Origin of the sequence: Arthrobacter ginsengisoli, from assembly GCF_031456935.1 — a bacterium.
Classification (GTDB): Bacteria; Actinomycetota; Actinomycetes; order Actinomycetales; family Micrococcaceae; genus Arthrobacter; species Arthrobacter ginsengisoli.
Map to the genome: position 1 here is coordinate 1 of NZ_JAVDVQ010000021.1, position 57,671 is coordinate 57,671.

Annotated in this window: 53 protein-coding genes, 1 tRNA gene and 1 riboswitch (1 of these 55 running past the window's edge); of the genes, 42 read left to right on the top strand and 12 right to left on the bottom strand. The window is 66.2% G+C overall.

What is annotated here, in order from left to right; translation table 11 throughout:
• Positions 1–198, bottom strand: a 198-nt coding sequence (locus J2X01_RS17730) for a hypothetical protein (RefSeq protein ID WP_310060467.1), incomplete at its 3' end; no start/stop codon positions are given.
• A gap of 136 nt (positions 199–334) precedes the next feature.
• Between J2X01_RS17730 and def the strand changes: the two genes are divergently transcribed.
• The 12 genes from def (at position 335) to hisF (ending at position 10,744) form a co-directional block, all read left to right on the top strand.
• Positions 335–931 (top strand): peptide deformylase, encoded by a 597-nt coding sequence (gene def / locus J2X01_RS17735; RefSeq protein ID WP_310060470.1) that lies wholly within the window; start codon positions 335–337, stop codon positions 929–931.
• Positions 928–1,848: a methionyl-tRNA formyltransferase gene (fmt, locus tag J2X01_RS17740; RefSeq protein ID WP_310060473.1), complete on the top strand. Its 921-nt coding sequence runs from the start codon at positions 928–930 to the stop codon at positions 1,846–1,848. Before def ends, fmt begins: the two co-directional genes overlap by 4 nt.
• On the top strand, positions 1,845–3,488 hold the full coding sequence (locus J2X01_RS17745; RefSeq protein WP_310060476.1) for an RsmB/NOP family class I SAM-dependent RNA methyltransferase: 1,644 nt from the start codon (positions 1,845–1,847) through the stop codon (positions 3,486–3,488). Before fmt ends, J2X01_RS17745 begins: the two co-directional genes overlap by 4 nt.
• Positions 3,489–3,562: 74 nt before the next feature.
• On the top strand, positions 3,563–4,219 hold the full coding sequence (gene rpe / locus J2X01_RS17750; protein WP_310060479.1) for a ribulose-phosphate 3-epimerase: 657 nt from the start codon (positions 3,563–3,565) through the stop codon (positions 4,217–4,219).
• Between the two features lie 137 nt (positions 4,220–4,356).
• Positions 4,357–4,508: riboswitch (FMN riboswitch) on the top strand.
• 243 nt (positions 4,509–4,751) lie between these two features.
• On the top strand, positions 4,752–5,855 hold the full coding sequence (ribD, locus tag J2X01_RS17755; protein WP_310060623.1) for a bifunctional diaminohydroxyphosphoribosylaminopyrimidine deaminase/5-amino-6-(5-phosphoribosylamino)uracil reductase RibD: 1,104 nt from the start codon (positions 4,752–4,754) through the stop codon (positions 5,853–5,855).
• Positions 5,855–6,511, top strand: a complete 657-nt coding sequence (locus tag J2X01_RS17760; protein ID WP_310060482.1) for a riboflavin synthase — start codon at positions 5,855–5,857, stop codon at positions 6,509–6,511. The genes ribD and J2X01_RS17760 overlap by 1 nt, the downstream gene beginning before the upstream one ends.
• 59 nt (positions 6,512–6,570) lie before the next feature.
• Entirely contained in the window at positions 6,571–7,248 is a 678-nt protein-coding gene (gene ribB, locus J2X01_RS17765; protein ID WP_310060625.1) for a 3,4-dihydroxy-2-butanone-4-phosphate synthase, read from the top strand.
• Between the two features lie 13 nt (positions 7,249–7,261).
• Positions 7,262–7,960: a GTP cyclohydrolase II gene (ribA, locus tag J2X01_RS17770; protein ID WP_310060485.1), complete on the top strand. Its 699-nt coding sequence runs from the start codon at positions 7,262–7,264 to the stop codon at positions 7,958–7,960.
• A 100-nt stretch (positions 7,961–8,060) separates the two neighbouring features.
• Entirely contained in the window at positions 8,061–8,546 is a 486-nt protein-coding gene (gene ribH / locus J2X01_RS17775; protein ID WP_310060488.1) for a 6,7-dimethyl-8-ribityllumazine synthase, read from the top strand.
• A 135-nt stretch (positions 8,547–8,681) separates the two neighbouring features.
• The gene (locus tag J2X01_RS17780; protein WP_310060492.1) at positions 8,682–8,945 is read left to right on the top strand and encodes a phosphoribosyl-ATP diphosphatase; all 264 of its coding nucleotides are present in this window, start codon (positions 8,682–8,684) and stop codon (positions 8,943–8,945) included.
• A 135-nt stretch (positions 8,946–9,080) separates the two neighbouring features.
• Positions 9,081–9,923, top strand: a complete 843-nt coding sequence (gene hisG / locus J2X01_RS17785; RefSeq protein WP_310060494.1) for an ATP phosphoribosyltransferase — start codon at positions 9,081–9,083, stop codon at positions 9,921–9,923.
• A gap of 44 nt (positions 9,924–9,967) precedes the next feature.
• A complete protein-coding gene (gene hisF, locus J2X01_RS17790) occupies positions 9,968–10,744 on the top strand; it encodes an imidazole glycerol phosphate synthase subunit HisF (protein ID WP_310060496.1) in 777 nt (258 codons plus the stop codon).
• Between the two features lie 114 nt (positions 10,745–10,858).
• Here hisF and J2X01_RS17795 read toward each other — a convergent pair whose 3' ends face one another.
• Positions 10,859–11,503, bottom strand: a complete 645-nt coding sequence (locus tag J2X01_RS17795; RefSeq protein WP_310060628.1) for a TIGR03085 family metal-binding protein — start codon at positions 11,501–11,503, stop codon at positions 10,859–10,861.
• Between the two features lie 154 nt (positions 11,504–11,657).
• Between J2X01_RS17795 and hisI the strand changes: the two genes are divergently transcribed.
• The 11 genes from hisI to pyk all read left to right on the top strand — a co-directional run bounded on the left by hisI (position 11,658) and on the right by pyk (position 26,897).
• Positions 11,658–12,110, top strand: a complete 453-nt coding sequence (gene hisI, locus J2X01_RS17800) for a phosphoribosyl-AMP cyclohydrolase (protein ID WP_310060498.1) — start codon at positions 11,658–11,660, stop codon at positions 12,108–12,110.
• A 95-nt stretch (positions 12,111–12,205) separates the two neighbouring features.
• Positions 12,206–13,771, top strand: a complete 1,566-nt coding sequence (locus tag J2X01_RS17805; protein WP_310060502.1) for an anthranilate synthase component I — start codon at positions 12,206–12,208, stop codon at positions 13,769–13,771.
• On the top strand, positions 13,768–14,403 hold the full coding sequence (locus J2X01_RS17810; protein WP_310060505.1) for a Trp biosynthesis-associated membrane protein: 636 nt from the start codon (positions 13,768–13,770) through the stop codon (positions 14,401–14,403). The genes J2X01_RS17805 and J2X01_RS17810 overlap by 4 nt, the downstream gene beginning before the upstream one ends.
• An 89-nt stretch (positions 14,404–14,492) precedes the next feature.
• Positions 14,493–14,783: an HGxxPAAW family protein gene (locus J2X01_RS17815; protein WP_310060508.1), complete on the top strand. Its 291-nt coding sequence runs from the start codon at positions 14,493–14,495 to the stop codon at positions 14,781–14,783.
• Positions 14,784–14,785: 2 nt separating this feature from the next.
• Positions 14,786–15,604: an indole-3-glycerol phosphate synthase TrpC gene (gene trpC / locus J2X01_RS17820; RefSeq protein WP_310060511.1), complete on the top strand. Its 819-nt coding sequence runs from the start codon at positions 14,786–14,788 to the stop codon at positions 15,602–15,604.
• Between the two features lie 94 nt (positions 15,605–15,698).
• Positions 15,699–17,033, top strand: coding sequence for a tryptophan synthase subunit beta (gene trpB, locus J2X01_RS17825; RefSeq protein WP_310060514.1), 1,335 nt, complete (start codon positions 15,699–15,701; stop codon positions 17,031–17,033).
• The gene (trpA, locus tag J2X01_RS17830) at positions 17,030–17,857 is read left to right on the top strand and encodes a tryptophan synthase subunit alpha (protein WP_310060518.1); all 828 of its coding nucleotides are present in this window, start codon (positions 17,030–17,032) and stop codon (positions 17,855–17,857) included. The genes trpB and trpA overlap by 4 nt, the downstream gene beginning before the upstream one ends.
• Positions 17,858–17,861: 4 nt before the next feature.
• Positions 17,862–19,004, top strand: coding sequence for a prolipoprotein diacylglyceryl transferase (gene lgt / locus J2X01_RS17835; protein WP_310060523.1), 1,143 nt, complete (start codon positions 17,862–17,864; stop codon positions 19,002–19,004).
• A 263-nt stretch (positions 19,005–19,267) separates the two neighbouring features.
• A complete protein-coding gene (gene gltB, locus J2X01_RS17840) occupies positions 19,268–23,878 on the top strand; it encodes a glutamate synthase large subunit (RefSeq protein WP_310060526.1) in 4,611 nt (1,536 codons plus the stop codon).
• Positions 23,871–25,328 (top strand): glutamate synthase subunit beta, encoded by a 1,458-nt coding sequence (locus J2X01_RS17845; RefSeq protein ID WP_310060528.1) that lies wholly within the window; start codon positions 23,871–23,873, stop codon positions 25,326–25,328. The genes gltB and J2X01_RS17845 overlap by 8 nt, the downstream gene beginning before the upstream one ends.
• 69 nt (positions 25,329–25,397) lie before the next feature.
• The gene (pyk, locus tag J2X01_RS17850) at positions 25,398–26,897 is read left to right on the top strand and encodes a pyruvate kinase (protein ID WP_310060530.1); all 1,500 of its coding nucleotides are present in this window, start codon (positions 25,398–25,400) and stop codon (positions 26,895–26,897) included.
• 88 nt (positions 26,898–26,985) lie between these two features.
• Here the strand turns inward: pyk and J2X01_RS17855 are convergent, their stop codons facing one another.
• Positions 26,986–27,591, bottom strand: a complete 606-nt coding sequence (locus J2X01_RS17855) for an ANTAR domain-containing response regulator (protein ID WP_310060534.1) — start codon at positions 27,589–27,591, stop codon at positions 26,986–26,988.
• 208 nt (positions 27,592–27,799) lie between these two features.
• Between J2X01_RS17855 and J2X01_RS17860 the strand changes: the two genes are divergently transcribed.
• Positions 27,800–27,881 (top strand) — tRNA-Leu (locus J2X01_RS17860).
• A gap of 485 nt (positions 27,882–28,366) precedes the next feature.
• Here the strand turns inward: J2X01_RS17860 and J2X01_RS17865 are convergent.
• Positions 28,367–29,143 carry an SDR family NAD(P)-dependent oxidoreductase gene (locus J2X01_RS17865; protein WP_310060537.1) on the bottom strand — a complete coding sequence of 259 codons (777 nt, stop codon included), beginning with the start codon at positions 29,141–29,143 and terminating at the stop codon, positions 28,367–28,369.
• Positions 29,144–29,356: 213 nt separating this feature from the next.
• Here J2X01_RS17865 and J2X01_RS17870 point away from each other — a divergent pair, with 213 nt between their 5' ends.
• Positions 29,357–30,973: an FAD-binding oxidoreductase gene (locus J2X01_RS17870; RefSeq protein ID WP_310060540.1), complete on the top strand. Its 1,617-nt coding sequence runs from the start codon at positions 29,357–29,359 to the stop codon at positions 30,971–30,973.
• A 27-nt stretch (positions 30,974–31,000) separates the two neighbouring features.
• On the opposite strand, the gene J2X01_RS17875 is transcribed toward J2X01_RS17870, so the two are convergent.
• Positions 31,001–31,975: a helix-turn-helix domain-containing protein gene (locus J2X01_RS17875; RefSeq protein ID WP_310060541.1), complete on the bottom strand. Its 975-nt coding sequence runs from the start codon at positions 31,973–31,975 to the stop codon at positions 31,001–31,003.
• Between the two features lie 308 nt (positions 31,976–32,283).
• Between J2X01_RS17875 and J2X01_RS17880 the strand changes: the two genes are divergently transcribed.
• The 3 genes from J2X01_RS17880 (at position 32,284) to J2X01_RS17890 (ending at position 34,830) form a co-directional block, all read left to right on the top strand.
• Positions 32,284–32,862 (top strand): TetR/AcrR family transcriptional regulator, encoded by a 579-nt coding sequence (locus J2X01_RS17880; RefSeq protein ID WP_310060544.1) that lies wholly within the window; start codon positions 32,284–32,286, stop codon positions 32,860–32,862.
• A gap of 337 nt (positions 32,863–33,199) precedes the next feature.
• Complete coding sequence (locus tag J2X01_RS17885; RefSeq protein WP_310060547.1) at positions 33,200–34,420, top strand: acetyl-CoA C-acyltransferase; 1,221 nt, start codon at positions 33,200–33,202, stop codon at positions 34,418–34,420.
• Positions 34,417–34,830, top strand: a complete 414-nt coding sequence (locus J2X01_RS17890; RefSeq protein WP_310060550.1) for a hotdog fold thioesterase — start codon at positions 34,417–34,419, stop codon at positions 34,828–34,830. The genes J2X01_RS17885 and J2X01_RS17890 overlap by 4 nt, the downstream gene beginning before the upstream one ends.
• Before the next feature lie 144 nt (positions 34,831–34,974).
• Here J2X01_RS17890 and J2X01_RS17895 read toward each other — a convergent pair whose 3' ends face one another.
• Positions 34,975–36,294: an NADH:flavin oxidoreductase gene (locus J2X01_RS17895; protein ID WP_310060552.1), complete on the bottom strand. Its 1,320-nt coding sequence runs from the start codon at positions 36,292–36,294 to the stop codon at positions 34,975–34,977.
• A gap of 314 nt (positions 36,295–36,608) precedes the next feature.
• On the opposite strand from J2X01_RS17895, the gene J2X01_RS17900 reads away from it, so the two are divergent.
• The 4 genes from J2X01_RS17900 to J2X01_RS17915 are packed head-to-tail and all read left to right on the top strand — an operon-like array spanning position 36,609 to position 39,971.
• Positions 36,609–37,595 (top strand): ABC transporter substrate-binding protein, encoded by a 987-nt coding sequence (locus tag J2X01_RS17900; RefSeq protein WP_310060554.1) that lies wholly within the window; start codon positions 36,609–36,611, stop codon positions 37,593–37,595.
• A gap of 49 nt (positions 37,596–37,644) precedes the next feature.
• Positions 37,645–38,400, top strand: a complete 756-nt coding sequence (locus J2X01_RS17905; protein WP_310060555.1) for an ABC transporter permease — start codon at positions 37,645–37,647, stop codon at positions 38,398–38,400.
• Entirely contained in the window at positions 38,397–39,158 is a 762-nt protein-coding gene (locus J2X01_RS17910; RefSeq protein WP_310060557.1) for an ABC transporter permease, read from the top strand. Before J2X01_RS17905 ends, J2X01_RS17910 begins: the two co-directional genes overlap by 4 nt.
• Positions 39,159–39,170: 12 nt before the next feature.
• Positions 39,171–39,971, top strand: a complete 801-nt coding sequence (locus J2X01_RS17915) for an ABC transporter ATP-binding protein (RefSeq protein ID WP_310060559.1) — start codon at positions 39,171–39,173, stop codon at positions 39,969–39,971.
• A 157-nt stretch (positions 39,972–40,128) separates the two neighbouring features.
• On the opposite strand, the gene J2X01_RS17920 is transcribed toward J2X01_RS17915, so the two are convergent.
• From J2X01_RS17920 to J2X01_RS17935, 4 genes are all read right to left on the bottom strand, one after another.
• Positions 40,129–40,404 (bottom strand): hypothetical protein, encoded by a 276-nt coding sequence (locus J2X01_RS17920; RefSeq protein WP_310060561.1) that lies wholly within the window; start codon positions 40,402–40,404, stop codon positions 40,129–40,131.
• A gap of 300 nt (positions 40,405–40,704) precedes the next feature.
• Positions 40,705–41,733: an ABC transporter permease gene (locus tag J2X01_RS17925; protein ID WP_310060563.1), complete on the bottom strand. Its 1,029-nt coding sequence runs from the start codon at positions 41,731–41,733 to the stop codon at positions 40,705–40,707.
• On the bottom strand, positions 41,730–42,689 hold the full coding sequence (locus J2X01_RS17930; RefSeq protein WP_310060565.1) for an ABC transporter permease: 960 nt from the start codon (positions 42,687–42,689) through the stop codon (positions 41,730–41,732). Before J2X01_RS17930 ends, J2X01_RS17925 begins: the two co-directional genes overlap by 4 nt.
• A complete protein-coding gene (locus J2X01_RS17935) occupies positions 42,686–44,194 on the bottom strand; it encodes a sugar ABC transporter ATP-binding protein (protein WP_310060569.1) in 1,509 nt (502 codons plus the stop codon). Before J2X01_RS17935 ends, J2X01_RS17930 begins: the two co-directional genes overlap by 4 nt.
• A gap of 127 nt (positions 44,195–44,321) precedes the next feature.
• Here J2X01_RS17935 and J2X01_RS17940 point away from each other — a divergent pair, with 127 nt between their 5' ends.
• The 3 genes from J2X01_RS17940 (at position 44,322) to J2X01_RS17950 (ending at position 48,039) form a co-directional block, all read left to right on the top strand.
• Entirely contained in the window at positions 44,322–45,578 is a 1,257-nt protein-coding gene (locus J2X01_RS17940; protein ID WP_310060571.1) for a substrate-binding domain-containing protein, read from the top strand.
• 14 nt (positions 45,579–45,592) lie between these two features.
• Positions 45,593–47,005: an MFS transporter gene (locus J2X01_RS17945; protein WP_310060573.1), complete on the top strand. Its 1,413-nt coding sequence runs from the start codon at positions 45,593–45,595 to the stop codon at positions 47,003–47,005.
• 668 nt (positions 47,006–47,673) lie between these two features.
• Positions 47,674–48,039: a DoxX family protein gene (locus tag J2X01_RS17950; RefSeq protein ID WP_229994201.1), complete on the top strand. Its 366-nt coding sequence runs from the start codon at positions 47,674–47,676 to the stop codon at positions 48,037–48,039.
• 384 nt (positions 48,040–48,423) lie between these two features.
• Here J2X01_RS17950 and J2X01_RS17955 read toward each other — a convergent pair whose 3' ends face one another.
• Together J2X01_RS17955 and J2X01_RS17960 are read right to left on the bottom strand one after the other, a co-directional pair.
• A complete protein-coding gene (locus tag J2X01_RS17955; RefSeq protein WP_229994200.1) occupies positions 48,424–49,443 on the bottom strand; it encodes a dihydrodipicolinate synthase family protein in 1,020 nt (339 codons plus the stop codon).
• A gap of 27 nt (positions 49,444–49,470) precedes the next feature.
• Positions 49,471–50,484, bottom strand: a complete 1,014-nt coding sequence (locus J2X01_RS17960; protein WP_310060580.1) for an ornithine cyclodeaminase family protein — start codon at positions 50,482–50,484, stop codon at positions 49,471–49,473.
• A 144-nt stretch (positions 50,485–50,628) separates the two neighbouring features.
• Between J2X01_RS17960 and J2X01_RS17965 the strand changes: the two genes are divergently transcribed.
• From J2X01_RS17965 to J2X01_RS17995, 7 genes are all read left to right on the top strand, one after another.
• Positions 50,629–52,005 (top strand): aldehyde dehydrogenase family protein, encoded by a 1,377-nt coding sequence (locus J2X01_RS17965; RefSeq protein WP_310060582.1) that lies wholly within the window; start codon positions 50,629–50,631, stop codon positions 52,003–52,005.
• 104 nt (positions 52,006–52,109) lie between these two features.
• Positions 52,110–53,615: a bifunctional 3-(3-hydroxy-phenyl)propionate/3-hydroxycinnamic acid hydroxylase gene (locus J2X01_RS17970; protein ID WP_310060585.1), complete on the top strand. Its 1,506-nt coding sequence runs from the start codon at positions 52,110–52,112 to the stop codon at positions 53,613–53,615.
• A 41-nt stretch (positions 53,616–53,656) separates the two neighbouring features.
• Positions 53,657–54,595, top strand: coding sequence for a VOC family protein (locus J2X01_RS17975; protein ID WP_229994196.1), 939 nt, complete (start codon positions 53,657–53,659; stop codon positions 54,593–54,595).
• A 30-nt stretch (positions 54,596–54,625) separates the two neighbouring features.
• A complete protein-coding gene (locus tag J2X01_RS17980; RefSeq protein ID WP_229994195.1) occupies positions 54,626–55,657 on the top strand; it encodes a fumarylacetoacetate hydrolase family protein in 1,032 nt (343 codons plus the stop codon).
• Complete coding sequence (locus tag J2X01_RS17985; protein ID WP_310060594.1) at positions 55,654–56,505, top strand: ABC transporter substrate-binding protein; 852 nt, start codon at positions 55,654–55,656, stop codon at positions 56,503–56,505. The genes J2X01_RS17980 and J2X01_RS17985 overlap by 4 nt, the downstream gene beginning before the upstream one ends.
• A gap of 86 nt (positions 56,506–56,591) precedes the next feature.
• Positions 56,592–57,608: a fumarylacetoacetate hydrolase family protein gene (locus tag J2X01_RS17990; RefSeq protein WP_229994193.1), complete on the top strand. Its 1,017-nt coding sequence runs from the start codon at positions 56,592–56,594 to the stop codon at positions 57,606–57,608.
• A protein-coding gene (locus J2X01_RS17995) for a cupin domain-containing protein (RefSeq protein ID WP_310060599.1) crosses the window boundary here: on the top strand, positions 57,608–57,671 show its start. It continues 545 nt past the right edge of the window; only the first 64 of its 609 coding nucleotides appear in the window; the start codon lies at positions 57,608–57,610; its stop codon lies off the right edge, out of view. The genes J2X01_RS17990 and J2X01_RS17995 overlap by 1 nt, the downstream gene beginning before the upstream one ends.

Consider the following 57,671-nt stretch of genomic DNA (forward strand, 5'->3'; position numbering starts at 1 on the left):
ATCCGCGGCCGCCTCGAACCCCAACAACGCCGCGTCCCCGACCGCGGTCACGCCCGCTTCCCGCAGCAACGCCAGAGCCCCCTCCACCCCGGACGGACCGGCCCCGGCAGCGTAGCCGACGCCGGCTCCGGCCCCGACTCCGGTTTCTGCGCCCCGGCCCGCGTCCTGGAAAGGAATGAAACCCCTGAAGATTTCCATGAACACAGTCTCTCAGAGGGGTCCGACACATTTCGGAGGTCCGCGAACCGAATCACCGGAGCCGTCCGGGGGCAGGACGGAGTGCAACTAAACTGGACTGGATCCCTTGCTCGCCCACTGTTAGGACAGATTGCACATGGCCGTATTGAATATCCGCATCATCGGGGATCCTGTGCTGCGCACAGTTGCCGATCCCGTGACGGAATTCGGGCCTGAGCTGGCGAAGCTTGTTGCCGACATGACCGAAACCATGGAGGACGTGGACGGCGCAGGCCTGGCGGCGCCCCAGATCGGCGTCAGCAAGCGCGTGTTCACCTACCGCATCCGCGGCGTCGAGGGGCACATCATCAATCCTGTTCTCGAAAACAGCGATGACTTCCAGCCCGACGAGATGGAGGGTTGCCTCTCCATCCCCGGTCTCGGCTTCCCGGTCCGCCGCTACCGGCACACCCGCGTCACCGGCGTCAACCTGCACGGCCACCCCGTTGCGGTCGAGGGCGAAGGCATGCTGGCGCGGGCTTTCCAGCACGAGACCGACCATCTCGACGGCGTCCTTTTCACCGACCGGCTCGAAGGCGACGACCGCAAGGCCGCGCTGCGAGCCATCCGGAACGCCAACTACGACTCCATCGCCGAGCAGACGACGGCGAAGCGCGCCAGGACGGTCGGCACCAGCTTCGGTGCCGGCACCACGGGTTCCGGAAGCTTCGGCGCCTTCGGTAACACCCAGTGAGGGTACTCTTCGCGGGGACTCCGGCCGTGGCCGTGCCGTCACTCGACGCGCTCGTCGCGGCAGGATTCGACGTCGTTGCCGTCCTCACCCGCCCGGACGCGCCGCTCGGGCGAAAACGAGTGCTGACGCCATCGCCGGTAGCCGTCCGTGCCGCGGAACTGGGCATCAGGATCATCCACGCTTCTAAGGTCGACGCCGCGGTGACCGGGCAGATAGCGGCTGCCGCCCCCGACGTCGCCGCCATCGTGGCCTACGGCGGGCTCATCCCGAGGGCCGCCCTGGACGTTCCCCGGCATGGCTGGATCAACCTGCATTTCTCCCTGCTGCCGGCCTGGCGCGGCGCGGCCCCCGTGCAGCGGTCCCTGATCGCCGGCGACGATGTCACCGGGGCGGTCACGTTCCTGCTGGAGGAAGGGCTGGACACCGGCCCGGTGTTCGGCACCCTGACCGAATCGGTCCGGCCTGACGACACCGCCGGGGCCCTGCTCGAGCGGCTGTCCCACAGCGGTGCTGTGCTGCTGACCCAGACGCTGTCTGCGCTCGACGCCGGCCGGGCCGCCGCGGTGCCGCAGCACGGCGAGGTCAGCCTGGCCCCCAAACTCAGCCTCGAAGACGGCCGGCTCGACTGGCAGCAGCCCGCGCTGGCGATCGGACGGCGGGCCCGCGGGGTCACGCCTGAGCCTGGCGCCTGGACCACCCTCGACGGTCAGCGGATCAAGCTGGAGCCGGTGGTCATGCGGCCCGGGGAGGCGGCGCTGAAACCGGGACAGCTGGCCCTGGCGGGCAAGAGTGTGCTGGTGGGAACCGGTTCCCACCCGGTGGAGCTCACCCGGATCCAGCCATCGGGGAAGAAAATGATGACCGCCGCTGATTGGGCGCGCGGACAAGCAACACTGGAAAGCGTGGTATTCGAATGAGCGAGTCCGGGACAAGCGGAAGCGGCCGTGGAAACGGCCCCCGGCGCGGCGGATCGGGTGGCCAGGGCGGCGCCGGCCAGGCCGGCAGGGGACGGGACGGCAGCCAGCGGAACGCGCAGGGCCGGGAACGCAACCGCGGACCCCAGCGCGGCTTCACCGAGAACGCGCCGTCGCAGCGCACCCGCCGTGCGGATCCCGCCCGGCTCGTGGCCTTCGAAGTGTTGCGTGCCGTTGCCGCCGAGGACGCCTATGCCAACCTTGTCCTGCCCGCCCGCATCCGGCACCATGGCCTCGACAAGCGTGATGCCGGCTTCGCCACGGAGCTAAGCTACGGGGCGCTGCGCGGCCAGGGCACTTACGACGCGATCCTGGCCCGTTGCGTGGACCGGCCGCTGGACCAGCTGGACCCCGCCATCCTGGACGCCCTCCGGATCGGGGCCCACCAGCTGCTGGCCATGCGCGTCCCCGCCCATGCCGCGCTGGACCAGACCGTGGGCCTGGCCCGCGCCGTCATTGGCGCCGGGCCGTCGGCGCTGATCAACGCCGTGCTGCGCAAGGTTTCGGCGCACACACTTGAGGAGTGGCTGGACCTCCTGCTCAGCGACGAGACGGACGAAACCAAAAAAGCCGCCATCCGCTACGCCCACCCGGAGTGGATTGTCCGGGCGCTCCGGCAGTCCCTGGTTGCCCATGGGCGCCCGGTCAGCGAAATCAGTGACCTCCTCGAGGCGGACAACGCCGCACCGGTGGTCAACCTCGTGGCCCTGCCAGGGCTTGGCAGCCTCGACGAGGCCCTCGAAGGCGGTGCCACGCCCGGCGAACTCGTCGAAGGCTCCGCACTCTCCAGCGGCGGAGACCTCGGCCGGCTCGCCTCCGTCCGCGAAGGCACCACCCGGGTCCAGGACGTCGGATCGCAGCTCGTGGCCCGCGCCATGGCCGCCGTCGCCCTTGACACCGGCGTGAAGGTGCCGGGCACGGAGGGGAGTGGCGTTCAGGAGACTGACGGCGACAGCCGCCCCGGCCAGGAACGGGAAAAACCGGCTGAACGCTGGCTGGACATGTGCGCCGGTCCCGGCGGAAAGGCAGCCCTGCTCGGCGCGCTCGCCCGGGAGCAGGGTGCTACGCTGCTGGCCAACGAACCCGCACCGCACCGCGCCAAACTCGTCCGGCAGGCTCTCGCTGCTGTTCCGCACGAGGTCTGGCATGTGCGGACCGGCGACGGCCGCGAGGTCGGCACCGAAATGCCTGAAAGCTTCGACCGTGTGCTCGTCGATGCGCCCTGCACCGGACTCGGCGCCCTGCGCCGCCGCCCGGAGTCACGCTGGCGCCGGACCCCCAAGGACCTGACGGACCTCGGCCCGCTGCAGCGCGAGCTGCTGAAGTCAGCGCTGGCGGCCGTCAAACCCGGGGGCGTGGTGGCCTACGTGACGTGTTCGCCGCACCCGGCGGAGACGACCGCCGTCGTGAGTGATGTGCTGCGCAACCGCGACGATCTTGAACTGCTCGACGCCGGTGCGGCGCTGGACCGGGTCAGCCTCACCGGGCACCTCGACGCCGGACACGAGCGCACCGCCCAGCTCTGGCCGCATGTGCACCGGACGGACGCCATGTTCCTGGCACTCATCCGCAAAAAGGCCTGATCAACAGGGGATACTGGGGCCAGTAACCCGTGCCTTCACACAGGACATCTCAGCAGAACGACAAGGAATTCCACATGGCCAAGTGCTGTATCAACCCGAGCATTCTCTCCGCCGACTTCGCGAACCTCGAGGCCGAACTGCACAGGATCAGCAACGCCGATGCGGTACACGTCGATGTCATGGACAACCACTTTGTTCCCAACCTCTCGTTGGGGTTGCCGGTGGTTTCGCGACTGCAGGAGATCAGCCCGGTGCCGTTGGATGCCCACCTCATGATTGAGCACGCGGACCGCTGGGCTCCGGCCTACGCCGACGCGGGGGTCGCTTCGGTGACGTTCCACGCCGAGGCATCGATTGCACCGATCAAACTTGCGCGCGAACTGCGGGCCCGCGGCGCCAAGGCAGGTCTGGCGCTTCGTCCGGGCAGCGGGGTGGAACCCTTCCTGGACATGCTCAGTGAAATCGACATGCTGCTGATCATGACCGTGGAACCGGGTTTTGGCGGCCAGGAATTCCTCGACCTCACGCTGCCCAAGATCCGCCGGGCCCGCGCCGCGATCGACGCGTCCGGTCTGGACGTGGCACTGCAGGTCGACGGCGGAATCACCGAAGACACGATCTGGCGGGCCGCGGACGCCGGCGCCAACGTCTTCGTGGCCGGCTCGGCCGTCTACGGTGCCGAGGATCCGGCCGGGGCGATCGAGCGGCTCCGCGCCTCCGGGCGCCGTTAGTCACGCACCGGGCCGGGGCGCGCTGTGACGCGTGCGGTGCCGGGGATCTGGCCGGCGCCGAAAATGACGCACTGCGTAACACGCGCCGGCGGGAATACCCGAAGCTACCCGGCGGTTGTGCCAGAATAGCAAGACACATACGTGCTCCGGGGTCGGTGTAAGTCCGAACCGGCGGTTACAGTCCGCGACCCGCGAGCCGGCGCTTTCCCTTGGGAGGTGTGCCGGCAGACGGTTGAACCGGTGAAATTCCGGTACCGACAGTTAAAGTCTGGATGAGAGAAGCACGTACAGCTGTTACTGCGGCGCCCCACTGGCGCCGCGGAAGTTCGCTGTCGTATACCCCCGGAGCCATCGCGGCTTTTGAGGGAAGGAACGACAAACACATGCATTCTCTGCGATGGCTCTTCGCCGACACCACGGTTTTTGAAAGCCTGGTGACCGGTTGATGAGCCCCCAACACTTCATCCACAAGGCAACGGACGACGCCGCGGCCCTGGCCTTGGCTGGTTTCAGTGCCGCCGAGGTCGCCGCCATGGATGCCGCCATGGCAGCAGCCCTGCAAGGGCCCCGGGGCGCTAACCCGCTGGTTGGCGCCGTTGTGATCACCGCCGACGGAACCCCGCTGGTTACGGGCTACCACCGTGGCGCGGGGACTGCCCACGCGGAAGCCGACGCGATCCAGCAGGCAAGCGACGCCGGCCACGAACTCAGCGGCACCACCATGGTGGTCACACTGGAGCCGTGCAACCACTGCGGACGCACAGGTCCCTGCGCCCAAGCGATCATCGAGGCCGGCATATCGGACGTTGTCTACGCGATCGATGATCCGCACGACCCCGCCGCCGGCGGCGCGGCAACCCTGCGCGCCGCAGGAGTCCGTGTCCGGTCCGGACTCGGCGCACAGGCCGCGCTGGAGCTGAACCGGCGCTGGTTCGACGCCGTAGCGGCCAAGCGGCCCTTCGTCACGCTCCATATCGCGCAGACGCTCGACAGCCGCATCGCCGCCAGCGACGGGACCAGCCAGTGGATCTCCAGCCCGGAGTCGCTCGCCGACAACCACGCCCTGCGCGGCCGGATCGACGCGATCCTGGTCGGAACCCAGACCGTCCTGGTGGACAACCCGCGCCTGACCGCGCGCGGCGCCGACGGGGAACCGGTCGGCCGGCAGCCCCTGCGCGTGGTGATGGGCTACCGGGGGATACCGGAAGGAGCCGCGATCAACGGCGACGACGGCAAGGTCCTCCACGTGCCTACCCGGGACCCGCGGGAAGCACTGGACCGGCTCTTTACCGCCGGAGTCCGGCATCTCATGGTCGAAGGCGGCTCCCGCATCCTCAGCGCCTTCCTGGCCGCCGGGCTCGTGGACGAACTCATCGTCTACCTCGCCCCGACGCTCCTCGGCTCGGGAACCCCGGCCCTGGAAGACCTGGGCATCACCACCCTGGCCGCCGCCCAGCACTGGGAATGGGACCCCGCTTCCGGCGGGGCGGTCCAGCCGCTTGGCCGCGACCTGCGGCTGCATCTGAGCCCCGCCCGGGCAGCGGACCCACTGGCACCAGTGGCAGCCGCGATCAGCAATTCATCCGACTCAACCCCGTTCCGCATAGGCGCGGACACCGCCGCAGGAGGCAACTGATGTTCACCGGAATAATCGCCGAGCAGGGAAAGGTGTTGTCCGTTGAACGCAACGGCGACACCAGCGCCACCGTCCGGCTCCACGCGCCCGCCAGCACCGAGGGACTCGCCCTCGGCGGCTCCATCGCCGTCAACGGCGTCTGCCTCACGGCCACGGAGATCGACGGCAGGGACTTCAGCGTCGACGTGATGGGCGAGACCCTCACCCGCAGCACCATTGGCGAACTCGCGGCCGGGGACCCGGTCAACCTGGAACGCTGCGTTCCGGCCGGCGGCCGGCTCGACGGACATGTCGTCCAGGGCCACGTCGACGGCGTCGGCCAGCTGCTCGAGCGCGAGGCGCTGGGCAACTGGGACCGGCTGCGCTTCGGCGTTCCCGCGGGGCTGGCGCGCTACATTGCGGAGAAGGGGTCCATCGCCGTCGACGGCGTTTCGCTGACCGTGACCGCGGTGAGCCCGGCCGCTGAAACGGCGCCGTGGTTCGAGGTGGGGCTGATTCCCACCACGCTGGCCGACACGGGACTGGGCGCGAAAGCCATCGGCAGCCACGTCAACCTCGAAGTCGACGTCCTGGCGAAGTACACTGAGCGCCTGCTCGCATTTTCAGGCACAGCAGCCGGCGGAGCAGCAGTACGCGCGGAGGGGGCGACAGCGTGAACAACGTCAAGGACATCCCTGCCACGCAGCCCCTTCGCACCGACGCCGCCGGCACCGCCTTGGCCGCCGGGCTTGCACCCGCGCCGGTCATTCCTCCGGCCGGCCTCGATCTGATTGAAGACGCCGTCCGCGCCATCGCCGCCGGGCGTCCCGTCCTGGTGGTCGACAACGAGGACCGCGAGAACGAAGGCGACATCATCTTCGCCGCGCAGCACGCCACACCCGCCCTGATGGGCTGGACCATCCGGTACAGCTCCGGCGTGATCTGCGTGCCGCTCGACGAGGGCCGGGCCGACGCCCTCGCGCTGCCGCCGATGGTCGAAATCAACGAGGATGCCAAAGGCACGGCCTACACGGTGTCCTGCGACGCCGCGGTCGGCGTCAGCACCGGAATCTCCGCCACGGACCGGGCCCTGACGGCCCGGATCCTGGCCGATCCCGGGAGCCAGCCGGCGGCGCTGACCCGTCCCGGGCATGTTTTTCCGCTCCGCGCCGTTAAGGGGGGAGTGCGGGAACGTCCCGGCCACACTGAAGCAGCCGTGGAACTCTGCCAGCTGGCCGGACTCGAGCCCGTTGGTGTGATCGCCGAAGTGGTTTACGACAACGGAGAAATGATGCGGCTGGACGGACTTCGCGGTTTCGCCGTCGAGCACGGCTGCCCGCTGATCTCGATTGCGGACCTTGTGGCCTACCTGGCGGCCGGACCAGCTGCCGGCCACGCAACGGACCCCTTGTGATGGAGGAGAAACGATGACGACGTCGGAAGCACAAGAACAGCGGGAGGCCGGACGGCCGCCGCACCCGGTCAGCGCCGGGCCGATCGTCCAGCTGCCCACCGCCTTCGGCGAGTTTTTGGCGCAGGCCTGGACTGATCTGGCCACCGGTGCCGAGCATCTGGCGGTCAGTTCCCCGCTGCCCCCGGTCGACGGGATGGCGCCGCTGGTCCGCCTGCATTCGGAGTGCCTCACCGGCGACGTCTTCGGATCCTACCGCTGCGACTGCGGTGAGCAGCTGGCCTACGCCCTGGAGATGATCAACGAGTTCGGCGGGACACTGCTCTACCTGCGCGGCCAGGAGGGCCGTGGGATCGGCCTGGCGAACAAGATGAAGGCCTACGCCCTGCAGGAAGCCGGCTTCGACACCGTGGAGGCCAACGAACAGCTGGGCCTGCCCGTGGATGCCCGCTGCTACAAGGCGGCGGCCCAGATCCTCGCGGACATGGGCCTGCAGGAGATCCGTCTGCTGAGCAACAACCCGGACAAGCAGGACCGGCTGGCCCAGGCGGGCGTCCGCGTTGTGGAGATGGTGCCAACTGAGGTTCCCTCCCGGGAGCAGAACCTCCGCTACCTGCAGACAAAGAAGGACCGGATGGACCACCGGCTGGTCCTGGACATGGAGCCGGCAGCGCCGGTTGCCGGTCCGCGCGGTTTTGAGCACGAACAAGACTGACAAACACCCAAGACTGTCGGCCGGCCCCCTGGGCCGGCCGCGGCTTCAACATGACACGCCAACACGACACACTACGACTGAGCAGAACAAGGATTCCCAGATGAGCGGACACGGCGCACCACAAATTGACCTCAGCACCTTCAAGCCGGAGGAAACCTCCCGGCTGAAGCTGGCCATCGTGGCCGCGAGCTGGCACACCCAGATCATGGACGGGCTGCTGGACGGCGCCCTGCGCGCGGCGAAGGACGCCGGCATCAGCGAACCGACCGTGCTCCGTGTCCCCGGCACCTTTGAGCTCCCCGTCGCCGCCGCCCGGCTGGCACCGCACTTCGACGCCGTGGTGGCCCTCGGCGTCGTGATCCGGGGCGGAACCCCGCACTTCGAATATGTCTGCGAGGCGGCCACGCTGGGCCTGACCGAGGTTTCGGTGCGCACCGGGGTCCCGGTCGGCTTCGGTGTGCTCACCTGTGACACGGAACAGCAGGGCATCGACCGGGCCGGGCTCCCGGGCTCCACCGAGGACAAGGGCCACGAGGCCGTCACCGCAGCTCTCGCCACCGCGGTGACGCTCAAGCAGTTCAGCTAGGCCGCCGGGCACACGCCGGCCGCGTCCCGGAAGGGACGCGGCCGGACCGTGTGGTCTGTGTTATCGCTCACATCCCGGTCGTCATGCAAGCGCCCGGCAGGCGTCCCCTGCCCGCGAGCAAGTAGGCTGGAGGGTGTGAAGAATTTCGAATCGCTGTTCGCAGAACTGAGTGAGAAGGCGGCCGACCGTCCGGAAGGCTCCCGCACCGTCGCCGAACTGGATTCCGGAGTCCACGGCATCGGCAAGAAAGTCGTGGAGGAAGCAGCCGAGGTCTGGATGGCTGCGGAGTACGAATCCGATGAAGCCGCCGCCGAAGAGATCTCGCAGCTGCTCTATCACCTGCAGGTTCTGATGCTCGCCAAAGGACTCAGCCTGGAAGACGTCTACAAGCATCTCTAGCCACGTCCCCGCCGGAAACCCGCCAGGCCCCGTCCTGCGAATCCTGCGCCCAGCGTGGCCCGCCGTGCCTGAGCCGACTGACCTGGACGGACTGTTTCTGAACGGACTTCGTCCCCACCAAGAAAGACCTCCCCAATGCTGAGAGTTGCCGTCCCGAACAAGGGATCCCTGTCCGAAGCCGCTTCCGCCATGCTCGCTGAAGCCGGCTACCGCCAGCGCCGCGACACCCGCGAGCTGGTCATGCTGGACCCGGACAACGACATCGAATTCTTCTTCCTCCGCCCCCGCGACATCGCCGTCTACGTCGGCCAGGGCACGCTCGACGTCGGGATCACCGGCCGCGACCTGCTCCTCGACGCCGAGGTCGAAGCCGAGGAACTGCTCCCGCTGGGATTCGCCGCCTCCACCTTCCGCTTCGCCGGACCGGTGGGAGACTTCGCCACGGTCGAGCAGCTCGACGGCAAGCGCCTGGCCACCAGCTACGACGGACTGCTCCGCGGCTACCTGGCCGAGCGCGGCATCAAGGCCAAGGTCGTCCGCCTCGACGGCGCCGTCGAATCCTCCGTGCGCCTCGGCGTCGCGGACGCGATCGCCGACGTCGTCGAAACCGGCAACACCCTCAAAGCCGCGGGCATGGAGATTTTCGGCCAGCCCATCCTGCACTCCGAAGCCGTCCTGATCGGCCGCAAGGGCGAGCAGAACCCGGCCGCCGAGGTGCTCATCCGCCGCCTGCAGGGCGTCCTCGTGGCGCACCAGTACGTGATGATGGACTACGACATCCGCAAGGAACTCGTGGAAGAAGCCGCGGCCCTCACCCCCGGACTGGAATCGCCCACGGTGTCGCCGCTGCGCGACTCGGACTGGGTCGCCGTCCGCTCGATGGTGCCGAAAAAGCAGACCAACCGGATCATGGACGAGCTGTACGACCTGGGCGCCCGCGCCATCCTGGTCAGCACGATCCACGCCTGCCGCATCTGACTCGGCGCCAGTGAACCGTCCGTGAGCAAATACCAGGAGAAGTCATGGCAGTAGCCGTCCGCGTTATCCCGTGCCTGGACGTTGATGCCGGCCGTGTGGTCAAGGGCATCAACTTCGAAGGACTCCGCGACGCCGGGGACCCCGTCGAACTGGCGCACCGCTACGACAACGGCGGCGCCGACGAGCTGACCTTCCTTGACGTCACGGCCTCCTCGGGCAACCGGGAAACGACGTTCGACGTCGTCCGCCGCACCGCCGAGGAAGTCTTCATCCCGCTGACCGTCGGCGGCGGCGTCCGCGGTGTGGCCGAAGTGGACCGGCTCCTGCGCTGCGGAGCGGACAAGGCAGCCATCAACACCGCGGCCGTCGCCCGTCCCGACGTGATCGACGAGATCACCCGGCACTTCGGGTCCCAGGTCCTCGTACTGTCCCTTGATGCTCGGCGCACCCGGCCGGGTTCGCAGCCCACCCCCTCCGGCTTCGAGGTCACCACCCACGGCGGCCGGCAGGGCACCGGAATCGACGCCATCGCCTGGGCCCAGGAAGCGGCCGACCGCGGCGTGGGGGAAATCCTGCTCAACTCGATCGACGCCGACGGCACCAAGGACGGCTTCGACCTGGAACTGATCCGCCTGGCGCGGGCGGCGGTCAAAGTTCCCCTGATCGCGTCCGGCGGCGCCGGCAAACCGGAGCACTTCCCGCCGGCCGTGGCGGCCGGCGCTGACGCGGTCCTCGCAGCATCCGTCTTCCACTTCGGACCGCTGGACATGATCGCGCAGGTCAAGGCCGCGATCCGGGACGCAGGCTTCGAAGTCCGCTAGCCCACCGCCTAAAGCAACGCGGGGTCACGTAGCGCCCATCCCGGCGGGGATTTGGGCGCTACGTGACCCCGCGTTGTTCGTAGGGGGCGTTGTTGGGATTTGGGGAGTCGGGGCTTAGAGCCCGACTTCGGCGGACTGCAGGAGCGCGACGGCGTCCGGCTGGCCCTCGAAGGTCACGAGCGCGTGGCGGGTGCGGCCATGGGCGTGCATCAGGAGTTCGCCCGGCTCGCCGACGATCGCCACGGACACCGGCGCGCGTTTGGCGACGTGGCGCGGCCCGGAGGGGCGGACCAGCACGATCCCGAGGTCCACGCCCCGGTAAAGTATGGCCGCACGCTTGACCAGTTCATCCCACAAAGCGTCGGAGTACTCCTCGTCCAAGGCCCGCGGCGCCCAACGGTCCACGGCACGGCGGACGTCCTCGGTGTGGACGAAGTATTCGATCAGGTTGGCGCTCTCGTCCAGCGCCTTGATCTTCAGCGGCGAGAACGCGGCCGGGCCGGCGCGGAAGGATTTGACCAGCTTGTTGTAGTCCTCCGGCGTGGTGAGCCTGGCGGCGAGATCGGCGGTGGCCTGGTCCGACGCCTTGGAGAGGCGTTTGATCAGCAGTCCCAGTCCGACGGCGGCTTTGCGCTCGCGCAGGTACAGGTGGGCAGCAAGGTGCCTGGTAAGCCAGCCCTTACAGAGCGTGGGGGAGTCAGGACCGGCCGCCAGTAAGGTTTCGGCCAGAACTTCTCGGGATGGATCGACGAAATACATCACTTGTGAAACTAGCACGAGACAGCCCCGGGTGGGCGCGTGAACCGCCGTTGTTTGGCCGCCGGGAGCGGATTCACATCACGGTGACGCCGATGTTAAGCGCGGTTCCGGGCTGCTGGGCGGCGCCGCGCCGCGAAGCACTACACTGGATCTGATGTCTGAGCAGCCCGCCCCCGCCCCTTTCACTGGAAATACTGTCAGTGGAAACGCCGTCACCGGAAACGCCGATCCCGGATCAGCCGTGCCGGCAGGCCCGCTGCCGGTGGGCCTTGCCGAAGCCCTGAAGCGGGACAGCGCCGGCCTGGTCGCTGCGATTGTGCAGCAGTTCGACACCAACGAGGTGCTCATGCTGGGCTGGATGGACGATGAGGCCCTGCACCGGACCATGACCAGCGGGCGGGTGACGTTCTACTCCCGTTCCCGCCAGGAGTACTGGCGCAAGGGCGACACGTCCGGCCACGTGCAGTGGGTCAAGTCACTGGCCATGGACTGCGACGGCGACGCGCTGCTGGTCCGCGTGGACCAGGTCGGCGCGGCCTGCCACACCGGGACCCGGACCTGCTTCGATGGCCGCGGACTCGACGTCGTCACCGGCCAGGCCGGCTGACCCGGCCACTGCCGGCGCTTCGGGCGCCGCATCGGGGACCGGCCCCGCAAACTCAACCTTCAGGACCACTGAAAGAACAGGCGGAAACCACAGCCATGCAGGACCTTGGAATCATCAGCCCGGGCCTGGCGGAGTTCCGTGAACTCGCAGGCCACAGCCGTGTTATCCCCGTCCGGCTGAAGGTGCTGGCTGACGCCGAAACCCCGATCGGGCTGTACCGCAAACTCGCCCAGGGCCAGCCCGGCACCTTCCTGATGGAATCCGCGGCCGTCGGAGGGTCATGGTCCCGCTACTCCTTCATCGGCGCCCGGTCACGGGCCACCCTGACCACCAGGGACGGCCAGGCGCACTGGCTCGGCGAACCTCCGGTCGGTGTACCGCTGGGCGGCAGCCCGGTGGACGCGATCCGGGACACCGTCGAGGCCCTCCGCACCGACCGTTTCGACGGCCTGCCGCCGTTCACCTCCGGGCTGGTCGGCTTCCTCGGCTGGGAAACCGTCCGGCACTGGGAAAAACTGACCAGCCCGCCGGAGGATGACCTGCAGCTGCCCGAGATGGCGCTCAACCTCGTCACCGACATGGCCGTGCACGACAACATGGACGGCACCGTGCTGCTGATTGCCAACGCGATCAACTTCGACAACAGTTCCGAACGGGTCGACGAGGCATGGCACGACGCCGTCGCCCGGGTCAAGGGCCTCCTCGCCCAAATCAGCACTCCCGTAAAGCAGCCCGTCTCCGTGCTCGACCCGGCCGCACTGGACTTCGCCTCCAGCGTGCAGGAACGCTGGAATGAGACGGACTATCTCGCCGCCCTGGACCGCAGCAAGGAAGCGATCGTCGACGGTGAGGTGTTCCAGGTCGTCATCTCGCGGCGCTTCGAAATGGAATGCGGCGCGGACCCGCTGGACGTCTACCGGGTGCTCCGGAACACCAACCCCAGCCCCTACATGTACATCTTCAGCCTCGAGGACGCCGCCGGCCGGCAATATTCAATCGTCGGCTCCTCCCCGGAGGCACTGGTGACCGTGACGGGCGAGGAAGTCATCACGCACCCCATCGCCGGCTCCCGGCCGCGCGGCAAGACGGTGGAAGCGGACAAGGCCCTGGCCGAGGAACTCCTCGCGGACGAGAAGGAACGCGCCGAACACCTGATGCTGGTGGACCTGTCCCGCAACGACCTGTCCAAGGTCTGCGTGGCCGGTTCCGTCGATGTCACGCAGTTCATGGAAGTCGAGCGCTTCAGCCACATCATGCACCTGGTCTCCACCGTGGTCGGCAAGCTGGCGCCCACCGCCAAGGCCTACGACGTGCTGAAGGCGACGTTCCCGGCCGGAACGCTGTCCGGCGCCCCGAAGCCCCGCGCGCTGCGCCTGCTCGATGAGCTGGAACCGCACCGCCGCGGGATCTACGGGGGAGTCGTGGGCTACCTCGACTTCGCCGGAGACATGGACATGGCCATTGCCATCCGCTCGGCCCTGCTGCGCGAAGGACGCGCCTACGTGCAGGCCGGCGGCGGCATCGTGGCCGACTCGGTGAACGCCACCGAGGCGATCGAAACTGTCAACAAGGCCGCCGCGCCGATGCGCGCCGTCCACACGGCCCAGTCACTGCGCAACATCACGGCCGAGTCCATTTCCGACGCCGGCTCGCCGTCATGAGCGGCACCACGGTCCGGAGCAACAGCCCCGTCGTTCCCCGCTGGGCCCGGAAATCCACCCTGGTCCTGGCCATCGCCGTCCTGGCACTGGCAGTCTTCGGCACCACAACGCAGACGTGGCTCACCGTCCACCTCGACCCGGCCCAGCTCGGCCAGGCCGTCAACAGCCAGGACGGACTGCAGGTGCAGGGCAGCAAAGCCGCGACCACCGTGACGGCCCTTGCGCTCGTGGCCCTCGCCGGCGGACTGGCCGCGTCGATCGCCGGCCGGGTCGCCCGCTGGATCATCACGGCGCTCATCCTGCTGGCCGCCGCCGGCATCGTGAGCGCCGCCGCGATCGTCATCGCAGACCCGCTGGCCGCCGCCCAGGGTTCCATCGCCGCCGCCACCGGGATCACGGGCAGCAACGTGTTGGTGGATGTCACGGTATTCCCGGCCCTCGCCGTCGTGGCCGGCGCCCTGCTGGGCCTCAGCGCGCTGCTGGTCATTCCCGCCGGCCGTTACTGGACGTCGCGGACAAAATACGACACCGCCGCAACCGGCATCGCCGCCGGCGGGTCCGCGGGGGCCGCCGGGCCCCCGGACGAGATCGACAGCTGGGACCGGTTGTCACGAGGTGACGACCCCACCTGAGCCGATGCCGCGGGCACGCCAGTAACGCGGCCAACATCACTGCCAATAAATGGCAGAATGTAAGCAGTATTTACCCTGAGGAGATTTCAATGAGCAAAGCACCTGTTTCCGCCCCCAAGCCCGCTGCCGGAACCGGCTACTCCTACGATGACATCGATCACCGCGAACCGACCGGCCACGGCAACAGCCCGGCAGCCTGGACCACCGTCATGGTCATGCTGGTCGGCGCCCTCATCATGTCCATCGCCTTTGTCCTCGCCAACACCACGATCTTCATCGTGGGCGGCGTTGTGCTGCTGATTGGCCTGGCCATCGGCTTCGTCATGCGCAAGGCCGGATACGGTGTGGGCGGCAGCAAGCTGAAGAACTCCGGCCACTAAGCGTGACTGTTCTCGATGACATCAACGCCGGTGCCAGGGAGGATATGCAGGCCCGCCAGCGCCTCGTCACGCTTGCGGAACTGAAGGACCGGGCCGCCGCCGCACAGCCGGCGCGGGACGCCTGGACGGCCCTGGGCGGCGCCTCGGCAACGCGTGCGCAGCTGAAGGTCATCGCCGAAATCAAACGCCGCAGCCCCTCCAAGGGTGATCTCGCCAGCATTGCCGACCCCGCCTCCCTCGCCGTGCAGTATGCCGGCGGCGGCGCAGCCGCGATCAGCGTGCTGACCGAACAGCGCCGCTTCAACGGTTCGCTCGCCGATTTCGACGCCGTCCGGGCAGCCGTGGACATCCCGTTGCTGCGCAAGGACTTCATGATCGACGAGTACCAGATCTGGGAAGCCCGGGCACACGGGGCCGACCTGATCCTGCTGATCGTGGCGTCCCTGTCCGATGCGCAGCTGCGCGAGTTCAGCGCCCTCAGCCGCGAACTTGGCATGAACGTCCTCGTCGAGACGCACACGGCCGAAGAAATTGAGCGCGCGGTTGCCGCGGAGGCGCGGATCATCGGCGTCAACGTGCGGGACCTCAAGACGCTCGACGTCGACCGTTCCGTTTTCGCCGAACTCGCCGGGGGCATCCCCGCCGGCGCGCTCGTCATCGCGGAATCGGGCGTGCGCGGCGTCAACGACGTCCGGCACTACGCCGCGAACGGGGCCAACGCGGTCCTCGTCGGCGAGGCCCTGGTCAGCGACGCGGCCCCGCGGGAGCGGATCGCGGAATTCATGGCAGCCGGAGCAGAAGAAATCGCCGCACGTTCCTGACCCGCGCTCCGGCCGGGCAACGCCTGGCCGGACGCCGGCAGCGGCTCCGTGCGGCCCCAGATCTATTGAGCAGTGGAACAGGATGGTGAGACTGATGGTCGATGCACCAGCAGCAGGCTCCGACGAGAGCGCCGTGGACGCGTTCCTGCAGGGTGGGGAATCCCTGCGGCACGCCCCCGGACCCTACTTCGGCTCCTACGGCGGCCGATGGATGCCCGAGTCGCTCATCGCAGCCCTGGATGAGCTTGAGGACACCTTCGAGAAGGCCAAAGCCGACCCGGAGTTCACCGCGCAAATCAAGGAGCTGAACAAGAACTACTCGGGCCGGCCCTCGCTGCTGACCGAGGCCAAGCGCTTCGCCGAACACGCCGGGGGAGTGCGGATCTTCCTCAAGCGCGAGGACCTGAACCACACCGGTTCGCACAAGATCAACAACGTGCTGGGCCAGGCGCTCCTTGCCAAGCGCATGGGCAAGACCCGTCTCATCGCCGAGACCGGCGCCGGACAGCACGGCGTCGCCAGCGCCACCGCCGCCGCCCTGATGGGCCTGGAATGCGTTGTGTACATGGGCGCCGAAGACTGCCGCCGGCAGGCCCTCAACGTGGCCCGGATGGAGCTCCTCGGAGCCACCGTCATTCCGGTCACCAACGGATCCCAGACCCTCAAGGACGCCATCAACGAGGCGCTCCGGGACTGGGTCGCCAACGTGGACAACACGCACTACCTGCTGGGCACCGCCGCCGGCGCGCACCCGTTCCCGGCCATGGTCCGCTACTTCCACGAGGTCATCGGCGAGGAAGCCCGCGCCCAGATCCTGGCGCAGACCGGGCGCCTGCCCGACGCCGTCTGCGCCTGCATCGGCGGCGGCTCCAACGCCATCGGCATTTTCCACGGCTTCCTGGACGATCCCACGGTCAAGATCTACGGCTTCGAGGCCGGCGGCGACGGCGTCGAAACCGGCCGCCACGCCGCCACCATCACGCTCGGCAAGCCCGGGGTGCTGCACGGCGCCCGCTCCTACCTGATGCAGGACGACGACGGCCAGACCATCGAATCGCACTCCATCTCGGCGGGCCTGGACTACCCCGGCGTCGGTCCGGAGCACTCCTACCTCGCGGACATCGGACGCGTCAGCTACGAGCCGATCACCGACAGCGAGGCCATGGACGCGTTCCGGCTGCTCTGCCGCACCGAGGGCATCATCCCGGCCATCGAGTCCGCGCACGCGCTGGCCGGTGCCATCAAGGTCGGCCAGCGTCTCGCCGACGCCGCCGCGGGCCAGGCCGCAGGCACGGTGTCAGACAAGATCGTGATCGTGAACCTCTCCGGCCGCGGCGACAAGGACGTGGCCACCGCCGCGGAATGGTTCGACCTGCTGGACAAGAATTCACCCGAACACGCGATCGCCAAAGAGGGGGAGCAGCTGTGAACACTGTCCAGGACCCGGGTACCGCCCGGACCGCCAGCAAATCGGCAGCGGCCATTGACCGTGCCAAGGCCCAGGGCCGCGCCGCCCTGATCGGCTACCTGCCCGCCGGCTACCCGGGCGTCGAGGAAACCATCGCGGCCGGCATCGCCCTCGCGGAAAACGGTGCCGACCTGATCGAAATCGGCATCCCGTACTCCGACCCGGTCATGGACGGCCCGGTTATCCAGGCCGCCACCACCGAGGCCCTCGCCAAGGGCTTCCACGTCAAGCAGGTCTTCGACGTCGTCCGCGGGATCACCAGCAAGACCGACGCCGCGGTGCTGGTTATGACCTACTGGAACCCGGTGCTCCGGATGGGTGTGGACGAATTTTCCCGCCAGCTGGCCGAAGCAGGCGGAGCCGGGCTCATCACCCCGGACCTGATCCCGGACGAGGCCTCCGAATGGATGGCAGCGTCGGACAAGTACGGCCTGGACCGGGTCTTCCTGGTCGCGCCGTCGTCCTCGCCGGAGCGGATGAAACGCACCGTTGAGGCGAGCCGCGGGTTTGTCTACGCTGTCTCGATCATGGGCGTCACCGGCGCCCGCGCCTCGGTCAGCTCCGCGGCCAGGGACGTCGTCGCGGCCGCCCACGCTGCCGGCGCCGAACGCGTCTGTGTCGGACTGGGCGTTTCCAACGCCGACCAGGTCCGCGAGATCGCCGCGTACGCGGACGGCGTGATTGTTGGCACCGCGCTGGTCGTGGCAATCGGCGACGGCGGCGCGGATGCCGTAGCGTCCTTGACGAAAGACCTGAGCACCGGCCTTACCAGGGAAGAAGCCTAACCACATGCAGTCAGTCCTCCACGCGGCAGCGATGCTTCCGGCCAGCATTCCGAGCCCGGACTGGTCCGGTTTCGACATCCCGCTGCCCTGGGGGTCGCTGCGCATCCATGCCTATGCCCTGTGCATCCTGCTGGGCATCATCGCCGGCCTGTGGCTCACCTCGGTGCGCTGGACCAAGCGCGGCGCGCCGGAGGGCAGCGTCTGGGACATCGCCATCTGGGCCATCCCCTTCGGCATCATCGGCGGCCGGCTCTACCACGTGGTTTCCTCACCTGACGCGTATTTCGGACCCGGCTTTGACGGCACCGGTGACCTGTCCCTGATCCCGCAGATCCAGCGCGGCGGGCTGGGGATCTGGGGCGCCGTGCTGCTTGGCGCGGTGGGTGCGTGGATCGGCTGCCGCAGGGCGGGCGTCAAGCTCAGCGCATTCCTCGACGCTGCCGCGCCCGGACTGCTGCTGGCCCAGGCCATCGGCCGCTGGGGGAACTACTTCAACCAGGAGCTCTTCGGCGGGCCCACCACACTTCCGTGGGGTCTGCAGGTCGACGCCGACAACGCCAACTTCCCGCCCGGCATGGCCGCGGACACGCTCTTCCATCCGACGTTCCTCTACGAATCCCTCTGGAACCTCGCCGGGGTCGGCATTCTGCTGCTGCTGGACCGCAGGTTCCAGTTCCGCCACGGCCGGCTGTTCTGCCTGTACGCGGTCTATTACACCCTGGGCCGGGTCTGGATCGAAGCGATGCGGATCGACGACGCGGAGCAGATCAGCCTCTTCGGGATCACGGCCCGGCTCAACGTCTGGACCAGCCTCATTGTCCTTCTGGGCGCGCTGGTGGCGTTTATCATCCTGGGGCGGCGCAAACGCGCGGAGCCCGACACGGTGTTTCTGCCGGGCCGTGAACCGGCGCCCACCGGGCTGGACACCGGCACCGACGGTGTCCGCCATTCGGATTTTGCTGTCTCAGATAATGAGTCGCGTGCTAATATTCCTGATAACCAACGCGGTCCGGGCCGCGCTTCCGCCCCAGCGGACGCGCCCAGGGAATCCACGAGCGGCACCGAGCCCGCCACGGGAGTGCCTGCGGCCGGAGCATCCAGCCACCAGGCCACCGGAACCGCGCCGGAAGCTGAGGGCACCAAGTAGCTCAGCGCCGGCAATCCGGGCCGCGGAGTCACCCCTCGCAGAGCCCGTGTCCACAGCGTCGTGGCAGCAGGGAAAGTGGCGGACAGCAGACAGTTGCCGTTCCCGCAATTCCTGGCCGGCGGTCGCGTAACTGTTCGTGCAGAACGCGGCCCTGACCTACAATTCGAATAAGAAAACACTTTGTTGTGCCCATCACACCGGCGCACCGATGCGGGCCAATGTTGTCCCTCCCATACGCACGATCAGGAGGAAGGACGTCTCCCATGACCCAAACCCTGCACAGCCCCAGTTGGTCCGAGCCTCAGCAGGCCGCCATCTCACCTTTCAAGCGCTTCGCGGCGCTCCCCGAAGCGGCCGGGCTCTACAACCCGGAGCAGGAGAAGGACGCCTGCGGCCTCGCCATCATCGCCACGCTGCGGGGGGAGCCGGGTTACGACATCGTTGACGCCGCCCTGACGGCCCTGCGGAACCTCGAGCACCGCGGTGCCGTGGGCGCCGACGAGGGCACCGGCGACGGCGCCGGACTGCTGATGCAGGTCCCGGACGAATTCTTCCGCGCCGTGACCGACTTCGAACTTCCCGCCCCCGGCCAGTTTGTGGTGGGAACGGCGTTCCTTCCGGCCGAGCAGCGCGAATCCGAGGCCGCCAAGGCCGGCATCGAAAGCCTCGCCGCCGACGAGGGCCTGACCGTCCTCGGCTGGCGCGAAGTGCCGATCGTGGCTGACCTCGTCGGGGCTATGGCCCGGGCCTGCATGCCCCACTTCTCCCAGCCGTTCTTTGCCTCCAGCACCGGGGAAGTGCTGGAGCGCAACGAACTCGACTCCCGGGCCTGGCGCATCCGGAAGCGGGCGCAGAACAAGTTCGGCGTCTACTTCCCGTCGTTGTCCTCCCGGACCATCGTCTACAAGGGCATGCTCACCACGGCCCAGCTCGAGCCGTTCTACCCGGACCTGTCGGACAAGCGCTTCAAGACCAAGCTTGCGATCGTCCACTCGCGCTTCTCCACCAACACCTTCCCGTCCTGGCCGCTGGCCCAGCCCTTCCGGACCATCGCCCACAACGGCGAAATCAACACGGTCAAGGGAAACCGGAACTGGATGCGTGCCCGCCAGTCGCAGCTGGCCAACCCGCTGCTGGGGGATGCGCCCGAGGAGCTGTACCCGATCTGCACCCCGGGCGCTTCCGACTCTGCCTCCTTCGACGAGGTCGCGGAATTGCTCTGGCTCTCCGGCCGGCCGATCACGCACTCGATCATGATGATGATCCCCGAAGCCTGGGAAAACCACGCCACGATGGACCCGGCCCGCCGCGCCTTCTACGAGTACCACTCCATGCTGATGGAACCGTGGGACGGCCCCGCCGCCGTTTCCTTCACCGACGGCAACCTCGTCGGCGCCACCCTGGACCGCAACGGTCTGCGCCCCGGCCGGTTCTGGATCACCGAGGACGGCCTGATCATCTTCGCCTCCGAGGTCGGCGTGATCGACGTCGAACCGTCCAAGGTGGTCAAGAAGGGCCGCGTCTCACCCGGCAAGATGTTCCTCGTGGACACCGAAGCCGGCCGGATCGTCAGCGATGACGAGGTCAAGGCAGAAGTGGCGGCCGCCAACCCGTGGGCCGACTGGGTCAAGGAAAACCTGATCGACCTGAAGGACCTGCCCGAGCGCGAGCACGTGGTGCACACCGCCGCGTCCGTCAACATCCGCCAGCGCACCTTCGGCTACACCACCGAGGAACTGAAGATCCTGCTCGGCCCAATGTCCCGCACCGGCGCCGAGCCGCTCGGGGCAATGGGATCGGACACGCCCGTCGCCGTGCTCTCCAAGCGGCCCCGGCTGCTGTTCGACTACTTTGTGCAGTCCTTCGCCCAGGTCACCAACCCGCCGCTGGACGCCATCCGCGAAGAGCTTGTCACCTCGCTGACCTGCGCGATCGGGCCCAACGGCAATCTGCTGGACACCAAGCAGGTCCGCCAGCCGCAGGTTGCGCTGCCGTTCCCGGTGATCAACAACGACCAGCTCGCCAAGATCGCGAACATCGAGAACGCCGACGGCGACAAGGTCGCCATGAAGGTCCGCGGGCTCTACCGCCCGGACGGCGGGGAAAATGCCCTGCGCGCCCGGCTGACCGAAATCTGCGAGCAGGTGTCCGGCGCGATCAACCGCGGTGTGCAGTACGTTGTGCTCTCGGACCGCGACTCGAACGCCCAGTGGGCGCCGATCCCGTCCCTGCTGCTGGTCAGTGCGGTGCACCACCACCTGCTGCGCAGCGCCAACCGCACCAAGACTGCCCTCGTGGTCGAGGCCGGCGACGTCCGCGAGACGCACCATGTGGCCGTGCTGATCGGCTACGGCGCCTCCGCCGTAAACCCGTACCTGGCGATGGAATCCGTGGAGCAGCTCATCTCCACCGGCGACGTCGTCGGCGTCACCGCGCAGGACGGCGTCTACAACCTGATTAAGGGCCTCGGCAAGGGTGTCCTGAAGATCATGTCCAAGATGGGCATCTCCACGGTGGCCTCCTACACCGGGGCCCAGACCTTCGAGGCGCTCGGCCTGGGCCAGGACCTGGTGGACGAGTACTTCTCCGGCACGCACTCCCAGCTCGGCGGCGTCGGCCTTGACGTCATCGCGGCCGAGGTCGCGGCACGCCACCGGATGGCGTACCCGGAGAACGGCATCGAGCAGCCCCACCAGGCGCTCCTCGGCGGCGGTGAGTACCAGTGGCGCCGTGACGGCGAGCCGCACCTGTTCAACCCGGAGACCGTGTTCCGGCTGCAGCACGCCACGCGTGAGCGCCGCTACGACATCTTCAAGTCCTACACCCGCGGTGTTGACGACCAGTCCGAGAACCTGATGACCCTGCGCGGGCTGCTGAAGTTCAAGGCCGGGCTGCGCCCCGCGGTCCCGCTGGAGGAAGTGGAGTCCGTCTCCAGCATCGTCAAGCGGTTCTCCACCGGCGCAATGAGCTACGGCTCCATCTCCAAGGAAGCCCACGAGACCCTCGCGATCGCCATGAACCGGCTGGGCGGCAAGTCCAACACCGGCGAAGGCGGCGAGGACGTCGACCGGCTCCTCGATCCGGCGCGCCGCTCGGCGGTCAAGCAGATCGCCTCCGGCCGTTTCGGCGTGACCAGCCTGTACCTCACCAACGCCGATGACATCCAGATCAAGATGGCGCAGGGTGCCAAGCCCGGCGAGGGCGGGCAGCTGATGGCGCAGAAGGTCTACCCCTGGGTGGCCCGGACCCGGCACTCGACCCCCGGCGTCGGGCTGATCTCCCCGCCTCCGCACCACGACATCTACTCGATCGAGGACCTCGCCCAGCTGATCTACGACGCGAAACGGGCCAACCCCTCGGCCCGGGTGCACGTCAAGTTAGTCTCCGAGGTCGGGATCGGCACGGTGGCCGCCGGCGTCACGAAGGCCAAGGCCGACGTCGTCCTGGTTTCCGGGCACGACGGCGGAACCGGCGCCTCGCCGCTCAACTCGCTGAAGCATGCCGGGGTGCCGTGGGAACTCGGACTCGCCGAAACCCAGCAGACCCTGATGCTCAACGGCCTGCGCGACCGCGTGGTCGTGCAGGTGGACGGCCAGCTCAAAACCGGCCGCGACGTCGTGATCGCCGCGCTGCTCGGCGGCGAGGAGTTCGGTTTCGCCACCGCCCCGCTGGTGGTCTCCGGCTGCATCATGATGCGCGTCTGCCACCTGGACACCTGCCCGGTGGGCGTCGCAACGCAGAACCCCGAGCTGCGCTCCCGGTTCAACGGCAAGCCGGAATTCGTGGTCAACTTCTTCGAATTCCTCGCCGAGGAGGTCCGCGAAATCCTGGCCGAGCTTGGCTTCCGGAGCATCGAGGAAGCGATCGGCCACGCCGAAATGCTCGACACCCGTGAGGCGATCAACCACTGGAAGGCCGAAGGGCTGGACCTGGACCCGATCCTGCACGGACTGGAATTCGACGACGACGCGCCGCTGCGCAACCTCACCGGCCAGAACCATGAGCTGGACAAGCACTTCGACCAGCGCCTGATCGCGATGGCGGCGGAAGCCGTGACGGACCGGACGCCGGTCAAGATCGCCGTCAACGTGATCAACACGGACCGCTCGGTCGGCACGATGCTGGGCCATGTGGTCACCAAAACCTTCAGCACGGACGTGCTGGCCACCGACACCATCGACATCACGCTGACCGGCACCGCCGGCCAGTCGCTCGGGGCGTTCCTGCCGGCCGGCATCACGCTGCGGATGTTTGGTGACTCGAACGACTACGTCGGCAAGGGGCTGTCCGGCGGGCGCATCATTGTCCGGCCGGACCGCACCAACGTGTTCCCGGCCGAGCGCAACGTGATTGCCGGAAACGTGATCGGCTACGGCGCCACGAGCGGCGAGATGTTCCTGCGGGGCCAGGTCGGCGAACGCTTCCTGGTCCGCAACTCCGGCGCCACCGCGGTGGTCGAGGGAATCGGGGACCACGGCTGCGAATACATGACCGGCGGACAGACGCTGATCATCGGGCGCACCGGCCGCAACTTCGGTGCCGGCATGTCCGGCGGCACCGCCTACGTGCTGGATCTGCGGACCGAACGCGTCAACAAGCAGGCCCTGGAGTCCGGCGAGCTGCAGCTGCGCGAACTGGACGCCGAGGACCGTGACATTGTCCATGGACTGCTCGTGAAGCACTCCGAGGAAACCGAGTCGCTGCTCGCGGCACGGTTGCTCGAGAACTTCGACGACACCGCAGCCCGCATAACCAAGGTGCTGCCGCGCGACTACGCGGCCGTCCTGCAAACCCGCCTTGACGCCATCGAAGAGGGCCTTGACCCCGACGGCGAAGAAGTTTGGTCTCGAATCCTGGAGGTGACCGGTGGCTGATCCACGCGGATTTCTTAAAGTACGTCAGCGCGAAACCCAGCCCCGCCGTCCCGTTCCGGTCCGCATCATGGACTGGAAGGAAGTCTATGAAGCCCAGGAGAAGGGTGTCCTGAAGGCCCAGGCCGGCCGCTGCATGGACTGCGGCGTGCCGTTCTGCCACCAGGGCTGCCCGCTGGGCAACCTCATTCCGGAGTGGAATGACCTCATCTGGCGGGACAAGGGCGAGGAAGCGATGGAGCGGCTGCACGCCACCAACAACTTCCCCGAATTCACCGGGCGGCTCTGCCCGGCACCCTGCGAGGCGTCCTGCGTGCTGGGTATCAACCAGCCCGCCGTGACCATCAAGCAGGTTGAGGTCTCCATCGTGGACCAGGCGTTCGAGAACGGCTGGGTCAACCCGCTGCCGCCGGCCCGCCTCAGCGGCAAGACGGTCGCCGTCGTCGGTTCCGGCCCCGCCGGCCTCGCCGTCGCGCAGCAGCTGACCCGCGTCGGGCATACCGTCGCGGTCTATGAGCGCGACGACAAGATCGGCGGCCTGCTGCGGTACGGGATTCCCGATTTCAAGATGGAAAAAGAACACGTGGACCGCCGGCTGGAGCAGATGAAGGCCGAAGGCACCCGCTTCCGCACCGGCGTCGCCGTGGGCACCGACGTGACGTGGGAGCAGCTGCGCCGCCGGTACGACGCCGTTGTGGTCGCCACCGGCGCCACCGTCCCCCGAGACCTGCCGATTCCGGGCCGCGAGCTCGAGGGCGTGCACTTCGCGATGGACTACCTCGTCCCGGCCAACCGGGTCGTGGCGGGGGAGACGGTCGAGAACCAGATCAACGCCGCCGGCAAGCACGTTGTCATCCTCGGCGGCGGCGACACCGGCGCGGACTGCCTCGGCACCGCGCACCGGCACCAGGCTGCCTCCGTCACCACGCTGGCCATCGGCAAGCAGCCGCCGGCGGAGCGCGCCAGCCACCAGCCGTGGCCGACGTTCCCCACCCTGTTCGAAGTGGCCAGCGCCCATGAGGAAGGCGGCGAACGCACCTACCTCGCCTCCACCGTGGAGTTCGTCGGCGAGAACAGCAAACTGACCGGAGTGAAGGTGGCCGAGACCGAATTCGTCGACGGCAAGCGCCTCCCGAAGGCCGGCACCGAGCGGATCATCCCGGCTGACTTGGTCTTCCTGTCGCTGGGCTTCACCGGCCCGGAGCCGGCAGGGATCACCGAGCAGGTCAGTGCCGAATTCGACGGGCGAGGCAACGTGGCCCGCGACGGGTACTACATGACCAACACGGAAGGCATCTTTGTCGCCGGAGACGCCGGCCGCGGCCAGTCGCTCATCGTGTGGGCCATCGCCGAGGGACGCGCCTGCGCTGCCGCGGTGGACAAGTTCCTGATGGGCAGCACCATCCTTCCGGCCCCGGTCGCCCCGACCGACCGGGCGATGGCGATTCTGTAGTCCCACAGGACGACAGGGGTTCACTCTCACTTCAGCTTTATCCATGCAGCAGACCACTAGGGTAGGTATATGAGACGCGCAAAAATCGTGGCCACGTTCGGACCGGCAATCGCAAGCTTCGAGAACACTCTGGCCGTGCTGGAGGCTGGCGTCGACGTGGCCCGGATGAACATGAGCCACGGAGACTACGCTGTGCACGACACGACGTACGAGAACGTCCGCAAGGCCGCCGGGCAGCTCGGCAAGCCCGTCGCCATCATGGCGGACCTGCAGGGCCCGAAGATCCGCCTCGGCCGGTTCGTGGACGGGCCGCACCTGCTGGCCGTCGGTGACACGTTCACCATCACCACCGAGGACGTCCCGGGCACCAAGGACATCTGCTCCACGACGCTCAAGAGCCTCACCGAAGACGTCAACCCCGGCGATGCCCTGCTGATCGACGACGGCAAGGTCGCGCTCCGCGCGATCGACGTCGACGAGGTCAAGGTCGTCGCCCAGGTGATCGTCGGCGGCTGGGTCTCGAACAACAAGGGCATCAACCTGCCCGGCGTTGCCGTCAACGTGCCGGCGCTGAGCGAAAAGGACGAGGACGATCTGCGCTGGGCCATGCGCCGCGGTGTGGATATGGTGGCACTGTCCTTCGTCCGCGACGCCTCAGACATCAAGCGCGTGCACGAGATCATGGACGAAGAAGGCCGCCGCGTGCCGGTGATCGCCAAGATCGAGAAGCCGCAGGCTGTCGAGCAACTTCACGAGATCATCGACGCGTTCGACGCCATCATGGTGGCCCGTGGCGACCTCGGCGTGGAACTTCCCCTCGAGGAAGTGCCGATCGTGCAGAAGCGCGCCGTCGAATTGGCTCGGCGCTGGGCCAAGCCCGTCATCGTGGCAACCCAGGTCCTGGAGTCCATGATCGACAACCCGCGTCCGACGCGCGCCGAGGCCTCCGACTGCGCCAACGCCGTCCTCGACGGCGCCGATGCGGTCATGCTCTCCGGCGAGACCAGTGTGGGCAAGTTCCCGATCGAAACCGTCAAAACGATGGCCCGGATTATCGAATCCACCGAGGTCCATGGCCTGGAGCGCGTCCCCCCGCTGGGCACCAAGCCCAAGACCCGCGGTGGCGCCATCACCCGTGCCGTCGTCGAAATCGCGGACCAGCTGGATGCCAAGTACATCTGTGCCTTCACCCAGTCCGGCGACTCTGCGCGGCGCCTGTCGCGGCTTCGTCCGATCCGGCCGGTCTACGCCTTCACCCCGGTGGAGCACGTCTGGAACCAGCTGGCGCTGACCTGGGGCATCCAGCCGGTACTGGTCCCGATGGTGGGCCACACCGACGAAATGACCGCACAGGTTGACCGCAGCCTGCTGAACATGAACGTCGTCGAGGACGGCGACATGGTGGTCATCGCCGCCGGTTCGCCTCCCGGAAAGGCCGGTTCCACCAACATGCTGAAGGTCCACAGGGTCGGCGACCTGGCGGACGCCGGCAGCCACGGCGGTGCCGAAGTCACCAAGGACAGGCTCGGCCCGTGGCCGGAAAAGAAGAAGCGGAACGGCAAAGTGTAGTTCTGCAGCTTGAAACAAAAAGGGAGGGTCCCCGCCAGCTGGCGGGGACCCTCCCTTTTTGGTCTTTGTTACTTGTTGCCGGGCCGGGTCAGTTGACCTGGTTGATGATGGTCTCGGCGACCTCACGCATGCTGAGGCGGCGGTCCATGGAGGTCTTCTGGATCCAGCGGAACGCCTCCGGCTCCGTCAGGCCCATCTTGGTGGTCAGGAGGCTCTTGGCGCGTTCCACGAGCTTGCGGGTGGCGAACTGCTCCTGCAGGTCGGTCACTTCGCTCTCGAGGGCCTTGATTTCCTCATGGCGGGAGAGCGCGATCTCCAGGGCGGGGATCAGGTCCGCCGGGGTGAAGGGCTTGACCACGTAGGCCATGGCGCCGGCGTCGCGGGCGCGCTCGACGAGTTCCTTCTGGCTGAACGCGGTCAGCAGCACCACGGGGGCGATCCGGGCCTTGACGATCTTCTCGGCGGCGGTGATGCCGTCCATGACGGGCATCTTGACGTCCATCAGGACGAGGTCGGGCTTCAGTTCTTCGGCGAGCTGCACGGCTTTTTCGCCATTGTCCGCTTCGCCGACGACGTCGTAGCCTTCACCCCGCAGGATCTCGATGATGTCGAGCCGGATGAGGGTCTCATCCTCGGCGACAACCACGCGGCGCGCCGGCTTGGACGTGGGGTTTGACTCCGTCTGATCTGACACGGGAACTCCTTGGAAAGGTACGGCGGGAACTAGACCATCTTAGGTTGTCACCGCTGGTGTACTGGGACCGGTTTTCGGGTTCGATGCGGCGTCACTGGCGCGATTCTGGAATTCAGCCTATCTGCATGTAGAGTAATTCCGCGCACTGGAAGCGATCGCGTTGCCCACAGCACTGTGGTTGAGTGATTGTTAGACTGGTGTACTCCGCGCCCGAGTGGCGGAATTGGCAGACGCGCCGCACTCAAAATGCGGTATCGAAAGGTGTGTGGGTTCGAGTCCCACCTCGGGCACGTGTTTTCCCTGTTCAGGGGCTTGTTGGCCTCTGAGTGTGCACAAAGTGTTCACTTATGCGCCCCTTCGGGGGCCTTTTTTGTAGGTGGCCGTGCTGTGGCCGCGTGGCTCCTCCCTTGGGTCGGCTGGTGGATCTGTGTTGTTGACTCTTCATGGCAGGGTGAGGCTGCGGCTACATGACTCTTCTCAAGTAGCGGACGTGCGCAGTTGGCTCGTCCATTCGGCACTACCAACTGAGTCCGATGACTGTCTGCAGGTTGCGGCCCGGTGGACTGTGCCGACCACAATGACACTCCTGGTCAAACTTCGTGCCTGCCCCTCCGTTGCGGCAGGCAGGGCGCTGAGACGTGAGCTCGAGAAGCTTCGGGGGCAAAATTGCCATTCCTACCGTTGTTTCCGACGCCGCCGGGCACGCAAACCTGCCTCCGGAATCGAACCATGAACGCGGATTGGCCGATGACGACCCTTTCGGCCTCGCTCGGATCTACATCATCGCGCTGGCTCCGCCGTCTACCACCAAATGGGATCCCGTGACCCATTTCGCCTCCTCGGAGGCGAGGTAGAGGCCTGCATACGCGACGGCGAGTGGGTCCCCGGGCTTGCCGTCAATCGTTCGCTCTATGATCGGGGCGACCGGTGCGTTCTCGCCGAATTCCTCGAACATCGCGAGTACCGGCGGAGTCGCCATGACACCAGGACTTACGCAATTGACGCGAACGCCGACGGCGACACCCTCGGCCGCAAGCTGACGAGTGAGAGCGATGACGGCCCCTTTCGCGGCAGCATGGGCGGCCTGCGGCAGGGCCCGGGCACCCTGGATCCCGGCTCCAGAACCGATGTTCACGATCGCACCGCCGACGGCGGCAAGGTGCGGCCAGGCGCTTTGGCAGGCATGCCACACCAGGTCCAGCTCGTTCTGGATGGTGAACCGGTAATCCACGTCGCTCATCTGTGCGAACGGCGCGAATTTCGGCATGCTGGCGTTGTTGTAGAGGACGTCGATGCGGCCATGGCGTTCGATTGCGCCGCCGACCCAGCGATCGATGTTTTCCCGGTTGCCCAGGTCCATCGGTGCGCTTGATTCGATCGCGCCTCCGTCGGCCTCCACCAGGCGGACCGTCTCCTCGGCTCCGTCGGCATCGAGGTCGCAACCGACGACCGTGGCGCCCTCGCGGGCGAACAGCCGGGCGGTAACCCGGCCCATTCCGCCCCCGATGCCTGTCAGCAGAACGACTTTTCCTTCCAGACGACCACCAGCCATGGTTCCTTCTCCATTCATCTCGTCCGATGTAGTGAGCCCATGCAACCACAGCGCGCAGGGGACCGGAGGCCGGAGCGGTGCGATGGTGCAGTTCGTGCACACTTCTGTGCAGGGACTGCACCATGGGTCCGCAATCTCCCCACCCCGGCACCAGATGGCGAAGGATGAGCAGCACGTATTATGCACGACACACCGCATCAAAGGAGATGATGAATGATGAGTATCACCCCCGATACGTCGACACGCCCGCTCCCACCCGGCGTCACCGAGTTCGACCTCGAAAAGGCACTCGCGGCGTTCGCCGCCGCGATCGGCGAAGACAAGGTTGCAAGCGACGCCGAGTCGCTGGAAGATTTCCAGGATCCCTTCCAGGTTCCCGGCTCCGCCACGAATCTCCCGTCCGCAGTCGTCAGTCCAATGAGTACCGAGGACGTCCAGGCAGTCGTTCGGATCGCCAACGAGTATCGCATCCCTTTGTGGCCCATCAGCCGCGGCAAGAACAACGGCTACGGGGGAGCCGCGCCCCAGGTGCGCGGCTCCGTGATGCTCTCGTTCCGGAACATGAACCGCGTCCTGGAGATCAACGAGGAGCTCGGCTACGCGATAGTGGAGCCTGGCGTGAGCTGGTACGACCTGCACGAAGCGATCAAGGCCGGCGGACGCAACCTCGTCGCCTCCATCGTGGACATCGGCTGGGGAGGCGTCGTCTCGAACACGCTCGAGCACGGGCTCACCTACATGCCGTACTCGATCGACCAAGCCTCACACTGCGGCTTCGAGGTGGTGCTCCCCAACGGCGACCTCATGCGCACCGGCTCGGGTGCAATGGATAACAACCCGACCTGGCCGCTGTACAAGCGCGGCCTCGGTCCGACGTCGACCGAGATGTTCATGCAGTCGAACTACGGCATTGTCACGAAGATGGGCTACTGGCTGATGCCGAAGCCAGAGGTATACATGCCGCTCTGGCTGCGCGTCTGGGATGAGGCGCAGATGCCCGCCGTAGTCGATGCACTTCGCGAGCTCATGCTGGCCGGCACCATCGATATGCGCCCGCAGCTGTCGAACACCCTGTGCATGGCCTCGATGCTCACCACACGCGCCGAGTGGTACACCGGTGAGGGCCCGATGCCGGAGGAGATCATCGACAAGATCGCCAAGGAGATGGGACTGGGCCGCTGGATGATGCGCTTCGCCCTCTACGGCGACGAACCGGTGGTCGACCACAACTTCGAGAAGCTCAAGGCGCGCTTCCTGCAGATTCCGAGCGTGGACATCATGGGCCAGAAGCACGGGGCAGACGCCTGGGAGACGCTGCCCAACCCGCACGAGCGGGTGCAGATTGGGGTGCCGAGTCAGGATCTCTACAAGATGGCCGGATGGTCAGGCGGGGAGGAGGGCGGCCACGTTGACTTCTCGCCGGTCATCCCGCTCACGTCCCAGCACGCGATCGCCGCACAGAAGCTGATGGCCGAGATGTGCGCCGAGGTGGGCCTTGATTTCCTCGGCGGCATGCTCCCGATCAACGCCAGGTCGACCACGTTCATCAATGTGATCCCTTTCGACACGAAGAACCCGGAGCAGGTCGCCAAGGCCTACGCCCTGGCCAAGCGCATGGTCGCCGAGGCGGGCAAACGCGGGTACGGCGAATACCGCGCGCACCTGTCCTTCATGGACCTTGCGGCCGACCAGTTCGGCTTCAACGACCACGCGCTGCGACGGTTCAACGAGACGATCAAGGACACGCTCGACCCCAATGGGATCATCGCCCCGGGTAAATCCGGGATCTGGGGCACCCGCCTTCGGGAGGCCGGCTTCCCTCAGGTCTGATCGCGCATCACCGGGGAAGACCGCGCCCTAACAAGCGGGCGGGGTCTTCCCCACAGGCTCCGGCAGGTGCCTGGCGTCCCGTGGGGCACAGCCGTGGACCTCGCGGAAGGCTCTGCTGAAGCTTGCCGGATGGCGGTATCCCCACCTCGTCGCGACCGTCGCGATCGTCGTTTCCGGGGAGCGCCTCAACTCGCCCACGGCACCCTCGAACCGGCGTTCGCGGATCCAGGCCGACACTCCCGTGCCGGAGGCTGCAAAGAGCTTGTGGACGTAGCGCGTGGACACGTAGTGGGCCTGCGCAATCCGCTCTGGCCCGAGTTCCGGGTCGTGCAGGTGGTCCATCACGTACCGCTGCATCCGGGCGAGCAGTGCTTCCGGGCGGGAGCGCGGGTCGGAAATCTCCTGCGCGCCGTACATGCTGCCAAGCAAGGGTAGTAGCATCTGTGCAGCGCCTTCCCCATCACGGCCCGAGAGTCCGCCGCCGCTCGTTGCGGTTCGTGCCAGCTGTGCGAGGAACGGGGTTGCCGGCCCAGTGAGCCGTCCCTGGCCCGAGTCCACCCGCGTCGCGGAACGCCGGGCGATGTCCGCGGCCTGCGCCCCTATGAACCATTTCGGAATGCTGAATACGAGCACCTCGAAACCATCGCGGCCCTCAAAAGTGGAAGGCCGCGACGTATCCTGGCACGCAATGTCACCGGGGCGAAGAGCACAGTTGCGATCATCTTGTTCGATATGGATCGTGCCTCTGGTCATCAGATACAGCAAGATGCACTCCGGATCGGCGGCGGCGATCATCCGCTGCGTGCGTGCCACCCGGTGCGCAAGCCCTTGGATGGACTGGACCCTGACCGGCCCGACCTGGCCACTGGCCAAGCGGGCCTCGAAGGAGGGCGCCCCGACCGATTCAACGTGCATGGGGAAGAAGCGTTCGGCGATTCCCGCCGACCAGTAGTCCCGCCGCTCGGCCGGAGGAACCGCCCGGGTATCCAATACGGAAGTCATCGGTCCGCCTCGGATGAGGTTCCGTGCCAGATCTGCGGTGCAGGCAAGCACATGCCGAGTAGGGAAAGGCGCTCCTTGCCGGCAAAAGATGCAGTCATGGCATCTCCTTACAAGATTCGATTCGTTTCGTACTGATTGTAAGGTGGGTCACAATGCAATGCAATGAGGCCGCTTCATCTTGCGTGCGGGCGCAGGTCACCCTTTGGCGGGCAGCCAATCGCACCTGTGCCACGCTGCCGGAGCGTTGAAATCGACGAATTTGATCGCGTACGTTTCGTATTGAATAGCATTGCACGTATGGTTGACCCATGGCAGTCAGAAGTGAAGAAAGTCGACGCTCGATTTTGGAAGCGACCATGAAGTTGCTCGAAGATTCGGGGCCCACCGGTTTTACGGTGCAAAAGCTCTCGATCGAGCGCATTGCCCGCGAGGCCGGCGTCAGCAAGACCACCATCTACAGGTGGTGGTCGAGCAAAGTTGCCGTGGTTATCGATACGTTCTTGGACAACCACGTAGCGCGTACTCCGGTGCGCCAGGACGTTCCCGCGATCGACGCGCTTCGGGAGCACATGGCCTCCCTTGCGGAGGTCTACGCGGGCAATGAGGGGCGGCTCGTGGCACAACTTATCGGTGAGTGCCAGCAGGACGAAGCAGCCATGGCTGAATTCAAGGAACATTTCTGGACGCCGCGCGCGCTGGTCGTCACATCCCTGGTGGAGCGAGCCATAAGCGAGGGGTCGATGCGCAAAGATCTCGATGCCCCGGTCGTCACGGAGCTGCTATATGCCCCCATCTACTTCCGACTGTTGTTCCAATCGGGCCCCCTTGACGCCACGGCCACCGACGCCATCATGCAGGCGGCCCTTGAAGGCCTCGCCGCACGATAGCGGCCTCAAGGCTTCCATAGCTCCGTCCGGGCACGGGCCCTGATGAGCTCGGTGGACAAAGAACTGACTTGACAACCCTTCAGGTCGCAAGGACTCCTCGCGCCTCCACCTGACATCTTCGCAACCGGAATGGCGCACTTCGGTCTTCCGGTCTACGTCTCGGCAAGTTCCAGATGAGATGTGAACCTTGTGCTATACGATACGGATCGTATATATTCGGTAGATGCTGGATGCACCAGCTTGGTCCGCGCCCGTTGCGAACGTGGATAATGCGTCCTGGTCTATGCCGCACTTCCCGGCTCTGGGCCGGCCGGGCACAAAGAAGGGAAACATCATCTTGAACACCGCCATTGCTCCAAATGACGCGGTTGTCGTCGCCTACCGCAGGACACCGATTGGCCGGGCCCGAAAGGGCTCGCTGGCCGGGGAGCGACCCGAAGACCTCGCGCTGGCAGCTATCCGGGGAGCGCTCGCGGCGATTCCGCAGATGGACTCCGCCGAGTTTGCCGATGCCTACGTGGGTTGCGCGGTCCCGCAGGGCGCGCAGGGCGACAATATCGGACGCCGGGTCATGGTGCTGGCGGGAATGGATAGCGTCCCGGCGGTCACCGTGAACCGCTTCTGCGCCTCATCGTTGCAGGCCACCGCGATGGCGGCCCAGGCCGTGCGGGCCGGCGACGGGGAAGCGTTTCTGGTGGCGGGCGTCGAATCGACCAGCTCGACTCCTCCCGTGGTGGAAAACCCGCACCCTGGCTTCGCGGACGCGGCACGGCGTGCCGACGACGTCTTTGAATCCGGTCAGCCGTGGGTCGACCCCCGCGAGTACGGGCAGCTGCCCGACGTGTACCTCTCCATGGGCAAAACCGCCGAGTTCGTGGCACGCGAAACCGGCACCACGCGTCGCGACCAGGACGAATGGGCTCTGGAGTCCCAGCTCCGCGCTGAACGGGCGATCCGCTCCGGGTACTTCGCCCGCGAGATCGCGCCGGTGACCACGGCTGCCGGCACCGTGGTGACTGCCGACGACGGCCCGCGGCCGGGAACAACCTGGGAGGCACTCTCCGGCCTTAGGCCTGTCTTCCACGAGTCCGGAACCGTCACCGCGGGCAACGCCAGTCCGCTCAACGACGGCGCATCTGCCTTGGTTGTCATGAGCGCCAGGCGTGCCGGTGAACTCGGATTGAAGCCGCTGGCCCGCGTCTTGGGCAGTGCCGCCAGCGGCCTTTCACCGGAGATCATGGGACTGGGCCCGGTGGACGCATCCAACCGCCTTCTTGATCGCCTGGGCCTCTCGATTGGTGACATTGACATCGTGGAGTTGAACGAGGCCTTCGCTGCCCAGGTAGTTCCCGTGGTCCGGAAGCTGGGCGCCGATCCCGAGCGGGTCAACCCGTATGGCGGGGCGATCGCCTTGGGCCACCCCTTCGGCGCGACCGGCGCACGGCTGGTCGGAACGCTTATCAACGGATTGCAGACCATCGACGGTGCGCTCGGCCTGGCCACGCTCTGCGTGGGCGGCGGCCAGGGCATGGCGATGGTAGTGGAGAGGCTCGCATGAACCCGGCAACGCTCATTGACGAGCCGGCCCGCTCGATGCTTGCCGCCGACCGCGCCTTGGAAGGCCTTGGCATCCGGGTGCTGCGTGCCAGCGAGGGCCGAGCCACTGCGGTCCTGACGGTTATGCCCGAGATGGCCAACGGGCACGGGATCGCCCATGGAGGGTTGGTCTTCGCGCTGGCCGACACGGCGTTCGCCATGGCCGCAAACACCTTCGGCGCCGGAATCGCGACTGCGGAGGCTTCCATCTCCTACATTTCCCCGGCCCGCATCGCCGAGGAGTTGGTTGCGTCCGCCGAAGTGACCTTTCACGAGGGCCGCCGGATGATTGTGGATGTCAGGGTGCGGGCGGGGGAGCGGACCGTCGCCATCTACCGCGGAACGGGCAGGGCCCTGCGCCCCGCGGACTGAGGCTTCTGAAACAACTGCCGATACAAGACGGCAAGACATATGTGTGTGCCCGGGCTCCGAGTCGGAGCCCGGGCACACACGTATTTGTGCCAAGGTTGCCGCGTCGGCCCCCATGACGGCGGGGGCCGACGCGCGGCAAAGGCGTCAGCTCTTGGAGGCCTTCGAGCCGGCGGTCGCCAGTTTGTCGGCGATGCCCATGAGGACCGGGGACCCGGTCGCGGCGATCAGCAGGCCCTGGATCGGACGCTGAAGCTTCACCGAGACTGGTTCCTTGGCCCCCGCGAGGACCGCTTCGCGTCCCATGGCCGGGTTCTTGTGGCACCTCACCGGCACGTTGAAGATCAGGCGGCGCAGGCAAGAGTTGTCGTGATCACACCACACAATCTCATCCTGTCGTCCCTGGAGGACCTTGTTGGGGAATTCCGGATCGGCCAGCATCTGCCGGGCCAGCATGATTCCGTCCGCGAATCCGGCGGTGATGGCGTCTGCGCACTGTTGTGGGTCGTAGGTGCTGCTGAGAAGCAACGGAACCTCGGGCATGGCGGCGCGGAATGCCTGTGGCTCTCCGTGCTCCAGGATTGCGCCCGAAAAGGAGGTGACGTTGTTGTCCATCGACTCGTAATTCGCATCGCTCAGGGCGATATATCCAATCCCTTCCCTCTCAATGATCGCCGCGACTTCCGCGAAGCCTTCGGGTCCCTGGCCATCGGGAAGGTGGTCGTTCGTACTCATCCTGAGGCCCACCGGATATTCGGGGCCGACTTCGGCCCGGATCGCTCGAATCGTGTCGACGAGGATGCGGGCGCGGTTCGCGGAGCTGCCGCCGTATTCGTCCGTCCTCCAGTTGGTCCGCGGTGAGAGGAAGGAGGAATAGAGGTAGCGCATGTGTGCGCCCAGTTCGATGCCATCGAAGCCGGCCGCCTTGGCACGCCGCACCGCGGCGACGGTTTGCTCCTGGACCTCAAGGATTTCCGCCTTGGTGATCTCCTCCGGCGTCGGGTTCGTTCTGCCGCCGGGAATGTAGAAACCGTGCGGCAGACGGGGTGCGGCCATGCGGACGGGCTTTGGACTCGCAGCCCGCGTGGGCCGTCCCTCGCCGGGCACGCCCATGGCGCCGAAACTGGGGAAGATCTGGGCGAAGATGGGTACATCGTGCTCGTGCACGGCATCGACCATGCGCTTCAGGCCCGGAATGAAATCGTCGCGGTCGAAGCGCATCAGGGGCTGGAATGGTGCTTCCTGGTTTCCGCGTTCGGTGGCCACGCCGCCGCCGATGATCAGCAGCCCCGCGCCACCGCGTGCGCGCGTGGTGAGGAACGCGATCGTCTGGTCGCTGGGATGGCCGTCCTTCGTCGGCTGCAGCACCGCCATGGGGCTAAGCACATAGCGGTTCTTGATGGTCAGGCCGTCGATTTTCCAGGGGCTGGAAAGCACCTCGGCGACGGTGGAGGTCTCGGCGGACATTTGTTCTCCTTGGATTTTCAATGGAATCTGGATGAAGTCATTCATCATTTATCACATTCGAGTCGTGTCGTATCGTATCTCGTTTGTGCCATATTTCATATGGATGGCCCGAAAGGGCTTGGTTCGCGATACCTGTGCGCCCTTCTCTTGGCTTGATCGTCTCGGTGTCACCTCCCGGGATTGCCGCGACGGTTGCAGCGATTTTCGGGCCGCTCGTAAGGCTCGAAAGACGATTGACTTCATGACGCGCGTCACATACGGTGCTATACGAACCGCATCGTTTCGAATGTTGCGCCGATCACCTAGGAGTGCCAATGCCCAGACTTTCCCGAACCCTCACCGCGATCTCCGCACTTTCGGCCGGTGCATTGCTTCTGGCCGGGTGCTCGGTCAGCGGCCCAGCCCCGCAGGAATCGGCCGGAGCCCCCGTGGCATTGGCCGTCGGCGTGACGCCGATTGCCAATGCTGCCCACGTCTACATCGCAAAGCAGCAGGGGTTCTTCGAGGACGAGAATTTGGATGTCACCGCCACGACAATTCAGACCGCGGCCACCGCGATTCCCTCCCTGCTCAACAATGAGCTTCAAATGGCGCTCATGACATCCGTCCCCATCGTGACGGCTGCCTCGAAGGGGCTGCCGATCAGGGTCGTTTCCGGCAGCGACCGCTATCCCCTGGACCCGAAGCATGACACGACCGCGCTGGTCGCGGCACCGGGCAGCGGCGTCGGTTCCGTGAAGGATCTCTCCGGAAAGACGGTGGCCGTGGTCGGCCTCAAATCGGCGCCCGAACTGGCCCTGCGAGTGCTCCTGAAGGACTCCGGCGTCGACCCCGAGCAGGTGAAAGTCGTCGAGATTGCCTACCCGGACATGGTTCCGGCACTTCAGTCCAAGCGGGTGGACGCGGCGTTCGTCGTCGATCCGTTCCTTTCCAAGGCGCGCGCCGCGGGCCTACAGGTGATCGGGCGACCGTTCACCGAGGGGATCGGCGGGATGAGCGCGTTGGAGTGGGTGGCAAGCGATGCGTTCACGAAGTCCAACCCGGACGCCGTCCAGCGATTCACCAAGGCCATGAAGCGTGCCGGGGAGTATGCGAATGAGCATCCCGAGGCAGTGCGCAAGGTCCTCCCGGAATTCACCTCGTTGTCCCCGGAGGCCATTGAGAAGTCCGTGATTCCCACCTATGACACAAGGCTCGGCGTGGAAGACATCCAGGCCTTTGCTGACCTGATGGCCAAGGAAGGATTCATCAATGACGGCTACGACCCGGCAAAGCTCATCTGGACCCCTGCAGGCAACTGAGGCACCGAGCAAGCCCCGGCCGCGGAAGCCCGCGTTACGGCGGGGGACCATGAACCGGCTGTCCCAGCTGGGCGTCATCGTGCTGGCGCTCGGGGCATGGCAGGTGGCCGCGGCCACCGGGCAGCTCGGTGCCGTGCCCACGCCGCGGGTTATCGCCGGCGCGGTGCTGGGGCTTGTCCTGGACGGCTCCGTATTGGGACCCCTCGCCGAGACGCTGGCCAGCTGGTTCATCAGCCTGTTGCTGGCGGTGGTCATCGGCGTGATCATCGGGTTTCCACTCGGCGTGAGCCGAGTGACTTACCGGATGTCGGTGGTCACTCTCGATTTCCTGCGGACCATCCCCGCATTGGTCTTTGTCCCGCTGGTTGTCCTGCTCTACGGTGCGGGACTGCAGAGCACGATACTGCTGGCCTTCTTCGGAGCAGTGTGGGCAATGGTCATGCAAACCATCTACGGCGCGCGCGACCTGGACCCCGTGGCCCGGGACACTTTCCGCTCCTTCGGCGTCCCCCGCTGGGACACGGTGACCCGGCTTCTGCTCCCTACGGCACTGCCGTATATGGCCACAGGGGTCCGGCTGGCTGCAGCGATCTGCCTGCTGATTTCGATCAGTGCGCAGATCGTCATCCCTGCGGGCGGATTCGGGGAACAGATCGTGCTCCACCAACTCAGTGGTGCGCTCCCGGAGATGTTCGCCTACATCATGCTGTGCGGGGTGCTGGGCATGGCCATCGATTCAACGTTCCGCTGGTTCGAACGCAGCGTTTTGGCATGGCATCCGTCGCATCGAAAGGTCAGCTCATGACGCAAAGGATCACACGGTTCCTCCTGCCGGCGATCGTCCCGGCGCTGCTGGTTGCACTGTGGTGGATGGCAAGCGCCGGGAGCACATCGATCTTCTTTCCTCCGCTCGCCAAGATTTGGCAGAGGTTCCATGAGCTGTGGATCTTCGACCTCGTTGGCGAGCACGTGGTGTCCAGTCTCAACTCGGTACTGATCGGCCTCGGCATTTCCATCGTGCTGGGAGTAGGCCTGGGCATCGTGCTCGGGCTGAACGACGCCATCGCCACGGCCGTGGGACCACTGCTCCAGTTCATGCGCTACCTGCCCGCGGTGGCAATGTTGCCGCTGGCCATCCAGCTGATGGGCATCGGTCCCGACATGCGCGTGCTGATAGTGGTGCTGGGGGCCCTGTGGCCGGTGCTGCTCAACACCATCGACGGGGTCAGGGGCGTACACCCCGCGCTGGTTGATGTCGCAAAGTCCAACCGGCTTCGCCCCATCGACTGGGTCTTCCGGGTGGTCGTTCCCAGTGCCTCCCCGCAGATTTTCGCAGGGATCCGGGCGAGCCTCGCGGTTTCGGTCATCCTAATGTTCGCTAGCGAACTGATGGGGGCCTCGCAGGGGATCGGCTATTTCATCTTGGAGACCCAGCGCCAGTTCTCGTTGCCCGAGATGTGGTCAGGCATGATCCTGCTCGGCGTCATCGGCTATCTACTCAATGTCATCCTCTTGCTCGTCGAGCGATTTGCGCTCGTCTGGCACCGCGAATCGCGAAGCTGAAAGCAGGTCCACATGCAATCCATATCGACGCCCATTCTGGAAGCTGACGGGATCGGCAAGTCCTTCGGTGACAACCAGGTCTTGTCCGACGTCACCTTCTCAGTGGCGAAAGGTCAATTCGTCTGCATCGTGGGTCCCTCAGGCACGGGAAAGACCACGCTGCTGCGCGCCTTGTCGGGGCTGGGGCCCGCGAACAGCGGAGAAGTGAGGGTCAACGGGCGCGTAGTTGTAAAGCCACCTGCGGAACTTGCGGTCGTGTTCCAGGACTACAGCAGGTCCCTCATGCCCTGGATGAAGGTGGGCAAGAATGTCGAGCTGCCACTGCGGCGGCTCGGACTCTCGCGCGAGGAACGCCGGAAACGTGTGGAACAAGCGCTGAGCGATGTGGACCTTGGACTTGCCGAGGAGCTGTATCCGTGGCAAATGTCAGGCGGCATGCAACAGCGCGCCGCGATTGCCCGGTCCCTGGCCTATCGCCCCGAGATCCTGATCATGGACGAGCCGTTCGCCTCCGTTGATGCGCAGACCCGGGCGGACCTCGAGGACCTGATGCTCGATATCCGCGACCGTCTAGGAGTGTCGATCGTCCTGGTGACACACGACATCGAGGAAGCGGTGTATCTCGGAGACAAGGTCATCGTCTTATCGGGCCGGCCGGCCTCCGTGGCCGCCTCGGTCGAAATCCCGCTGGGCACCGGCCGCGACCAGATCGAGACCAAGTCCCGTCCGGCGTACCTTGAGCTTCGAGCCGAGATCCACCGGATGATCATGAGGAAGTCCGACACCGTGGCGCCCCAAAGGGCGCCCCGATGACCTCCATGGCGCTGCCTGGTTCTCCTTGAAAAGGTATGGGAACTCGGAGCCGACAGGTTGTTGAAGGCCCGGGCGATTAATTCGCGCCCGGGCCTTTCTTGTATCCAGTCGATGTGCAGGATCGTTGAAATGCCTCGGGGCCATGAGGCTCACTGATTCAATGACGTTCCAGCATGGGGCGCGCAGATGCCGCGCGCACTTCTACCGGCAGCACCATCAGGAAATCGTTAACAACGAGCATCATGTCCTTTGGGCCCCCGCCGCGATCGATGGCGGGGGCCTTGCCTGCTTCGCCACCGATAATTTCGTGGGAAATCCGTTGCAAACAACAGCGGCAGTGGCTATGGTGACACACCTTCGCGGACAAACCGGCAGCCTCCATACCGCCCGGGGTTGGGGGAGCGGTCGGCGAGAATTTGGCTTCGTCGCACACGATCATAAGCAGGTATGCCGCGACGCGGTAGAGGTGGCTGCCTCACGGAATGCAGTGTTGAGGCACCTTGCTCCGGCCGAGGCCCCGGGTTTCGCGGTGCCGCAGCGGCGAAGGACTACTTGGGCGGTTCACCGTCGGTGAGAACCCGATGGGCTTCGGCGCGGGTTCTCCACAACGGGGCAGCGGCAACAGGGCCGCCGGCTTCGGCTATGCGAAGCGCACAGGAGCGCAGACGGGGGACGTCCCGGCCCGATGGGCCGAGCATCCCCCGTCAGTCCTATCAGGAACCAGGACCGGAACTCAGAACCTGTCGCGGACGTGGCGTTCCCGGCCGTACAACGAAACCACGGCAAGAATGATGATTCCGAAAATGATGCGGCTCTGCGCCTCGGAGAGTCCGTTGCTCACGATGATCGTGGACAAAAGGGTGAGGGTGAGTGCGCCGAGCAACGTCCGCGTGTAGCTGCCGCGAATCGAGCCGAAGATCGAGCCGCCGACGAGAACCGCGGCCAGGCCAGAGAACAGATAGGGTTCCCCAATGGTTTGCGACCAGCCCGAGCCGTAAGAGGCAATCAAGATGCCGGCGACGCCGGCCAGGGCGCCTGAGGCCGCAAAGACCAGGGTCCACACGGCGGAGGTGCGGATCCTTGTCAGCCGGGCGGCCCGGAAATTGACTCCCGTCGCATGGAAGCGACGTCCGGCCGCGGTGCGGTTGAGGAAAAGCCACATGGCCGCCCCGGAGAGCAGCACGATCAGGATGATTGGGGGGAACGGCATGCCGAAGGTGGTTCCCCGCAAACTTGCCAGGGAACGGAGCGCCTGCGGCGGGGCGGAGGAATAGTCGCCGTCGGCGAGGAAGAGCGTTGCGCCCGTGAGGGCAGCGCCGGTGCCCAGCGTGACGACCAGTGGCTGGACCGCGAAGCGGTGGCAGATCCAGCCGATCAGGGCACCGATGCCGCCGCAGACCAGGACGGTGATCAGCACGGCGACAACCGCCGGGACCGCGAGCTTGCCCGCGACGTTCGCAGCCATGAAGGCGCCGAAGAGGATGTAACCCGGCACCGCCAGGTCCAGTCCTCCCAGTATCACCACGAGCGTCTGGCCCATGGCTGCCAGGGCCAGCAAGGACGTAATGACCAGTATCGAGGTGACGGACCTGGGGTTTGCGATGGCCGGTATGGTGACCACCAGCCAGGCCGCCAGGGCCAGGACGACGAGGACCTGCAACGCCGGTACCTCGAAGACCCGGGCCCTGAACCTGGTCCAGGCCATTTGCCGGGCGGTTGGTGCGTGGGGTGTTTCCGCGGGGGACAGGGTGTCACTGGTCATGATGCGTTCCTCTTCAAACGGGGGGCCAGCAGCGTCGCGCCCAGCACGACGCCGACGACGAGGACGGCGCCGTAGGCGAATTGGATGAGGCTGGGGGCCACGCCCGAGGCGGTGAGCAATTGCTGCAGGAGATAAATGGAGACCGCTCCGAAGAGTGCGCCCAACAGGCCGCCGCGACCGCCGGCCAGGCTGGTTCCGCCCAGGACTGCGGCGGCGAGCCCCAGCAGTGCATAGGTGGAGGCGAGCGAAGACTGCGATGACTGCACGAGTGCGGTCAACGCAATTCCGGCGATCCCGGCAAACAGGCCGCCGAGGGTGTAGGCCAGGATCCGGATTGCCTTGATGTTCACCCCGGAACCGTAGGCGGAGACATCGCTCTCGCCGGTGGCCAGGAGGTTGCTGACAAAGGCCGTGCGGCGCAGCGCGAACCAGATCAGCCCGGCGACGCCGATCGTGATGAGGGCACCAGGGACGATGCCGATGCCCCCGGCAAAGACCTCTGTCCAGTTGTCAGGGGCGGCCACCGGGTTCTGAGCGATGGTCAGCGACAGGCCAACGAGCAGGAACAGCATCCCGGTGGTCGCGACCACCGGGTGCAGGCGGACGACGGCGACCAGGATTCCGTTCAGGGCTCCGATCCCGGCGGCCACCGCCAGGATGATGGGTGCCGCGAGGTGCCAGTTGCCCAGCCCGGCGGGAATGAGGATTGCGACGAACAGGCAGTTGATGAACGTGGCCAGTGGGCCGACCGAAATGTCGATGCCACCCGCGAGGATCGAGGGCGTGGAGGCGAATCCCACCAGCACGAACGGCGCCAGGGTGGCCAGGGTGCCGGGGAGGCGCGCGGGGGAGAGGAAGGACGGTGAGACGATCAGGTTCAGCACCAGCAGCACCAGTGCGAGAAGCAAGGCAAAGGCGAAAGGCCAGCGCTGGAACAAAGTCAGGACGCGGTTCATGTGTGCACCTCTGATTTCTGGCCGAAGTATGCGGCGACGATGGACTCGGTGGAGAGCTCGAAATGGGGGATCTGGGCAAACACGGATTGGTCGCGGAAGACTAGGACGCGGTCAGCGAGGTCGACAAGCTCGTCGACCTCGCTGGAGAGGATCACGACGCTCATGCCTTCGCCGCTGAGCCGGTGCAGGATTGCGTAGATCTCCCGTTTGGTCCCGATGTCGACCCCTCTGGTGGGGTCATTGAGCAACAGGACTTTGGGGTCGGTGGCAAGCCAGCGCGCCAGCAGCACCTTCTGCTGGTTACCGCCGGACAGGGTGGAGATGGCTTCGTGCGCGGCGCCGAAGCGCAGGGACAGGGAGCGGGCGAAGGCATCGAACCGGCGGGCACTGCTGCGGGTGTCCAGCAAGCCGCCGCGGCGGTCCTTGGCCAGGGTCGGCAGCGCGAAGTTTTCGCGGATCGACATGGACTCGAACAGCGACTCGCCGCGTCGTTCGCGCGGCAGGTAGGCGACCGCCAGGGCATCCCCGTTGCGCTCGGTAAGCTCCGCGGCGCCCTCGGGGAGGAGGCGGACGACGCTGCCGGGCCCACCGGCCACACCGGCCAGGCGCTTGATGAACTGGTCCTGTCCGTGGCCCTCGAGCCCCGCGAGGCCCACAATCTCGCCGGCGCGCAGCTCGAAGTCGATGGGTGCCGAGGCCGGCGCAAGGCGGACGGCCGCTCCCTGAAGGATGGTGTCCCCGGCATCATGCGGTTGCCGCCGGGTCTCGGCGTGGCCGGAGTTTCCGGTCATGTCCGCGATCAGCCGGTTGATGGACAGATCCGACCTCTCCACGGTGGAGACGCTGCGCCCGGACCGCAGGACGGTGACCCGGTCCGAGATCTCCGCGACCTCGTCCATGCGGTGCGAGATGAACAGGATGGCGGTCCCCTCGGCTGCGAGCCGGCGCATCTCGACGAAGAGCCGATCGCGGGAGCTGACATCCAGGGAGGCTGTCGACTCGTCGAGGATGAGAACCTTGGGCTTGCGCACGAGTGCGCGGGCAATGCAGAGGGCCTGCCGCTCGGAGAGCGAGAGCTGCCCGGCCGGAAGATCCAGCGGGATCGCGCCGGCAATGCGCGTCAGGACGTCCTGCGCGATTGATCGCTGCTCGGCGCGGCCCAGCCGGCGACGAAACGTTCCGTGGGACCCGAGCCAGACATTCTCGAGGACCGATTGGCTCCCCGCGGTGAGGACTTCCTGGAACACCGTCGCAATCCCCAGGTCCATGGCCGCTCGGGGCGATCTGCTGGTTACGGGGACGCCGTCCAATGTGACGGTGCCGGAATCCGGGCGGTGGACGCCTCCCATGATCTTGACGAGGGTACTCTTCCCGGACCCGTTTTCGCCCAGGAGCGTGTGGATCTCGCCCGGCCGGAGGCGGAGGTCGCCGTCGATGAGGGCGCGGGTGGCACCGAAGCGCTTGCTCACCCCGGTGAGCACCAGTCCGGATGGTTGGTTGTTCACGGCGGATCTCCTTTGAATGGCCGATAAATGTGTCGCAGGTCATATTCGAAACTAGACGAATCGTACCGCATGCATTTACTCTGTTGCCATACGATACGAATCGTTCATTTAGCAGGGAGATTAATCAATGAAGAAGACCTCTTTCCCCCGTTTTACGACTGTTGGCGCCGCGATTCTGGGGGCCGGCACCCTCGTTCTGACGGGCTGTTCGGCGTCGGCGCCAGCGGCCCCGGGCTCCGCCGGAGGGGCCACACCCGGGCCGGCGTCGTCGGCGGCCGCCGGGACCTGCGGGTCGCTGCCGACGGGTACGGCGAACGATCCGAATGGCCTGCTGGCCGGTGTACCCAAGGAGATCGCCGCGGGCTACAACCTCTACCCCTACGAGATCCGGAAGTCGGCATGGGCCGACTACAAGTCGAAGAAGACTGACGGTTTCACGGCCGGGATTGTGGGCATGCCACCTGCCAGCCCGTTCATAGCCTCCATGTCGGAGGCGATCCGCTCGAGCCTCAAGGCCAATGGTGTCAAGATCGTCGGCGACTTCGCCCCGGACGACCCGTCGAACGTGCCCCTGCAGCTCCAGCAGTTCAACGAAGCTCTCTCGCTCAAGCCGGACGTGATCATCTACACCGCCATCGCACCGGAGCCTTCCGTGGACCTGGCCAAGGCAGCCCATGACGCTGGCATCCCGCTGGTCGCCGCCCAGATTCCGATCGATTCCGAATACGCCGTCAGCGTCACGAGGAACACCCCGCTGGCCGTCGCCCAGGTCACCGCCGGGACAGTGGGAGCACTCGGGGGCAAGGGGACCGTCCTGCGCGTCGAGGGCATCCCGGGGATCCCTGCCTCGACCTTCGCGAACCTGGGCATCGATGCTGTCCTGGATAACTGCCCGGAGGTCAAGGTCACCGGGTCGGTCACGGGCTTCTTCCAGCCGGCAAAGGCCCAGGCGGAGGTCCAGAAGTTCCTGGCGACCAACCCTGCCGGGGTTGACGCCGTTCTACAGGCCGGAACGATGGGCGTAGGCATCCGCAGCGCCTTTGAGGAATCAGGCATGGACGTGCCGCCGATCGCGGACGACGGATCGAGCCACGGCTTCTCCTCCTGGGCGCTGGCAAACCCGGACTACCCGTTCTTCGGCACCACGACCCCGTCCGTGCGCACCGGTGAGGCAGTGGTCGACGTGGCGCTGCGCATCCTGAAGGGCGAGGGCCCGAAGATCAACCAGATTGTTGAACCCTCGGTGATCGTCTCCCGGGAGAACCTTGCCAAGGTCGCGGACCGCTCGTGGGACCACAATGATCTGACCGACTTGGCTGGCGCCCCGGAGGATTACCTGCCTACCGATCGCCTCAACGAGTTCTTCGCACACCCCGGCAAATAGGGATGGTGCGATCCTTGAACACGAGAAGTGGGTCCACCGCGCGGTCTGCCGACAACGCGAGCCCCGAAAGCCTGACTCCGAGGCACTGGCTCTACTTCAGCCTGATCACGCTCGTTCTGCTCTCCGATGGTATGGACGTCACGATCGTCGCCCATGTCTTTCCGACGCTCATCAAGAGCTGGGGCGTCTCCGTCGGGGGCGGCATCGCGTTCGTGGTCGCTGTGGGTTTCCTGGCCATGGGCCTTGGTGCCGTTGTCGCCGGCGGCATGGCCGACAGGTGGGGACGCAAGACAGTGCTCATCGGCAGCGTGGTTGTCTTCGGCGGGGCCACCGCCCTGGGCGGAACATCTGGCGACTTCACGGCATTCGCCGGCTGGCGAATCCTGGCCTGCCTGGGGATGGGCGCTGCCATGGCATCAGGGAACGCCCTGCTGGCAGACCTGATTCCCGAACGGCGGCGCGCGGCATTGATCGCGACGGCCTACGCCGGAGTGGGTTTGGGGACAACGTTAGGTGCGGTTCTCGCCGGCGCCTTGATACCCACCTCGGGGTGGCGCCTGCTGCTCGTGGTGGCAGGCTTGATCCCCTTGGCAGTGATCGCTGTGCTTGCCGCCGTCGTTCCCGAATCTCCCGCGTTCCTCTTGGCCAAGCGCCGGGTGGACGGTGCAGCGTCGACGGACGGACGTGGTGCTGAAGCATTTGATCCGGGTTTGAGGGTTCGGCCGTCACTTGCGGGGTCCGCGGTGTCGGTGCGGACCGTCCTGTCCCGTCCACTGGCCCCTAAGACCCTCCTGCTGTGGCTTTTCGGCTTCTTCTCCCTGGGCACCCAATTGCTGATCGCCCAATACATGCCAACCTTGCTGCAGCTGCCCAAACCGGGGCTCGACACCGTGCAGAGCAGCACCATCGTCGGGGTCTATGGATTGGCCAGTGTCGTGGGAGGGGTGGTGCTGGGAGCCATTCTGGCCCGGTTGTCACGCTTCCTGATCATCGGGATTGTCCTCGGATTGGCTGCGGTGATGTCCATCGTGGTTTATCTGCTGCCCGATCCGGGGTTCGGTTCCCTGCTGGTCGTATTGGGGATCGCCGGATTCATTTTGCCGAGCGCCTTCGGCCCCACGCGGAGCGTCCTGGCAGCCATGGCCTACCCGGCCAGCATGCGGGGTGCGGGAATAGGCGTGGCGGAATTCGGCGGACGTTTGGGAGCGGCTGCTGGCGGTGTTGCCGGCGGCACGCTCATCGCCGCCGGAATGGGGCTCTCGGGTCTGTTCCTGGTCCTACTGTTGCCAATCGGCGTGCTTCTTGGTTCCTTGACGGGGCTTCGTGCGCAGTCACGGCGGACCCCGGTGTCTGAACAAGCGGAGGTCGGTCCAACTGGCCCCGCGCCGGCGGAAGGAACCCCCGAACGCGCGGCCGCCATGGACTGATGGCTTCCCTGGTTATGGCTGTCCGTAGCCACGCATCGTCGAGTGCCGGGACGATCGGCGCACGGGTGAGCGATGCATTGCGTCCTTCGGATCATCCCGGCGCCTGATGCCAATGCGGGAACACGCTCATCACCAGGCTCGATGCGGAACCGAATACTTTGTCCCACGGTAGACGTCGAATCGACATCCACCGTGGGACGAAGCGTGCAGTTGTTTGCACCGCGAAACATGGTTACCGGCCCGGAAGCGGGGACGCAGGGCATACGGCCTCAGAAGAACATGCGGCTGCTGCCCCGTACAACACAGGCACACGCCGGAACTTGCTGCCGGCGTGTAAAACAAAGCGAGCGGTGACACGCCGTCGAGTCGCATCGGTCAGGACCGAGCCGTTGGCCCTGAATATTCCCTGGCAATCGATACCAGACGTACCGCCCTGCTCTCCATGCAATGACAAAATGTTCGGCCCTGCAAACTTACTGGGGAGCTTTAACAATGTTTCTTGCACTTCGGCGCCATTGCGACGCCTCGAACCCTTCGTCCCCTTGCTCCTGCGAATCGCGATCAGTGCAACGCTGATTGCCCACGAACTCCAGTTCGCGCCGGCGAAGTTCGCCGCGATTGTAGAGGGCGCGTGAGGACTTCCATTCCCTCTTCTGATCGGTTCGTACGTGACGCTTCTGATGTTCGTCGGCGGGAGCTTCATCGCGTTTGGTTTCCTCACCATGCCGGTGGTAATTCCGCTAGTGGTATGCATGCTCCTCGCGATCTTCATGGTCGAAATCAATAGGGGGTTCGCGCCCGCGGAAGGCGGCGGCATGCAGGTACCTGTTGCGTTGGTCGCGGGGTTGTTCGTTCTCCTGGTGACAGGTCCGGGACCGGTTTCCATCGATCGCCTGTTTGGCTGGGGACGGCGGATTGGCGCGGGAGGCCACCCCGGATACGCAAAGGCTTGCATCGATGAGCTGACCGAGCCGTTCCAGAAACGGAACCGAGGGCCCTTCGCAGGTGGATGTTGCTTCGACCCCCACCTTTGAAGGAGCCTTTGCCCGTGGGTGGGCTTCATCGCGAACACGGGGAATGGCTCGAATGCCCGGGGGGAGGGCAGATGGCGGGCGGGAAACGCCCGTTTTGCAGCTTCCGATTTCATAGTCGGCGAGCCAGTTGTTCACGGCGGCTTCCGGTTGGTCCGCGAAGGGTCGTCTACGAAGCTGTAGCGCGCTGGTGCAGGGAATATCCCAACTATCGACGAGCGCAGCCGCTTCGACAAGCCGCCGTCGTGGCGTCAACCCTCGGTTCGGGTGCCGCGTTGTGTCCGGCACTTTCGGTCACACGCAAAGAATCCCCTTGGACCAACGAACCAGCCAGCCGGTTCAGTGGTCCAAGGGGCTTTGCAATGCCGGCACGCGGCCGGGCAAGGCTTAGGCGCTGACGCGTCCGCGCAAGAATTCAGAGTCCGGGGAATCGGTGACGGGCAGTCCCGAGGCTTCCAGGCTTGCGCGCAGCTGCTTCATGAAGCGGTCGGGAAGTCTGACTGCTGGCGGGCGCAGGGCGCCGCCGTTGAAGCCGGAGAGCCACTCCTGGTACTTCCACTGGGTGCGGTTGATGGAGCTGGTGCCCGGTGTGGAAGTGGACGATACAGCCATATTGGCGGCCCGGGCCGGCTGGACCTCCCAGTAGCGCTTCATGGCTTCCTCCCACTTGCCGGTGCGCGCCAGTTCGAAGGCCTTGGGGTAGTAGTCGCCCATCCAGTTCGTGTTCGCGGTGCCGGAGAACTGGACGTCCAAGACCGACATGAGGGGGATTATTTCCGCCTCGATGGGGCAGGAGATCACGACTTCATCGCGGAAATGGTGGTACATCTCCATGACTCCGGGGATGCCCGGGTAGCCCTGTTCGGCCTTGATGGCAACGATGCTCGGCATCGCGTCAAGGACGCGGCGCACGAAGTCAACGCTCATGCCTGCAGGGTGGATTCGCTCGAAGCCCCAGGCCGGCAGGGGGAAGAGCATGGTGGCCAGATCGGTTTCGTCGGTGAACCGCTTGGTGTAGTCGAAGACCTCGTCGTAGGAGGTCGGCCAGAACGAAGAGGGGTAGGCCAGCAGCGCTCGGTCGGCGCCGGCCTTGGTAGCCAGGTTTGCCGCGTGGATGTTCTCCTCCAGGGTGCCGAAGATGGCGTGGAAGAAGAGTGCGAAGTCCGGGCCGGCTGCTTCGCGGGCGATGGCCGTGATCCGGGCGTTCTCCTCCGGGGTGACATTGGCTTCGGCGATCAGCAGGGAACCCTTATAGCCACGTTCCTTGAGCAGGAGGATGTCGTGGCGGATCGCATTTTCGTTGATGCCAGAGAAGTCCGGGGTGAAGGATGGGTGCGTCACCGCGACGGTGCCGACGAAGTTCTCCCGGGCCCAGGAGCGGGCTTCGGATTTGGTGTAGTCCACCATGTTGTTCTCCTTTTGTCTGTGAGGGGTCTATTTGCGGCTGGTGACGATGCCGACGGGCAGGACAGTGCCGATGCCCTCGGCACGGGCGCGGTCCACGAGCATCTCGGCAACCACGATGTCCTGCAGGCCGGACCCTGTTGACTTGTAGATCCGGATCCCTTGCTCTGCGTCGATCTTGGTTTCACCGGTCAGGACGTCATTGAGGGTGACGACGAGCGAATCGACATCGACGCCATGTGCCCGGGCCGCAATCATGTCCCCGCTTCCGTGAACAACCTCGTCACGGGCGTCCACCACGACCACCGCGGCGCGGGCGATCAGCTCCGCGGGCAGTTCGCGCTGGGCGGGGGTGGTTGAACCGATCGAGACCACCGCGGCGTTCGGGCCGACCCATTCGGGCAGCAGCGTCGGGGATTCATCGCGAGAGCGTGCAGCGCACAGGATGAGATCCGCGCCTTCTGCGGCCTCCTGGGCCGAGTCGACAGCTCGTGCGGGTGCGCCGAACGCGCCGTCGAACTCGCGTGCAAAGACCTCGCGGTTGGCAGGGGTCGGACTGAACACACGGATGTCGGCGAACTCCAACAGGTGGGAAAAGGCTGTCAGGTGGGAACGCGCCTCAAAGCCGGAACCGATCACACCGACGATCAGCGGCCGCTGCGGCACGATCGTGGAGGTGCCCACCGCAGTGGTCGCGGCGGTGCGCAGGCCGGTGACGCGGTTTCCGTCAACCAGCGCCACCAAATCTGCGGTGTCCTTGTCGAAGAGTGAAATCAAGTAGCTGACGCGCAGGCCGTCCGCGAAGGACCCGGCGATTGACTTTGAGCCGAAAAGTTGGCCGCTGGGCGGTACCGAGGGCATGATCCGCAACCATTCCCGAGGTGTCTGGGCGAAGATCCGGCCCGGGGTTCCGGCCTCGTCGCCGGGGGCCTTGTAGGCGGTGCGGACGGCTTCGATCGCCCCGGCCCAGTCCGAAAGGCTGGCGACGTCGGCGTCGGTGAGAAAGAGCGGAAGGCTGTTTGGTAGCTCGCCATTGGTGCTCACGGGGGCACTCCTTGGATGTCGGGCAGCCGGTCCACAGGCTGCGGGTGTGGGTGGATTTACTAAGTAGACCCAAATAGTATCCGATACGAATCGTATCCCATATAGTCGTGACAGAGAACACGTCTCCAGGAAAGGATCCCAACCATGGCAATCGCAACCGTCAACCCAACCACCGGTTCGACCGAAATGATCATTGAGCCGCACTCGGCCGAGGAAGTCCAGGATCGCATCGCGAAAGCCGCCGAGGCGGCACGCCTGCTGCGCGGCAGTACGTTCGCCCAGCGTACGCAGTGGATGCTCGCCGCGGCGGACATCCTGGAGGACCAGGCCGAGGGCTTGGGCGAGCTAATCACCGTCGAGATGGGCAAGCCGATTGCGCAATCGATCGCCGAGGTGCACAAGTGCGTCAAAGCCATGCGTTTCTACGCCGCGCATGCCGAGGGCTTCCTGGCCGATGCCCCGCTGGCGGACCCGTCGTCGGTCGGTGCTAGCCGAGCGTGGACGCGCTACGAACCGCTGGGCACCGTCCTGGCGGTCATGCCATGGAACTACCCGCTCTGGCAGGTCATCCGCTTTGCCGCCCCGGCGCTCATGGCGGGCAACTCCGGCCTGCTCAAGCATGCATCGAACGTGCCCCAGGCGGCACTTTTCCTCGACACGCTCTTTGAGCGGGCAGGGTTCCCCCTCGGCTCCTTCCGCGCCCTGCTGATCGGCGGCTCCGAGGTGGCCGCCGTCCTGGCCGATGCGAGGGTCAAGGCGGTGACCCTGACGGGTTCCGAGCCGGCGGGGCGCTCCGTAGCCTCCATTGCAGCGGACCATGTGAAGAAGTCTGTGCTGGAACTGGGCGGGTCGGATCCGTTCATTGTCATGCCCTCGGCGGACGTCGCCGCCGCTGCCGCAAGCGCAGTGCGTGCGCGGATCAGCAACAATGGGCAGTCCTGCATTGCCGGCAAGCGCTTCATCGTGCACACCAAGGTCTATGACTCGTTCGCTGCCGAATTTGTGAAGCTGATGTCAGAGCTTTCCGTCGGGGACCCGCTGGACGCCGCGACCCAGGTGGGGCCGCTGGCCACCGCGGCCGGACGCGACGAGCTGGCCGGGCTGGTGGAGGACGCCCGAGCCCTGGGTGCCCAGGTGTTGACTGGCGGCACCATTCCCGAGGGCCCCGGCTTCTTCTATGCCCCCACGGTGCTCGCCGGGCTCAGCGAAGGGATGCGGATCATCCAGGAGGAGACCTTCGGGCCCGTCGCGTCTCTATACCGTGCGGCGGACCGCGAGGATGCCCTGCGCATCGCCAACCAGACCACCTTCGGTCTGTCCAGTGCGGTCTGGACCAACGACGCAGAGGAAGAGGAGTGGTTCACGGCCAACCTCGACGCGGGCGCGGTGTTCATCAACGGCATGACCGTCTCGTACCAGGAGCTGCCGTTCGGCGGGATCAAGCGCTCCGGGTTCGGGCGTGAGCTCGCCGCTGACGGCATCCGGGAGTTCTGCAACCTCAAGACTGTTTGGAAGGCCTGAGCGGCAGGGCTCGACGCACGCCGGGAGCCGTTAGCTCTTGTGTGGGCGAGTGATGGGTGTTACCTTTTTTACGAAACGATACGTACTGAACACAAAGGAGTGAGATGGCAAACATCGTCAATGTTGACGTGGTGGTGGTCGGGGGAGGACCCGTGGGGGTCACTGCCCTGGCGTTGCTGGGCCGCGCCGGCCTGAGCGCCGTAGGCGTCGAACGCGAGGTCCAGGCATGGCCCACCGCGCGTGCCGTGCACTTCGATGGCGAGACCTTCCGCACGCTCCAGTCGCTGGGCGTGGCCGAACGCTTTGCCGAGGCCACGTTGCCGATGGCCTCGTTCCACATCGAGAACGAGGAGCGCGAAGTCCTGGTGTCGGTGCCGACCGGTCAGCTCGGCACCCAGGGTTGGCACGATGACCTCACCTTCCACCAGCCGGACATCGAAGTCCTGCTTCAGGAGGTCGTCCATGAGCTTCCCGGTGTCGAGCTCCGCCGCGGCATGACCGTGGTCTCGGTGCGCAATGTCGGGCAGGGCGTCGAGGTCGCCGTGCGTGACGCGGACGGCGACGATTTCCTCATCCGCGCCCGCTGGGCCATCGCGGCGGACGGGGCGCGCTCGCAGAGCCGCCAGGCACTGGGCATCGAGTGCGAGCAGCTGGGCGAGGATGCGCAGTGGCTGGTCGCGGACGGGATCCTTGAAGAAGGTCCAGGCCTGTCTTCCGACATGATCTTCCTGGGCCACCACACGCGGCCCGCCCTGTGGATCCGCCTCCCCGGCCAGCGGGTGCGGATGGAGTTCATGCTGATGCCGGGGGACGATCCCGAGGAAATTGCGACTCCCGCGGGCGTGGAACGGATCAGCCATGGCGTGCTGCCGGCAGACAAGTTCGCTGCGGACCGGCTGGCGATATATACGTTCCGGGGGCGCATCGCGCATCAGTGGCGCGCCGGGAACATCTTCCTGGCCGGGGATGCCGCGCACCAGGCCCCGCCGTTGTTTGGGCAGGGCCTGTGCGCCGGAATGCGCGATGTGGCCAACCTGGTGTGGAAGCTCGATGCCGTCAAGCGCGGTGCCGCCGACGACGGCCTGCTTGACACCTACGAGAGCGAGCGTATGCCGCACGCACGGTTCTGGGTCGAGCAGGCAACCCGCGCCGCCGGCTTCATGCAAACCACGGACGCCGACATTGCCAAGCAGCGTGATGCCTTCATCCGTGCAAACCCCGCGGCATCGGCACCGGTCGCCCCCGCGCTGGGTCCAGGCCTGCACGAAGGCAGCACCGACGAACGCGCCGGCCGGCTCGGCATGCAGCCGATCCTCGCCGACGGGGTGCGCCTGGATGACATGGTGGGAAGCCGTTTCCTGGTGGCAACAACCCGCGAGCTCTATGCCGCGGTCCCCGCCCCGCTGCGGGAACAACTCGAGGAACATACCGACGTCGTGGTCCTGTTCGATCCGGCCAAGGTCGGCCAGATCCTTGCAGCCGCCGGCGCCCAGGCTGTCGTCGTGCGCCCGGACCGCTACATCCTGGGCCTCGGCGACACACCCGAGGCCCTGGAGCGCCTCATCCGCAGCATTCCGCAGGTCGGCCGCAACGTGCCGGCACGCATCTAAACCCACATCCGCGTCAAACGGACAGAACACAGGAGACCATCATGGCATTCAGCCCGATCACACACCTGAGGCACTTCGACATCGCGGTGCCCGACTATCAAAAGCAGGTTGAGTTCTACAAGAACCACTGGGGACTCACCGAAATGGAGAACGACGGCGGCGTCACCTACTTCGCCGCCGAGGGCTCCCCGGAGCAGTATTCGGTCCGCGTGCGCGAGGCCGAGGAGAAGCGCCTTGACATGGTCGCGTTCGGCGCGGCGGACAAGGCCTCCGTGGACCAGCTCGCCTCGGACCTCATTGCCAAGGGCGTGAAGCTCATTGGCGAACCCGATGACGTCAAGACCCTCGGCGGGGGATACGGCTTCCGCTTCTTCGACCTGGAGGGACGCACCATCGAGGTCTCGTCAGACGTCGAGGTGCGCAAGCACCGCAAGATCGAGGAACGCGAGGCGATCCCGGTGCGGCTCTCCCACGTGGTGCTCAACTCCCCGGAACCGGAAAAGATGCGCGCCTGGTATGAACAGCATCTGGGCTTCCGTCTCTCCGACACCCTCAACCACCCGCACATGGGCGACCTCTTCTACTTCATGCGCTGCAATGCGCAGCACCACTCCATAGCGATCTCCCGCGGCCCGCATGCCTCGCTGCAGCACGCGTCCTTCGAGCTGCGCGGCATCGACGAGTACATGCGCGGCAGCGGCAAGCTGCTGCGGTCCGGGTTCAAGAAAATCTGGGGCCCTGGCCGCCACAAGGCCGGGGACAACACCTTCACCTACTTCCACGATCCCAACGGGAACACCATGGAGTACACCACCGAGCTGGATTCGGTGGATGAGGATACATGGCATCCAAGCATCTTTGACACGCGCGACCCCGAGACCTCCGACCAATGGGGAACCGGAGGCGACATGGACGAATTTATCGCCCGCGAAATGTTCAACGACCGCGACAAGGGCCTGTTTGTCCCGCCACCGGTATAGCGGCAGCAGACAATGACTAATGGAGGATTCATGGAAGAAGCACGCGTGCGCGGATTCATGCTGGGCACCTTCGAGGACGGCGGGGAGCAATTTCCCGGTGTGGTCTTCGGGGACACTGTCGTTGACCTGCGCACAGTGGTGCCGGGAATCGCGCGGATCGGGGATCTGTTCGCCGGCTGGGACGCGCACCTGGATACGCTCGAGTCCGTCGACCCGGCAGCGGCCGGCGCGCGCCCGCTCGAGGGGCTGAAAGTGCTGCCTCCAGTGCAGCCGGTGGGCACCATCATCGCCGCGGGGGCGAACTACCGTGAGCACGTCCTGCAGATGAGCGTGGCCCACAAGCTCGGCAAAGAAGGCGCCGATGCGACGCAACTGGCCGCCGACGCCGCCGCTGAAATCGATGAGCGCGGCCGCTCGGGCGACCCCTACGTCTGGACCGGGATCCCCTCGGCGGTCTGCGGCGCCTACGACGACGTGCAGTTGCCGGATGTCGGCGGCAACGTCGACTGGGAACTGGAACTCGGCGTGGTCATCGGCCGCAGGGCGCACCGAGTCTCGGCCGACGACGCCTTCGACTACGTGGCCGGATACACGATTGTCAACGATGTCACCGCGCGCACGCTCGTCCCGCGCAACGACATCGCGATGATGGGCACCGACTGGTTCCGGGCGAAGAACCAGCCGACGTTCTTCCCCACCGGCCCCTACGTGGTGCCAAGGCGGTTCATCCCGGATCCGGCGAAGCTCCGGATCCGTTTGAGCCTCAACGGTACGCTGATGCAGGATGCTCTGGCAGATGACCTACTTTTCGACATCCCGAGCCTGATCGCCTACGCGTCCTCGATGGCCGTACTGCTGCCCGGGGATGTCCTCATCACCGGCTCGCCGGCGGGGAACGGTTCGCATTGGGGCCGTTTCCTGAGGGACGGCGACGTGATGGAGGCGGAAATCTCTGGTCTCGGTACCCAGCGTTCAACGGTCCGCGGGCCCAGCGGGCAGTTGCCTCCCTGGTATGTTGACCGCCCGGTCGCCGTCGCCGCGGCCGGCGGGGCCTCCTCATGAGCCTGCGCCAAAGCCACTTCGTGCCGCCGGTTTCCTATCTGCTGGCGGACGAGCTGGGATTCCTGCGCTCAGTGGATGTGGTGCCAAGCCGAACCACCTCGAGCGCGGAGCAGTTGCGTGCCCTGCTCGCCGCGGAACAGGACATGGTGGTCACAGCAATTGACAACCTGTTCGAATGGACCCGGGCTGGGGCCGACCTGCGCCTGGTGGCGCAAGTCGAGGCGACCACGCCGCTGGGCATCCATGCAGGCGGTGACGTGGAATCCATCGCGGACCTGGCCGGTTGCCGGTTCGCGGTGGACGCGCCCGACAACGGTTTCGCGCTGATCGCCAAACGCCTGTTGCGGGACGCCGGCGTCGAGGTCGACTACGTGCTGGTGGGTGGCGTGCGTGAACGCCTGGAGGCGCTGGTCGAGGGGCGCGTGGACGCGACCCTGCTCGGGCCCCCCTTCGACAAGCATGCTGAGCGGGCCGGGTTCCGGGCCCTTGCAGATGTCAACGCCCTGCTGCCCGGACTGCCGGGCCAGGGCTTGGTGGCCCGCGCCGATCTTCTTGGTTCCGCGGAGCTGGAAGACTACCTGCGAGCACTGGTGCGGGGGGTGGAGGCCGGAGCGTCGATGGCCGAGGCGCAGGGCATCGAGTTCCTTGAACGGCGCGGTTACCAAGCGGCGGCCGCGACGGCCTGGGGCACACGCGCCTGCACGCTCACCGTTGATCACCACGGCCTGGAGCTACTGACGGAGATTCGTCGAAGCCTGGGCATGCTTCCGCCCGACATCGGCCTGGAGGAACTCTGCGACGCGGGACCTCTCCTGAGGGCCACTAGGTCCGCCACTATCGGTAGCTGAGCTTCACCCCCATGTAGTTGCCTATTGCAACTCCACTAACGCAATGCGATACTGTACGTATCGTATTATGCATTCAAAGGAGCACCATGAAACTGGGACGTATAGCAGTGCCCACGCCCGACGGCGAACAGATTCGACTCGTCGCAGCCCAGCCAGACCAGGGCCGGGTCATTGATCTCGCCCGCGCTTATGCCCTGACGCTTCAGCGCAAGGCGGCCGATCCTGACCGGGCTCGGGCGCTCGCCCTGGCCATTCTCCCCGGGAGCCTGGCTGCAGGAATCGGCGGAGGTGCGATCTTCATGGATGCGGCCCACGAGGCGCTTGCTGCTGCTGATGATGCTTCGTACGGCATCGACGAGGTCTCATGGCGCGCGGCTGTCGACTCCCCGGTCATACGCGACGGGCTGACGTTCGAGAAGCACATCCAGAACTTCCACCGCATTGTTGCCAAGGCCCAGCCGGCACGCTCGATCTACGATCGTCCGGGCTATTTCAAGGGCACCACTGCCATGTCCTACGGACACAACCAGGAGCTGCCCTATCCCGACTTCACCGAGGCCCTGGACTGGGAACTTGAGGTCGGGTACGTGGTAGGCAAGTCCGGCAGCGACCTGACCCCGGACACGGCGCTGGACCACCTCTTTGGCATCACCATCTTCAACGACTTCAGCGCACGCGATATCCAGGGCGCCGAAATGGCCATCGGCATGGGCCCGCAAAAGTGCAAGGACTTCGGCTACGGCATCGGCCCCTGGGTCACCACGATGGATGAAATCACGTCGATCGAGGGGTTGCGCGGCCAAGTCCGTGTCAACGGGGAAGTCCTCTCCGACACCAAGGTCGAGGACTTCGTCTACACCCCCGCAGAACTGCTGGCCTACGTCTCCATCTCCGACCGCCTGCAGCCCGGGGACATCATCGGTTCCGGCACAATGGGCTTCGGCGCCGGCGTCGAAATCGGGAAGTTTTTGAACCCCGGCGACGTCATCGAGCTGGAATTGGAAGGCGTGGGCACTTTGCGCACGCCGATTTCGACCGAACGCCACAAGGCCCCCTGGTGGCCCGAGCCCCGCACCTACCCGCACGAAGAATGGGTGGCGTGATGACCCGGCCCCCAGTTCGCCGCATCGTCACCGGACACGACGACCAGGGACGCGCCATCATCC

Coding starts and splice junctions, on each gene's coding strand:
- J2X01_RS17875 (WP_310060541.1), bottom strand. CDS start 31,975: ATGACTTCCGTATTGGATACCCGGGCGGTTCCTCCGGCCGAGCGGCGG.
- J2X01_RS17910 (WP_310060557.1), top strand. CDS start 38,397: ATGACGCAAAGGATCACACGGTTCCTCCTGCCGGCGATCGTCCCGGCG.
- J2X01_RS17940 (WP_310060571.1), top strand. CDS start 44,322: ATGAAGAAGACCTCTTTCCCCCGTTTTACGACTGTTGGCGCCGCGATT.
- J2X01_RS17975 (WP_229994196.1), top strand. CDS start 53,657: ATGGCATTCAGCCCGATCACACACCTGAGGCACTTCGACATCGCGGTG.
- J2X01_RS17915 (WP_310060559.1), top strand. CDS start 39,171: ATGCAATCCATATCGACGCCCATTCTGGAAGCTGACGGGATCGGCAAG.
- J2X01_RS17795 (WP_310060628.1), bottom strand. CDS start 11,503: ATGTATTTCGTCGATCCATCCCGAGAAGTTCTGGCCGAAACCTTACTG.
- J2X01_RS17925 (WP_310060563.1), bottom strand. CDS start 41,733: ATGACCAGTGACACCCTGTCCCCCGCGGAAACACCCCACGCACCAACC.
- J2X01_RS17980 (WP_229994195.1), top strand. CDS start 54,626: ATGGAAGAAGCACGCGTGCGCGGATTCATGCTGGGCACCTTCGAGGAC.
- J2X01_RS17815 (WP_310060508.1), top strand. CDS start 14,493: ATGAGCAAAGCACCTGTTTCCGCCCCCAAGCCCGCTGCCGGAACCGGC.
- J2X01_RS17965 (WP_310060582.1), top strand. CDS start 50,629: ATGGCAATCGCAACCGTCAACCCAACCACCGGTTCGACCGAAATGATC.
- J2X01_RS17985 (WP_310060594.1), top strand. CDS start 55,654: ATGAGCCTGCGCCAAAGCCACTTCGTGCCGCCGGTTTCCTATCTGCTG.
- hisI (WP_310060498.1), top strand. CDS start 11,658: ATGTCTGAGCAGCCCGCCCCCGCCCCTTTCACTGGAAATACTGTCAGT.
- J2X01_RS17990 (WP_229994193.1), top strand. CDS start 56,592: ATGAAACTGGGACGTATAGCAGTGCCCACGCCCGACGGCGAACAGATT.
- J2X01_RS17745 (WP_310060476.1), top strand. CDS start 1,845: ATGAGCGAGTCCGGGACAAGCGGAAGCGGCCGTGGAAACGGCCCCCGG.
- J2X01_RS17905 (WP_310060555.1), top strand. CDS start 37,645: ATGAACCGGCTGTCCCAGCTGGGCGTCATCGTGCTGGCGCTCGGGGCA.
- gltB (WP_310060526.1), top strand. CDS start 19,268: ATGACCCAAACCCTGCACAGCCCCAGTTGGTCCGAGCCTCAGCAGGCC.
- hisG (WP_310060494.1), top strand. CDS start 9,081: ATGCTGAGAGTTGCCGTCCCGAACAAGGGATCCCTGTCCGAAGCCGCT.
- J2X01_RS17865 (WP_310060537.1), bottom strand. CDS start 29,143: ATGGCTGGTGGTCGTCTGGAAGGAAAAGTCGTTCTGCTGACAGGCATC.
- J2X01_RS17970 (WP_310060585.1), top strand. CDS start 52,110: ATGGCAAACATCGTCAATGTTGACGTGGTGGTGGTCGGGGGAGGACCC.
- J2X01_RS17810 (WP_310060505.1), top strand. CDS start 13,768: ATGAGCGGCACCACGGTCCGGAGCAACAGCCCCGTCGTTCCCCGCTGG.
- rpe (WP_310060479.1), top strand. CDS start 3,563: ATGGCCAAGTGCTGTATCAACCCGAGCATTCTCTCCGCCGACTTCGCG.
- hisF (WP_310060496.1), top strand. CDS start 9,968: ATGGCAGTAGCCGTCCGCGTTATCCCGTGCCTGGACGTTGATGCCGGC.
- def (WP_310060470.1), top strand. CDS start 335: ATGGCCGTATTGAATATCCGCATCATCGGGGATCCTGTGCTGCGCACA.
- J2X01_RS17760 (WP_310060482.1), top strand. CDS start 5,855: ATGTTCACCGGAATAATCGCCGAGCAGGGAAAGGTGTTGTCCGTTGAA.
- J2X01_RS17805 (WP_310060502.1), top strand. CDS start 12,206: ATGCAGGACCTTGGAATCATCAGCCCGGGCCTGGCGGAGTTCCGTGAA.
- J2X01_RS17880 (WP_310060544.1), top strand. CDS start 32,284: ATGGCAGTCAGAAGTGAAGAAAGTCGACGCTCGATTTTGGAAGCGACC.
- ribD (WP_310060623.1), top strand. CDS start 4,752: ATGGATGCCGCCATGGCAGCAGCCCTGCAAGGGCCCCGGGGCGCTAAC.
- J2X01_RS17870 (WP_310060540.1), top strand. CDS start 29,357: ATGATGAGTATCACCCCCGATACGTCGACACGCCCGCTCCCACCCGGC.
- ribH (WP_310060488.1), top strand. CDS start 8,061: ATGAGCGGACACGGCGCACCACAAATTGACCTCAGCACCTTCAAGCCG.
- J2X01_RS17895 (WP_310060552.1), bottom strand. CDS start 36,294: ATGTCCGCCGAGACCTCCACCGTCGCCGAGGTGCTTTCCAGCCCCTGG.
- pyk (WP_310060530.1), top strand. CDS start 25,398: ATGAGACGCGCAAAAATCGTGGCCACGTTCGGACCGGCAATCGCAAGC.
- J2X01_RS17955 (WP_229994200.1), bottom strand. CDS start 49,443: ATGGTGGACTACACCAAATCCGAAGCCCGCTCCTGGGCCCGGGAGAAC.
- trpB (WP_310060514.1), top strand. CDS start 15,699: ATGGTCGATGCACCAGCAGCAGGCTCCGACGAGAGCGCCGTGGACGCG.
- J2X01_RS17900 (WP_310060554.1), top strand. CDS start 36,609: ATGCCCAGACTTTCCCGAACCCTCACCGCGATCTCCGCACTTTCGGCC.
- J2X01_RS17930 (WP_310060565.1), bottom strand. CDS start 42,689: ATGAACCGCGTCCTGACTTTGTTCCAGCGCTGGCCTTTCGCCTTTGCC.
- ribA (WP_310060485.1), top strand. CDS start 7,262: ATGACGACGTCGGAAGCACAAGAACAGCGGGAGGCCGGACGGCCGCCG.
- lgt (WP_310060523.1), top strand. CDS start 17,862: ATGCAGTCAGTCCTCCACGCGGCAGCGATGCTTCCGGCCAGCATTCCG.
- J2X01_RS17890 (WP_310060550.1), top strand. CDS start 34,417: ATGAACCCGGCAACGCTCATTGACGAGCCGGCCCGCTCGATGCTTGCC.